We start from the raw sequence: 57,130 nt of genomic DNA on the forward strand, positions 1-57,130 counted from the left end.
GCTACCCACGACATTATCGCCCTCTTTCACCGCGCCAATACGACGGATATCAAGACGAACAGAGGCGTAGAATTTCAGCGCGTTACCGCCGGTGGTGGTTTCCGGGTTACCGAACATCACGCCAATCTTCATACGGATCTGGTTGATGAAAATCAACAGCGTGTTGGACTGTTTCAGGTTCCCCGCCAGCTTACGCATCGCCTGGCTCATCATACGCGCCGCGAGGCCCATGTGAGAGTCGCCAATTTCGCCTTCGATTTCCGCTTTCGGCGTTAGCGCCGCTACGGAGTCGACCACAATGACGTCCACCGCGCCTGAACGCGCCAGCGCGTCACAGATTTCCAGCGCCTGCTCGCCGGTATCCGGCTGAGAACAGAGCAGGTTATCGATATCGACGCCCAGCTTGCGTGCGTAAACAGGGTCAAGCGCGTGTTCCGCATCGATAAACGCACAGGTTTTACCTTCACGCTGCGCAGCGGCAATCACCTGTAGCGTCAGGGTCGTTTTACCGGAAGATTCCGGCCCGTAAATTTCGACGATACGCCCCATCGGCAGACCGCCCGCACCGAGTGCGATGTCCAGTGAAAGCGAACCGGTGGAGATAGTTTCCACATCCATAGAACGGTCTTCACCCAGACGCATGATGGAGCCTTTACCAAATTGCTTTTCAATTTGGCCCAGTGCTGCCGCCAACGCTTTCTGTTTGTTTTCGTCGATAGCCATTATTACTCCTGTCATGCAACTTGGTATTGAACCGGATAGTGAATTCGTACTGTTGAAGCAATTATACTGTATGCTCATACAGTATCAAGTGTTTTGTAGAAATTGTTGCCACAGGGTTTGTAGCGCGTACGTCGTCGCCTGTCGGCGCACCGATTCACGGTCGCCGCTGAAGCATTCCCGACGCGTAATCCCTTCTCCGCTGACGCTGGCGAAAGCAAACCACACCGTACCAACCGGCTTTTCTTCACTGCCGCCATCCGGCCCGGCAATCCCGCTAATAGCGACAGCAAAATCGGCGCGAGCGGCCTTCAGCGCCCCGATCGCCATTTCGACCACTACGGGTTCGCTGACCGCGCCATGCTGCGCCAGCGTCTCTTCACGCACGCCAATCATCTGCGCTTTGGCTTCATTACTATAGGTGACAAAGCCGCGTTCAAACCAGGCGGAGCTTCCGGCGATGTCGGTAATGGCTTTCGCCAGCCAGCCGCCGGTACAGGACTCTGCTGTCGTTACGGTCGCCCCGCGCGCTTTTAACGCCAGCCCGACCTGCTCGCTAAGCCGCATCAGTTCACTGTCAGTCATCATGACCTCTGTCAGTTAGAAATCCTGCCGCACAAGATAGCACTTTCTCACCAGAGATGGGGACGAGCAGTCGATTTTACGAGTCGGATTCCGAAAAAATGCCAGCAGGTTATTTATGCAGAATGAAATGAGGTAGCACATGACTAAATAGCAGTACCATGTCGCTAAATTTACACGCATGGAGAGAAAGCAAGGATGTCACTCAAAAAAACGGAAAGCACACAGCACAAACTGAAACAAACCTGTCAACTACGGCTGTGGTTAATTGTGGGTGGAGTATGTTCATTAGGAATGGGAGTACTGAATATATTGTCGTCAGGCTATTTTGAACCGTATGATGGCGGTCAAATTATCTTAGGCCTGGGATGTCTGGGATATAGTCTGGCACTATCAAAGAAGATATCCCACTTGCAGGCAGAGAATCAGCCCAAAAAGCCATAATAATAGCGGAGGGGGTGCTCCCCTCCCTAAGCGTAAATTAGCGCACCCGCGCCAGCGCTACCGCCTGGCCCAGTTGCCAAACCGCCATCGCATAATGCGTGCTGTGGTTATATCGGGTAATGGTGTAGAAGTTCGGCAGGCCGTACCAGTACTGGTAGCCCGTACCGATATCCAGACGCAGCAGGCTGGCTTCCTGATGATTGCCCAACGATTGCTGCGGCGTTAAGCCTGCGGCGGCAAGCTGAGAGAGACTGTATTTTGTTTTGAAACCATTCGCCAGTCCCGGCGCCTGACCATTCGCTGGCACCGCAACCGTATCGCCTTTCACCCAACCATGCGCCTTGAAGTAGTTCGCCACACTGCCGATGGCATCTACCGGATCCCACAAGTTAATGTGCCCATCGCCATTGAAATCGACCGCATATTCTTTATAGGAAGACGGCATAAACTGGCCGTAGCCCATCGCGCCCGCAAAGGAACCTTTCAGATTGAGCGGATCGTCTTGCTCATCGCGCGCCATGAGCAGGAAGGTTTCCAGCTCGCCGGAGAAATATTCCGCCCGGCGCGGATAGTTAAATGACAGCGTCGCCAGCGCGTCCAGAATCCGTGTTTTCCCCATAATACGTCCCCAGCGGGTTTCCACGCCGATAATCCCCACGATGATTTCCGGCGGTACGCCGTATACCTGCCAGGCGCGGTTCAGCGCGTCTTCATACTGATTCCAGAACGCGACGCCGTTTTGCACGTTATCCGGCGTAATAAATTGTTTGCGGTAGCGCAACCAGGCGCCATTTGGTCCGGCGGGCGGCTGAGTGGTCGGCGCTTGTCTGTCCATCAGACGCAGGACGTAATCCAGTCTTTTAGACTGCGAGAGGATCTCCTGCAGCTGCTGACGGTCGAAACCGTGTTTGCTGACCATTTTATCAATGAACTGCTGCGCATTAGGGTTGTTGGCGAAGTCGCCGCCCATTTGCATGACGTTATGCTGCGGCTCAAGCAGGAAGCCGCCGGAAGACGTGCCAGTCGTCGCTTGAGTCTCGGAAGATTTTGGCGTGCTGCTACAGGCAGCAAGCAATACGCAAAGTGGAAGTAACGCTACATAACGACGCTTGAACATGAGACATCCATTAAACAAATTCAGCCAGGGAGAAGTATGGTAAAGCATCCCCCGCCGCACAAGGAAGCGGCACAAGAGAATAAATCACCTTTCTCCTCTTTTCAGTTTGTATCCTCTCCCTCGCCCCGCAATCTTTCAACTTAAAATATTTTTCTTTTATTTTGCGATCACAATAACACTTTTGAATCTTTCAACATGATTACAATGAACAGGAAATTAGCAAGAAAACTAAAAACCCTACAGGAGAGAACAATGATCGAAACCATTACACATGGTGCGGAGTGGTTCATCGGGTTATTCCAGAAAGGCGGAGAGGTGTTTACCGGTATGGTGACAGGTATTCTTCCGCTACTGATAAGCCTGCTGGTTATCATGAATGCGCTCATCAATTTTATCGGCCAGCAGCGTATTGAGCGTTTTGCCCAACGTTGTGCCGGAAATCCGCTATCTCGTTACCTGCTTTTACCGTTTATCGGGACATTTGTTTTTTGTAATCCGATGACCCTGAGTCTGGGACGCTTTATGCCGGAGAAGTACAAGCCGAGCTATTACGCGGCGGCCTCCTATAGCTGTCACTCCATGAACGGTCTGTTTCCGCATATCAATCCCGGCGAACTGTTTGTTTATCTGGGTATCGCCAGCGGACTCACCACGTTAGGGCTTCCTCTCGGCCCGCTCGCGGTGAGCTATCTGCTGGTAGGTCTGGTGACGAACTTCTTCCGCGGTTGGGTCACCGATCTCACCACCGCTATTTTTGAGAAAAAAATGGGGATTCAACTTGAGCAGAAAGTTCATCTGACAGGAGCGGTATCATGACACGGGTTCGTATTGAGAAAGGCGCCGGCGGCTGGGGCGGCCCGCTTGAACTGGACGTTACGCCAGGCAAAAAGATCGTCTATATCACAGCCGGTACGCGCCCGGCGATCGTCGACAAACTGGCGCAACTAACAGGCTGGCAAGCGGTGGACGGCTTTAAAGAAGGCGAACCGCCGGAAGCGGAAATCGGCGCGGCCATTATCGACTGCGGCGGTACGCTGCGCTGCGGTATCTATCCGAAACGCCGGATTCCAACCATTAATATTCACTCGACGGGTAAGTCCGGCCCACTGGCGCAGTATATTGTTGAGGATATTTATGTCTCCGGCGTAAAAGAAGAAAACATTACTCTTGTCGGCGAAACGCCTGCCAGTCCTCAGCCTGCCAAAACGACATTAGGACGTGACTACGACACCAGCAAAAAAATCACCGAGCAGAGCGACGGGCTGCTGGCAAAAGTCGGTATGGGAATGGGCTCCGCCGTGGCGGTACTGTTCCAGTCCGGTCGCGACACCATTGATACGGTCCTGAAAACAATCCTGCCGTTTATGGCGTTCGTTTCGGCGCTGATCGGCATCATTATGGCCTCAGGTCTTGGCGACTGGATCGCCCACGGTCTTGCGCCATTAGCCAGCCATCCACTGGGGCTGGTGACGCTGGCATTGATCTGCTCGTTCCCGCTGCTGTCGCCCTTTCTCGGCCCTGGCGCGGTTATCGCTCAGGTCATTGGCGTCCTGATCGGCGTTCAGATAGGCCTGGGCAATATCCCCCCGCATCTGGCGCTTCCCGCCCTGTTCGCGATTAACGCGCAGGCGGCCTGCGACTTTATCCCGGTCGGCCTGTCACTGGCGGAAGCGAAACAAGACACCGTTCGCGTCGGCGTACCTTCTGTGCTGGTCGGACGCTTCCTGACTGGCGCGCCCACGGTACTTATCGCCTGGTTTGTTTCCGGCTTTATCTATCAATAAGAGGTTCAGACATGAGCGTGATTTATCAAACCACCATCACCCGTATCGGCCAGAGCGCGAAGGAGGCGCTCGGCGAACAGATGCTGATTACGTTTCGGGAAGGCGCGCCGGCGGATATCGAAGAATTTTGCTTCATCCATTGTCATGGCGAACTGACCGGCGCGCTGCAGCCTGGCGCGCGGTGTGAATTGGGCCAACATTGCTATCCGGTCACGGCGGTCGGCAGCGTAGCCGAGCAAAACCTGCGTGAACTGGGGCATATCACTTTGCGCTTCGATGGTCTGCGTGAAGCGGAATTTCCCGGCACCGTACACGTTGCGGGGCCTGTACCGGACGATATCGCGCCGGGCTGTATTTTGACGTTTGTCGCTTAAGGAGAAAAAACATGAATCAAGTTGCCGTTGTCATTGGCGGAGGCCAGACCCTGGGGGCATTCCTTTGCCGTGGGCTTGCAGAAGAAGGATACCGCGTGGCGGTCGTTGATATTCAAAGCGATAAAGCCGCGAATGTCGCCCAGGAAATTAACGCCGATTTTGGCGAAGGTATGGCGTACGGTTTTGGCGCCGACGCCACCAGCGAGCAGAGCGTGCTGGCGCTGTCCCGCGGCGTAGACGAGATTTTCGGGCGCGTCGATCTGCTGGTTTACAGCGCGGGTATCGCCAAAGCGGCGTTTATCAGCGATTTCCAGTTGGGCGATTTTGACCGCTCGCTACAGGTGAATCTGGTGGGCTATTTCCTCTGCGCCCGTGAGTTTTCCCGCCTGATGATCCGCGACGGCATTCAGGGGCGCATTATTCAGATTAACTCTAAATCCGGCAAAGTGGGCAGTAAACACAACTCCGGCTACAGCGCGGCGAAATTCGGCGGCGTGGGGTTAACCCAGTCTCTGGCGCTGGATCTGGCGGAATACGGCATTACCGTACACTCGTTGATGCTCGGCAACCTGTTGAAATCGCCAATGTTCCAGTCACTGCTGCCGCAATACGCCACTAAACTGGGCATTAAGCCCGACGAGGTGGAACAGTATTACATTGATAAAGTACCGCTCAAACGCGGGTGTGATTATCAGGATGTGCTGAACATGCTGCTATTTTATGCCAGCCCGAAAGCGTCTTATTGCACCGGGCAGTCGATCAACGTAACCGGCGGTCAAGTGATGTTCTGACCGTGAATTGCCGGATGGCGCCGTAGGCCGGATAAGACGGTTACGCCGCCATCAGGCAAACCAACAGGAGCATATTATGGTTTCCACTCTGATTACCGTCGCCGTTATCGCCTGGTGTGCGCAACTGGCGCTGGGCGGCTGGCAGATTTCCCGCTTTAATCGGGCTTTCGATAAACTTAGCCAACAGGGGCGGGTCGGCGTCGGGCGCTCCGGCGGGCGTTTTAAGCCCCGGGTGGTGGTTGCCGTGGCGCTGGATGAACAGCAGCGGGTGACGGACACTTTATTGATGAAAGGCCTTACGGTATTCGCCAGACCGGTTAAAATTGCCGCAATGCAAGGAAAACATTTGCATGAATTACAGCCTGATGTGATCTTTCCCCATGATTCGCTCGCGCAGAATGCACTATCATTGGCGCTTAAACTGAAACATGGGTAATTTCGTTGTGAATGCGTATAGCTTGCGAAATTATCATTTTGCAACCAATACCCTAAATAATTCGAGTTGCAGGAAGGCGGCGACGCAGTGAATCCCAAGAGCGTACATCAGTACGTGACCGGGGTGAGCGAGGAAAGCCAACGCACATGCAGCGTGAAGTATGACGGGTAAATACATAAGTCAGGGTAATCACGCCTATGAAACCTCGTCAGCGTCAGGCCGCGATTCTGGAGCACCTGCAAAAACAGGGAAAATGCTCGGTTGAAGAACTGGCCCAGTACTTTGACACGACAGGCACCACTATCCGTAAAGATCTGGTCATTCTGGAAAATGCCGGAACCGTCATCCGCACCTATGGCGGCGTGGTGTTGAATAAAGAAGAGTCCGATCCGCCTATTGATCACAAAACGCTTATCAACACCCACAAAAAAGCGCTGATAGCCGCAGCCGCTGTGAAATATATCCATGATGGCGATTCCATTATTCTGGACGCCGGAAGTACCGTGTTACAGATGGTGCCGTTGCTTTCGCGTTTTAGCAACATCACGGTGATGACCAACAGCCTCCATATTGTTAACGCGCTATCGGAACTGGACAACGAACAAACTATCCTGATGCCCGGCGGCACCTTCCGTAAAAAATCGGCGTCGTTTCACGGTCAACTGGCGGAAAACGCCTTTGAGCAATTCAGCTTTGATAAACTTTTCATGGGAACTGACGGTATTGACCTGAATGTCGGTGTGACCACGTTCAATGAGGTTTACACCGTCAGTAACGCAATGTGCAATGCAGCACGCGAGGTGATTCTGATGGCGGACTCCTCAAAATTTGGTCGTAAAAGCCCCAATGTGGTGTGCAGTCTGGAAACCGTCGACAAACTGATCACGGACGCGGGGATCGATCCGGCATTTCGTCAGGCGCTGGAAGCAAAAGGGATTGAAGTAATCATAACCGGAGAAAGCAATGAGTGATGCACTACTAAACGCGGGCCGTCAGACCTTAATGCTGGAGCTACAGGAAGCCAGCCGTCTGCCGGAGCGTCTGGGCGATGATTTTGTCCGCGCCGCCAATATCATTATTCACTGTGAAGGCAAAGTGATCGTTTCCGGCATTGGTAAATCAGGTCATATTGGTAAAAAAATCGCCGCGACGCTTGCCAGTACCGGTACTCCCGCTTTTTTTGTTCATCCGGCGGAAGCACTGCATGGCGATCTGGGGATGATTGAAAGCCGCGACGTGATGTTATTTATCTCCTATTCCGGCGGCGCAAAAGAACTCGACCTCATCATCCCACGTCTGGAAGATAAATCCGTCGCGCTGCTGGCGATGACCGGTAAACCTCACTCTCCGCTGGGGCGAGCGGCAAAAGCCGTTCTGGATATTTCCGTCGAGCGTGAAGCCTGTCCGATGCATCTGGCGCCGACATCCAGTACCGTCAATACGCTGATGATGGGCGATGCGCTGGCGATGGCGGTCATGCAGGCGCGCGGTTTTAACGAAGAAGATTTCGCCCGTTCGCATCCGGCTGGCGCACTGGGCGCGCGTTTGCTCAATAATGTGCATCACCTGATGCGCCAGGGCGATGCAATACCGCAGGTAATGCTCGCCACCAGCGTGATGGATGCCATGCTGGAACTTAGCCGTACCGGGCTGGGGCTGGTGGCGGTTTGCGATGAGCAACATGTTGTGAAAGGCGTCTTTACCGACGGCGACCTGCGTCGCTGGCTGGTGGGCGGCGGCGCGCTCACCACGCCGGTAAGCGAAGCCATGACGCCCAACGGTATTACGCTCCAGGCGCAAAGCCGCGCCATTGACGCCAAAGAGCTCCTGATGAAACGCAAAATTACCGCCGCGCCGGTGGTCGATGAAAACGGCAAACTCACCGGCGCCATTAACCTGCAGGATTTCTACCAGGCGGGGATTATCTAATCCTTCAGTCCCAGACGCTTCGCCAGCCGATGCAGGTTGGCGACGTCGGTTTCCAGCGCCCGCGCACTGGCCGCCCAGTTGTGATTATTTTGCGCCAGCGCCTGGCGAATCATCTCTCGCTGGAAGTTCTCCGTCGATTCGCGCAAATTGCGGCAGGCCGGCAGCGCCAGAAAGCTTTCCGCAGACGGCGCGGGTAAAACGTCCTCTGACAAGGCAAAATGCTGCTCCTCCAGTACCACCTCATCCCCTGCCCGGGTCGCTCTCGCCAGTACAACCGCACGGTGAATGGCATGTTCCAGCTCCCGGACGTTGCCCGGCCAGCCATAGTTGAGCAAATGGCGGCGCGCGCCGGGACTCAGTACCACGCGGGACAGCCCCAGCCGCAGTCGGCACTGCTCGCAAAAATAGCCCGCCAGCAACACCACATCATCGCCGCGCTCGCGCAGCGGCGGCACAAAGAGCGGGAAAACGCTCAGGCGATGGAACAGGTCGGCGCGAAAACGCCCCGCCAGCACCTCTTCACGCAGGTCACGGTTGGTCGCCGCCAACACCCGCACATCCACGCGCAGGCTACGATCGTCGCCGACGCGCTGAATATCGCCATACTGCAACACGCGAAGTAGCTTGGCCTGTAGCGCCAGCGACAGTTCGCCAATCTCATCCAGAAACAGCGTGCCGTTATCCGCCATTTCAAACTTACCGCTACGATTACTGATAGCCCCGGTAAAAGCCCCTTTTACATGACCAAACAACTCGCTCTCCGCCACGCTTTCCGGCAGCGCGGCACAGTTGAGATAGACCAGCGGATTGACCGCTCTGGGGGAGCCCTGGTGAATGGCTTTCGCCACCAGCTCTTTACCAGTCCCCGTTTCACCGCCGATCAGCACGTTAAGATCGGAGCCCGCCACAATCTCGATCTCTTTTTTCAACTGCGTCATCGCCGGCGACAGGCCGATCATGTGCGTCTCTTTTATCGGTTCAAACACGCCTGACGACCCCGGCAGCATGTTCTGGCTTTCCAGTTGTTCAATTAACAGCGCATTGCTCAATGCCCCGGCGGCCAGCGCGGCGACAAGCCGCAGCTCTTCATCGCTAAATACCTCGAACTGCTCCGGCGTCATAGCATCAAGGGTCAGCGCACCGATGAGGTTCTGCCCGGCAAACAGCGGCAGACCAACACAAGCGTGGACTTTCAGGCTTTCCTGTCCGGGAATTAATCCGTCATACGGATCGGGTAAATCGCTATCAGCCGGAAAACGCACCACGTCCCCCGCGCGGGCGATGGCTTCCAGGCGCGGATGCCCTTCCAGGGTAAAACGTCTGCCGAGAACATCCTGCGCCAGGCCATCAATCGCCAGTGGAATAAATTGTCGTGATTCATAGCGCAGCAGCGCCGAGGCGTCGCACGCCAGCACCTGACGCAGCGTAGTAATCAGCCGCTGAAAACGATCCTGATGCCCAATGCCGCGTTGTAACTCAATGGCGATGCCCGCCAATACCTCCACGGAAAAACTCATGGTTACCTCATTGTCATTTTGACAACCTATAGTGTCATATTGACAGCATCATTTATAGTCTTTTTGACTACACCAAAAATAAAAAACCAATATAACTTCATACAAATCAATAAGATGAAAAGTTGGCACACTAGCTGCAATAAGCAAAACAACTTTTTGTAAACGTTGAATGAATTGAGGTGGTTATGTCTATTCTGGTTAAAAATAATATTCATTGGGTTGGCCAACGCGACTGGGAAGTACGTGATTTTCACGGCACTGAATACAAAACGCTGCGTGGCAGCAGCTATAACAGCTATCTCATTCGTGAAGAAAAGAATGTGCTGATCGATACTGTGGATCATAAGTTTAGCCGTGAGTTTGTGCAAAATCTGCGCAGTGAAATCGACCTCGCGGACATCGACTACATCATCATTAACCATGCCGAGGAAGACCATGCAGGCGCGCTGACCGAACTGATGGCGCAGATCCCGGACACGCCTATCTACTGTACCGCCAACGCCATTGACTCTATCAACGGCCATCACCATCACCCGGAATGGAATTTTAAGGTGGTGAAAACCGGCGATACGCTGGATATCGGCAACGGCAAACAATTGATCTTCGTGGAAACGCCGATGCTGCACTGGCCGGACAGCATGATGACCTATATGACCGGCGACGCGGTGTTATTCAGCAACGACGCCTTTGGTCAGCACTACTGCGACGAGCGCCTGTTCAATGATGAAGTGGACCAAACCGAACTGTTTGAACAATGCCAGCGCTACTACGCCAATATCCTGACGCCGTTCAGCCGTCTGGTAACGCCAAAAATTACCGAAATCCTCGGCTTCAACCTGCCGGTGGATATGATTGCCACCTCACACGGCGTGGTATGGCGCGACAGCCCAACGCAAATCGTGGAGCTGTATCTGAAATGGGCGGCAGATTATCAGGAAGATCGTATCACTATTTTCTACGATACCATGTCGAACAATACTCGCATGATGGCAGATGCCATCGCGCAGGGTATCAACGAAGTGGACCCCAACGTGGCGGTCAAAATCTTTAACGTCGCCCGCAGCGATAAAAATGAAATACTGACCAATGTCTTCCGTTCGAAAGGCGTGCTGGTCGGCACTTCTACCATGAACAACGTGATGATGCCGAAAATCGCTGGTCTGGTGGAAGAGATGACCGGCCTGCGCTTTCGCAACAAACGCGCCAGCGCCTTCGGTTCTCATGGCTGGAGCGGCGGCGCGGTGGATCGACTGTCCACGCGCTTACAGGATGCCGGTTTTGAAATGTCCCTGAGTCTGAAAGCGAAATGGCGTCCGGATCTGGATGCGCTGGAGTTGTGCCGTCAGCATGGTCGCGACATCGCCCGTCAGTGGGCGCTTGCTCCGCTGCCGGAAACCACACAGAAAACCGCGCCAGTCGAAGAAACCACAACCTGCGCCGCCGCAGACCTCGGCCCCAAAATGCAATGCAGCGTATGCCAGTGGATTTACGACCCTGCGCTGGGCGAGCCGTTGCAGGATGTCGCGCCGGGTACGCCGTGGAGCGACGTGCCGGATAACTTCCTGTGCCCGGAATGTTCATTAGGTAAAGACGTGTTCGACGTGCTGGCGACGGAGGCAAAATGAGTCGGGGAATCATCATTATTGGGTCGGGCTTCGCCGCCCGCCAGCTCGTCAAAAATATCCGTAAACAAGATGCGCATGTGCCGTTAACCCTGATTGCGGCGGACAGCATGGATGAGTACAACAAGCCCGATCTCAGCCACGTTATCAGCCAGTCGCAGCGCGCCGATGATCTCACCCGCCAGTTAGCGGGGGAATTTGCTGAACAGTTTAATCTGCGACTGTTCCCGCATACCTGGGTTGCTGACATTGATGCCGATGCCCATGCGGTGAAAAGTCAGGATAAGCAGTGGCAGTACGACAAGCTGGTACTGGCGACCGGGGCGACAGCCTTTGTGCCGCCGATTGCAGGACGTGAGTTAATGCTTACTTTGAATAGCCAGCAGGAGTACCGAGCCTGTGAGACACAACTGCGCGACGCGCAGCGAGTGCTGATTGTCGGCGGCGGTCTCATTGGCAGTGAATTAGCGATGGATTTCTGCCGCGCCGGGAAAACGGTAACGCTGATGGATAACGCCGCCAGCCTTCTCGCCTCACTGATGCCACCAGAAGTGAGCAGTCGCTTACAGCATCACCTGACCGATATGGGGGTGCATCTGCTGCTGAAATCGCAGTTGCAAAAACTGGAGAAAACCGAAGCCGGTATCCGCGCTACGCTGGTAAGCCAGCATAGTATTGAGGTCGATGCGGTGATTGCCGCCACCGGCTTACGCCCGGAGACCGCTCTGGCGCGCCGCGCCGGGGTAGCCGTCAACCGCGGCGTCTGCGTGGATAGCTATCTACAGACCAGTCACCCGGATATTTATGCGATCGGCGATTGCGCGGAAATCAATGGTCAGGTGCTGCCCTTCCTGCAACCGATCCAGTTAAGCGCGATGTACCTGGCGAAAAATCTGCTCGGCGGCAACGCGCCGCTGAAGCTACCGGCGATGCTGGTCAAAGTCAAAACGCCGGAACTGCCGCTGCATCTGGCGGGAGAAACTCAGCGCCGCGATTTAAGCTGGCAGATTACCGCAGAATCTGACGGTATGATTGCCAAAGGCATGAGTGGAGAAGGCCAGCTACGCGCCTTTGTGGTGAGTGAAGACCGCATGAAAGAGGCCTTTGCACTGCTGAAAACGTTGTCCGTATAAGCCTGTGATGCCGGATGGCGCCGCTTCGCGTCTTATCCGGCCTACGAGTGAGCATCTGTTTACAGGCCAGATAAGGCGCAGCCGCCATCCGGTGCCCTACACTTCCCTTAATGCTCGCGCTGCGGCAATCACGCCCTGTCCAAACGACAGCCCGCCGTCGCCCGCTGGTAACCGCTGCGGAAATAACAATTTAAAATCAGAAAGATAAAAGGCAAGACGCGCGCGAAGTAAGCGGTTGTGTATCACCCCGCCGCTGAAGACCAGAGTGGTTATCCCCCGCGCCGTAGCCTGCTGGCGCATTAGCGTGGCAAACCCGCACGCCAGCGCATCATGAAAAGCCCAGGCGCGTTGCGCGGGCGTGGCCTGCCAGTTCAACCATTGCCGCCAGAAAACAGCGACGTCCAGTTGAGCGCCGTTAAGCGGCATCGTTACCGGATGCTCAACGTTAGCGCATTGAGAAGCCAGCGCCTCCAGCGCGCAGGCGGCCTCGCCCTCATAGCTAAGCGATGCTGGCGCGCAGCGAAGCGCGGCGGCCACCGCGTCAAACAACCGCCCGCAGGAAGAGGCCAACGGGGCATTGACGCCGCGCTCAATGGCGCGCGCCAGGACACTCCAGTTTTGCTGTTGCAGCCCCGCTGTCTCCGGGTAATCCTGCCAGTCCGGCACAAAGCGCAGGCACTGCGCCAACAGATTACGCCACGGCTGTTTGGCAGCCAGATCGCCTCCCGGCAGCGCCACGGCGGGTAAACCACCTAAATGTTCGCACTCGCGATAATTGACCCGCAAACATTCTCCGCCCCATAGCGCGCCATTCTCACCCATGCCGATACCGTCTACCGTCAGGGCAATCACCTCTCCACCGTCCAGCGGCCAACCATGCTCGGCCAGGCAAGCCGCCGCATGGGCATGATGGTGTAACACCGTCTCTGTCGGCAGACGCATCTCACTGGCCCACTGACTGGAAACATAGCCCGGATGCGCATCACAGACGATACGCTCTGGGGTAAAATCGTAGATTGACTGGATCAAACGCAATGCCTCGCGCCACTGCGCCTGGATACCGTCATCGCTGAGATCGCCTAAATGTTGGCTGACAACCGCCTGTTCGCCGCGTACCAGACAGAACGTGTTTTTCAGATCCGCGCCCAGACAAAGTATCGGCGGCACATCGCGAAATCCGGGCGGCAACGCAATCGCGTCCGGCACGTATCCCCGCGAACGACGCAGCATTTCGCCGCTGTCGCGCACGACAGAGTCGTCCATGCGCTGAACAATGTCGCGATTGTGCAACAGAAAACCATCGGCAATATCGTGTAAATCGTCCAGCGCCTGTTCGTTGGTGATGGCGGGCGGTTTGCCGCTCAGGTTGCCGGATGTCATCACCAGCGGGTAATTGAGCGCCTGCAACAAGAGATGTTGCAATGGGTTGGCGGGCAGCATCACGCCCACCTCCGTAAGTCCTGGCGCGATGCCCTCACTCAGCGAAGGTACATACTGCTTATCCACCAGCACAATCGGGGCCGCTGGCGTGGTCAGCAGCGAACGCGCCGCGCTCGGCAGCGTTTGCGCCTTGGGCAACATCACCGCCAATGGTTTCGCCGGGCGATGTTTACGCGCCCGCAGCATCGCCACTGCGTTATCGTTGCGCGCATCGCAGGCCAGATGAAAACCACCCAGCCCTTTAACGGCAATAATGCCTCCGGCGTTCAGTTGGGCGACTGCCGCCTGCAAAGCCGCCTCTTTTTCCGCTCGTTCATGTTGGCTCCGCCACTCAAGATGCGGCCCGCATGACGGACAGGCAACGGGCTGGGCATGAAAACGGCGATCGTACGGATCGCGGTATTCGCTGTCGCATTCCGGACACAAGGGAAACGCCGCCATCACCGTAAATGGCCGGTCATAGGGCATAGCGCGAATAATGGTGAAGCGTGGTCCGCAGTGGGTGCAATTGATGAAAGGATAACGGTAGCGCCGCTCGCCTGGGGTATTCATCTCGGCAAGACATGCCGGGCAGGTCGCCGCATCCGGCACGATTTGCGTGTTCATCGAACCGCCTGCGCTCTGACGAATGGTGAAATCCGTCGGTGCGCGCTCCCATACCAACGACGCGTGTTCAACGCTGTCAATGCGCGCCAGCGGCGGGCAATCCTGATAGAGCGCGGCAATAAATTGCGACGGATCTTCCAGCAGCCGAACGACGACGCCGTCGCCGTCATTACACACGTCGCCGTGTAATCGCAACTGCTGCGCCAGCTGCCAGACAAAAGGACGAAAACCGACGCCCTGTACTTTGCCCCGAATGCGTAGCTGTACGCCGGAAGGTGTGTCTATCGCCATCTTATTTTCCCGCCATCATCGAACCCGGATGCCTGATGGCGCGACGCTTATCAGGCCTACAACCGCACGGACCGTAGACCGGATAAGGCATTGATGCCGCCATCCGGCAATGCTTTGTGGCGTATTCTACGCGCAATCGCAGAAATCAGAAAAGCAGCGATGCCGTTGAATCCAGCGCCGCACGACGGCGTTTTTCCGCGCTCAGCTGTTCAAGCTTATTGCGGTCCACGCAGATGAGGGCGTGCGTTGGGCAAGCGGCCATACAGGCCGGACCGGCCTCACGGTGGTGACACAGATCGCACTTGTTGGCTTCGGCTTTTTCAGCACGCACGTTCAGCCCCGCGCCGCTATTGCGAACCACCGGACGTACCACCACTTCCATGGCGCCGTAAGGACATGCCACTACGCAAGTTTTACAGCCAATGCAGCGTTCCTGCATCACATGAACAAAGCCTTTGTCACGGCTGATGGCGCCATTCGGGCAAACGTTGGCGCACGGCGCGTCTTCACACTGGCGACACAGCGTTGCCGTGGAAACGTTCACGCCTTTGATGACATGGATACGAGGTAAAAAGGTTTCAGGGGTCAGCGATGCGCAATCCTGATTTTCCTGATGGGATACGACGCAAGCCACTTCACAGGTACGGCAACCAATGCACTTACTCGCGTCTGCAATGATGAAACGGTTCATCAAATTCTCCAGCAATAACAGATGATGTGCCGATATATACACGAATCGTGCCAATTTTTATTTCATTGTTATTTAAGAATATTATTTCTATTTTCGTGAGCATTTACGTGTCATCGTCACAAGTGTCGATGACACGTAATGTCGCCAGTGGTGGTCAAGATTTACAGTGATAGCCATCCGATTCTGCACCGAAACTGGCATCAATCCTGATTAACGCCTGGCAATACGTTACCGCGTATTAAACAGCGCTGCGTAAGGGAAAGATCGTCCGTTTGCGGATTCCTTCCGGCAATAGGTTTGATAATTAATTTACGGCCAGGATAGTGATTAAAACGGGTCAGCGCCGGATAACTCAACCGGCCAAACCAGCCGTGTACGCGCTGCCAGCGGGCGTCCTTCACCTGATATAAATTGGTTATCCAGTAGCCTGAGTCAAACTGCATATCCAACAGTTGCGTGCGCCCATTGCCCTGTAAATCAAGCAAATCATCGACGCCAGTATCGGTGGCGGTATAAAACCCCCACGGTTCAAAGACGCAGGGGCGGCCATTATTGAGAAAGGTGAAAATGATGTATTGCGCGCTCGGCGCCAGGCCCAACCCAGGATTGCCCAACCAGATAACCAGATCCTGAATGCCGTTACGATCGAGGTCAGCGCGATAAAATTGCGCATTACCCGCCAAATTAATCAGCCTTCCCACCGGGACAACCCACGAATTACCGGCTCTGTCTTTTCCGCTAATCCGCCATTCGTTATCTTTTTTCGGCTCCGGCAGTAGCGTCACGCCACTGACTCCGACCTGGCGAAAATGCCATGTCTGGTCGGGCGATACAGAATAAGGCAGGGTCAACAGAGGCTTTAGCGCACGCTTTTGCGCATATTCACCGTCGCTCATCGGCAGGTAACCGACAACACCGGTGGCCAGTGCGCGTGCGGCGAGGCAGAGAAATAGCAGTCCGCTCCATACGATAATCTTCACGTCCTTCTTACAACCTTTGCCGTGTAACACAAATTCTCCCTAAATATGTGCGCATTTTACGCCTCCGGCGCTTCCAGCGCGGCAAATCCGCCGTTTCCCTGCCAGCCTTCCAGGCGCTGATAGACGATGTTTACCGCGTCCTTAATCGGTTGAGTCATCGGATAATAAAACCCGACGATATCCGGCTGGATACCAACAAAAATCACCTCGCCGACATCCTCTTTCAGCTGATCGATAAGGTAGTTCAGCGGCATATTGTGGGTGGTCATCATAAACATTTCGGCGATATCATCCGGATCGATGATGCGGATCTCGCCCGGATTAAGTCCCATATCGGTGGCGTCGACAATCAACAGACGCTGCGGGCGCAGTTCGCGAATCGCCACAATGTCGTTTTCCGGCGCGCTGCCGCCGTCGATGACAACCCAGTTGCCCTTCGGCTGCGCCACGCACATTTCCGCCAGTAGCGGGCCTGCGCCGTCGTCGCCCATCATGCTGTTGCCGACACAGAGTAAAACGTCAGTCACGAAGCCTCCTCACCATCAGGTAGATGGCGCTTTCCTGATGAATGTCATGCAGCATACTGAGCATCAGTTTGCTCCATTCTTGCTGCTGCGGGGTCTGCGCGGCGCGCGCCTCATCAAACGCGCGCGCCAGCATTTGCACATGGTTGAAATCGATAACGATCTCGCCATACTTCGGCACGCCTTCCATTTTACGCCGGGCATCGCTACCGGCTTCCAGGGTGGCGATCCACGCCAGATACTCATCCCATGGGCAGGTGAGCGCGGCCTCCAGACAATCGATAACCCCCAGGTGGTGACCAATCGCCAGGCTGTAATAGACAACCTGCTGCGCCTCGGCAGGCGTCGCATCGTTCTCATCAATAAACTTACGGCTCAGTTGACTGAACACCACCTGTTCGCTCATCGGATACGCGCCTCTTCAACAACATGATTGAGATGGGTGACAATTTCGGTTAAACGCGGATCGTTTTCCGCTTCCAGCCAACGCGCCACTTGCTGCTCGCCCTGCCCCAGCTGTGTCAGGTAATCATCGGCGATCTGACGACCATAGCGATAACCCGCCAGCCGGCGCGCCGCGCGATCCACCTTCACGCGCAGCGGCTGCACCATATCCGGATGCAGGATCTCTGCGGGCTGATCGTCCAGCTCACCCGGCGCGCGGGCGTGGATTTTCTGCTCCAGCAGGCCAAGCGCCATCGCAAAGCCATACAGCGTCGCCGCAGGCGTTGGCGGGCAGCCTGGAATATACACATCCACCGGTACGATTTTATCCGTACCGCCCCAGACGCAGTACAGATCATGGAAGATTCCGCCGCTGTTGCCGCAGGCCCCATAAGAGATACAGATTTTCGGGTCCGGCGCCGACTGCCAGGCGCGCAGCGCCGGAGAGCGCATGGCGCGGGTCACCGCGCCGGTAAACAGCAGAATATCGGCATGACGCGGCGACGGTACCACTTTGATGCCGAAACGCTCGGCATCAAACAGCGGCGAAAGCGTCGCAAAGATTTCGATTTCACAGCCGTTACAGCCGCCGCAGTCCACGCGGTAAACGTATGCCGAACGCTTAATATTTTTCAGTAGAGACGCCTTCATGCTGGCGATGGATTCATCCACCGTCATCGGTACCGGAATGCCGTTGGCGTCACGCGGGCCTAATAAATTGCTCATTAGCTGACCTCTTTCATATGGCGAGTCAGTTCAATACGGTCGGACGGCACCAGGCATTTCTGACGCTTACAGTCCGGGCAGGTCTCAAAGCTTTCGCGGTGGTTTTCCGCGCGGCTGTCGCCGTTGTGCGCAAGCAGCGCAATGGCGTAGTCAATCTCTTTCTGTACGGCGAAAGGACGATTGCACACGCGGCAGTTGCACAGCGCGAAGCGGGACTGTTGCAGGAAGTCTTCTTTCTTCCACACTGCCAGTTCGTACTCTTGCGACAGTTTAATCGCCGCCGTCGGGCACACCTCTTCGCAGCGGCCGCAGAAGATACAACGGCCAAGATTGAACTGCCACGCCAGCTCATTGGTTGCCAGTAAGGTTTCCACCGTCAGCGCGTTCGACGGGCAGGCATTAACGCAGGCGGCGCAGCCGATGCACTGCTGCGGATTATGTTCCGGCTTGCCGCGGAAGTTTTTATCAACCGCAATCGGCTCCAGCGGATAAGACGAGGTCGCCGTGCCGGTTTTGATAACTTTTTTGATAAAGGTAAACATGGCGATTCCTTATTTCAGCGGCGAGTTTTTACGCTCAATGCTGTAGCGCTCAAGTTCTTTGTACGGCACGACTTTGCTCTTCTTCTTACGCACATCGACCACGGTCATCCGGTCGGTACAGGAGTAGCACGGGTCGAGGCTGCCGATAATCAGCGGCGCGTCGGAGACGGTGTTGCCGCGCAGCATATAGCGCAGCGTCGGCCAGTTGGCGTAGGTCGCCGCACGACAGCGCCAGCGGTAAAGCTTTTGGTTGTCGCCGGTCATGCTCCAGTGGATATCATCGCCACGCGGCGCTTCGGCAAAGCCGAGCGCAAAACGGTGCGGAATATAGGTAAAGCCTTCCACCATCAGCGGGCCGCCCGGCAGATTATCCAGACCGAAATCGATCATATTCAGCGAGGTGTAAACTTCGTTGATACGGACTTTCAGACGAGAAATCACATCGCAGCCCTGCTCGCTGTGCACTTCCATCGGCAGCAGGCCATAGCCCACAAACGGGTGGTCGGCGCGGGTGTCGCGGGCGTGACCGCTGGCGCGCACCATCGGGCCGACATTACTGAAGTCACGGGCAATTTCCGGGTCCAGACGACCGATACCCACGGTACGCTGTTCCATATTCGGCGTGCTCAGCAGCATGTCAACCAGCTCCTGCACGTCACGACGCATCTGCTGCGCCAGTTGACGGGTCTGGATCATGTCCTCTTTGAGCAGATCGCGGCGAATCCCGCCGATCAGGTTCAGTCCGTAAGTTTTGCGCGCGCCGGTAAGGATCTCTGCCATTTTCATGGAGGTTTCACGCACGCGGAAGAACTGCATAAAGCCGGAGTCAAAGCCGGTAAAGTGGCAGGCGAGGCCTAGGTTCAGCAGGTGCGAGTGCAGACGCTCCACTTCCAGCAGAATGGCGCGGATCATCTGCGCACGTTCCGGCACCTGAATGCCCATCGCGTTTTCCACGGAAGTGGTGTAGGCGGTGCTGTGGGCGAAGCCGCAGATACCACACACGCGATCCGACAGGAAGGTGACTTCGTTATAACCCATGCGGGTTTCCGCCAGTTTTTCCATACCACGGTGGACGTAGAACAGGCGGTAGTCGGCGTCGATAATGTTTTCGCCATCGACGAACAGACGGAAGTGGCCCGGTTCATCGGAGGTGACATGCAGCGGGCCAATCGGCACCACGTTATTTTTCTTGTCACCCAGCTCGTTAATGAACTCGTAGGTTTCCGCATCGGTGGTCGGCGCCGGGCGCTGACGATAATCCATGCTGTCTTTACGCAGCGGATAGAGTTCATCCGGCCAGTCGTCCGGCAGCACCAGACGGCGCTCGTCCGGCAGACCGACCGGGATTAAACCGTACATGTCGCGTACTTCGCGCTCACCCCACACGGCAGCCGGCACGCGCGGCGTAACGGATGGGAATTCCAGCTTATTGGCATCTACTTCAACGCGAACGGTAATCCAGCACTTCGTGCCCTGCTCCATCGACAGCACGTAATAAACGGCATAGTGGCCGCACAACTGGCGTTCGTCATTACCGAACAGCACCGACAACCACCCACCCTGCTGGTAGTAAAGAAACTCCACCACTTCCGGCAGATAGTTCACTTTTACCGTAATAGTCAGCTGATCTTTGGTCTGCCAGGCTTCGTCCAGCACGACGCCCGGAAACGCCTGGTGCAGCGCCGCAAGGTATTGTTGACCTAATTTTTCTTCAGACATGCTCAAACTCTCTTAAATCACGCCGCCAGCAAGGAGACGAAGGCTAAAAACGCAAACCCAAAACCGGCCCAGGTCACGCGTGAAGTGGCGCAAAAACGCAGTCGCGCCATGCTGTTTTCAAACAGGGCGATCACCAGTACGCCGACAATCAGCTTGACGACGGCAATCACCAGCGCCAGCAACAGTCCGCCTGCGCTGAAGGTTTCCATCTGTCCCCACGGCAGAAACACGCCGACGAACATTTGCAGCACCACCAGTTGCTTAAGGCTGATGCCCCATTTCAGCACCGCAAAGCCGCTACCGCTGTATTCGGTCAACGGCCCTTCCTGCAACTCCTGCTCCGCTTCCGCCAGGTCGAACGGCAGCTTGCCCATTTCGATAAAGGTGGCGAAGGCGCAGGCGCACAGCGCCAGAATCAGCGGAATACTACGCGCGACAGGCCAGTGATAAATGGTATCGGCGATATTGCTGATATGAGTTGAGCCCGCCACCTGCGCGGCGACCCACAGACCCAGCAGCAGAATCGGCTCCACCAGCACGCCGAGCATCGCTTCACGGCTGGCGCCGATCGCGGTGAACGGGCTGCCGGTATCCAGGCCTGCAATAGAGAAAAAGAAGCGCGCGATGGCGAACAGGTAAATCAGAGTGATTAAATCACCCAGTTGCGGCAACGGAGATCCAACGGTGACAACCGGCAGCGCGGTGGCGATAGTCAGCATCACGCCGACCATCACAAACGGCGTCAGGCGAAAAACCCAGCCAGAATCCGCGGGCGCAATACTCTGACGACCGAGCAGTTTGATAATGTCGCGGTACTCCTGCAACACGCCCGGCCCACGGCGATTGTGTAGACGGGCGCGCGCCACGCGAGTAATACCGGACAGCAATGGCGCAACGGCAAATAGCACCAGCGCCTGAATTAACGGATAAAACACACTCATTTTCAGGCTCCTCGTGAAACCACAATCACCACCAGCACCGCCAGCTCAATCAGCGCCAGACGACGGAACAGCACCGCGGCCGCCGCGTTCTGCCAGCCCGGCACCAGCGATACCGGGTTCAGCCATTTACGCAGTTTGAGTACCGGGGCAAAGGCCTCTTTCACCGGCATGGCGAAACCGTGCGCGGTAATCACCATCGACTGCTCATGGTCGTAGCCGCACACCCAGGCCGCGCCGCGAGAACGCGACGGCAGACGGTTGCCTTTGAACATCGCCATAATGATGAACGGCAGTAGCGGACAGGCGACCAACAGCAGCGTGATCATCGGCTGCGATACGGTGGTGTGCGCGGTTTCCAGCGGCAACGGTACCGCAGTGGAAATCATCGGCAGCAGCCACGGCGCGGCAACCCCGCCCAGTACACAGCAAATCGCCAATGCCACCACGCTGACGCCCATCAGGATCGGCGCGCAGCTGGCGTTTTCAGCTTCCTTCGTGCGCGGCGCGCCAAGGAACGTCACGCCGTAAACTTTCGCCATACACATCACCGCCAGCGCGCCGGTAATCGCCAGGCCAACCGCCAGCAGCGGTCCTAACAGACGACCAACAAACGCGCCGCTGTTGCCCAGTTTGAAGAAGGACTGATAAATCACCCACTCGCCGGCAAAGCCGTTCAGCGGCGGCAACGCCGCCATCGCCATCAGACCGACCAGCATGGCGATAGAAATAACCGGCATCCGTTTACCAATACCGCCCAGTTTTTCGATATCGCGATGACCGGTACGGAACCAGATGCTGCCCGCGCCCAGAAACAGCACGCTTTTGAACAGGCTATGGTTCAGCAGGTGATAGAGCCCGCCGGTCAGACCCAGCGCGATCAGTACCGGCTGATTGAGAGCAATCCCGGTAACGCCTGCGCCCAGACCGAGCAAAATGATGCCGATATTTTCCAGCGTGTGATAGGCCAGCAGGCGCTGAATGTTATGCTCCATCAGCGCGTACAAACCACCGACAAAGGCGGTGATCATCCCAAGCACCAACAGCGCCACACCCCACCACAGCGGCGCATTGCCGCCAAGCAGAGATAGCGTGAGAATGCCCAGCAGCCCGATTTTCATCACCACGGTCGAGAACAGCGCGGCGGCGGGAGCGCTGGCGTTGGCGTGCGCCTGCGGCACCCAACCGTGTAGCGGGATAATCCCGGCCAGCAGACCAAAGCCGATAACACCGAGCAGCCAGATATCGGAGCCCAGCGGCAGTTGCTGAGCGCGTTGATCCAGCAGCCCCAGATCCAGCGTGCCGTAGCGCTGCCACACCAGCCAGCAGGCGATTGCCAGCAGCAGCGTACCGAGACGGCCCAGCGCAAACCACAGTTTGCCCTCTTTGCTACCGCCGGTAAGGAACACGGCGCAGAGCGCCATGATTTCCGCCATCACCACCATCGTCCCCAGGTTACTGGCGACCACAGCGCAGACGGCTGCCGCCATCAGCAGGTTGATCAACAGTCCGTTGGCTTTTACCTGTGGATGGCGATGCCAGTCGATATTGAACAGGCTGACGAACAGACCGCACAGCCCCAGCGTAATCAGCCAGATAGCATTCAGCGGCGTTATTTGCAGCATGTGACCGGTAAACGGCATCACGCCGCTCACCGTAACGGCGCTGGTCAGCGCGGTGAACCCCGCGCCTGCCGTACACAGGCTGCCGACCGCGCCGCCGATACCGGCAATCCAGCCGCTCAGCGCTTTATGAAACGAAAACAGAAACGCCAGAACGGCGGCGGCGGCAAACCACGCGACGCCGCTAGTAATCAGTGAAAGTGAACTCATTATGCATCCCCACTCTGAGCCTGCTGAAACAAGGTGAGATCGCCAAAATCGGTATTAAACGTCAGCTCACGTTTACGTTTGCTGGCGCGGGCGATATCCGTGTTCTCCACCAGGTGTAGCGCTTTAGTCGGGCACATCCGCACACAGGCCGGGCCTTGCTCGTCAAAGCTGCACAGGTCGCATTTCACCGCGATAGCGCGTACGCCCGGCACCCAGTCGAGCAACGTACTGACGCGCGCAGGCGCTGGCGGCGCGGGCGGCGCTTTCGGCGTATTGGCGTTCGCTGGAATATGCAGCGGACGGCTGCCGGAAAACTCAATAGCGCCAAACGGACAGGCAATACCGCACAGTTTGCAGCTCACGCACAGGCTTTCATTAAGCTGGACAGCGCCGTCAACGCGATTAATCGCGTTAACCGGGCATACCGTGGCGCATGGCGCATCTTCACAGTGGTGACAAAGCTGCGGCGCAGATTCTTTTTCATTCAGCATCACTTTCAGGCGCGGCATTGACTGCAGGCCATGCTGGCGATGCGTCTCTGAACAGGCGGCCTCACAGGTGTGGCAGCCGATACAGAGAGTGGAGTCAGCAATTACAAAACGATTCACCAGGCATTCCTCAGGTGATTGTCATTTTTGACGAAAACATGCCGTTGAAATGTCATTTTCGACACTTATCGACACGCCCATCCCCAAAACATTCATGACATGGCGCAACGCCATATCGAGAATCAAAGCGGGCAACGCCTCAGGCTTATACCGCCGGGCTGTTTCCCTTTACCAATTGACGCAAATTAACCGGCGAGTTGTTTTCTACAGCGGTATAGAGGCTGTCGTAAACGCTGGCGATTTTTTCCAGATAGTGCTCCAGCACCTGCTCGCGATCGCGGTTGTTAACCCGTTCGTCAACCTTGCCGTCGATATCGAGCTGCGCCTGTGCAATCAATTGCTTATCTTCGCCATCTTTGGTTTCAACGTAGTACTCAATGGTGTGGCTGTTAAAACCATCCGCCAACGCGACGTAAATACGAAAGTGCTCAAACAGGACAAAGCAAAGATCCCTTTCCGGCGCGCAGCTCATTGCGTGATGCAGGCGCGCTTTCGAGAGGGTGATCCCCTGAACCAGCGAGTTGCAGTAAATATGCCACTGGTCCTGTAGGCGACGATGCCGTTGCGCGATGTAATCGGCCTTTTCGCTTATTTCCCAAATAGTCATGTCAGGTTACCCGTTTAACAGAGATGCCTGCGTTAAGCATTTTCCATGCCAATTTTTAACTTATTGTTTTTAATAGCAGACGAGCGCAGTTACTGCCGTTTCGACGCGGTGACGACATGTCATTTCGTCATCGTCGACATTAACCTGCCAGGGGATAAAAATATTGGCATAAATATTGCTTTACAGGGGCAACCACTACGGGAGGCGATATGCACGAAATTACCCTCTGCCAACGGGCACTGGAATTGATTGAACAACAGGCTTCAGCATACGGTGCAAAACGTGTGACAGCCGTCTGGATCAAAATTGGCGCATTTTCTTGCGTGGAAACCAGCGCTCTTTCCTTTTGTTTTGATCTGGTATGCCGCGGCACGATAGCAGAAGGTTGTAAACTGCACCTCGAAGAACAGGAAGCCGAATGCTGGTGTGAGCATTGTCAACAATATGTCACGTTGTTAACCCACCGTGTACGTCGTTGTCCGCAATGTCATAGCGATACGCTGCGAATTGTGGCCGATGACGGCTTACAAATTCGGCGCATAGAGATTGATGAAACTGAAGATTAATGCCGGATAGACGCTCGCGTCGCCATCCGGCAGAAAGCCTGTAACAAGAAAAAGATCAGGAGTAAGCGATGTGTACGACTTGCGGTTGCGCTGAAGGCAACCTTTATATAGAAGGCGATGAACATAATCCGCACTCAGCGTTTCGTAGCGCGCCCTTTGCCCCAGCGGCTCGCCCGGCGCTGAATATTACCGGCATTAAAACGCCTGACTTTACCCCAAGTCAGACCGCAGAAGGCGATCTGCATTACGGCCACGGCGAAGCCGGAACCCACGCGCCTGGTATGAGTCAGCGGCGGATGCTGGAGGTTGAAATCGACGTGCTGGACAAAAATAATCGTCTGGCTGAGCGCAACCGCGCCCGTTTCGCCGCCCGCCAGCAACTGGTGCTCAACCTGGTGTCCAGCCCCGGGTCAGGTAAAACCACCCTGCTGACCGAAACGCTGATGAAATTGAAAGACCGTGTACCGTGCGCGGTGATTGAAGGCGACCAGCAGACAGTGAACGACGCCGCCCGCATCCGCGCTACCGGCACGCCCGCCATTCAGGTCAACACCGGTAAAGGCTGCCATCTTGACGCGCAAATGATCGCCGACGCCGCGCCGCGCCTGCCGCTGGATGACCACGGTATTCTGTTTATCGAAAACGTCGGTAATCTTGTCTGCCCGGCCAGCTTCGATCTGGGCGAAAAGCATAAAGTCGCAGTGCTTTCCGTGACCGAAGGTGAAGATAAGCCGCTGAAATATTCCCATATGTTTGCCGCTGCGTCGCTCATGCTGCTCAATAAAGTCGATCTGCTGCCCTACCTCAATTTTGACGTTGAGAAGTGCATCGCCAGCGCGCGTGAAGTGAACCCGGAGATTGAAATTATCCTGATTTCCGCCACCAGCGGCGAAGGCATGGATCAGTGGCTGGCCTGGCTGGAGGCGCAGCGATGTGCATAGGCGTGCCGGGTCAAATCCGCGCCATTGACGGCAATCAGGCAAAAGTTGACGTCTGCGGCATTCAGCGCGACGTCGATCTCACATTAGTCGGCAGTTGTGATGAAAACGGTCAGCCGCGTCTGGGTCAGTGGGTGCTGGTTCATGTCGGATTCGCCATGAGCGTCATTAACGAAGCGGAAGCGCGCGACACGCTCGACGCGCTACAAAATATGTTTGATGTTGAGCCGGACGTCGGCGCACTGCTGTATGGTGAGGAGAGATAATGCGTTTTGTTGACGAGTACCGTGCGCCGGAACAGGTGATGCAGCTCATTGAACACCTGCGTGAACGCGCCGCCCTTCTTCCTTACACTGCCGAACGACCGCTGCGCATTATGGAAGTCTGCGGGGGTCATACCCACGCAATTTTTAAATTTGGTCTCGATCAGTTACTGCCCGAAAACGTGGAGTTTATTCACGGCCCCGGTTGTCCGGTCTGCGTGCTGCCGATGGGACGTATCGACAGTTGCGTGGAAATCGCCAGCCATCCGGAGGTGATTTTCTGCACCTTTGGCGATGCCATGCGCGTGCCGGGGAAACAGGGTTCGCTGTTGCAGGCTAAAGCGCGCGGCGCGGATGTCCGTATTGTTTACTCTCCGATGGACGCGCTGAAGCTGGCGCAGGATAACCCGACCCGCAAAGTGGTATTTTTCGGGCTGGGCTTTGAAACCACCATGCCGACCACCGCCATCACGCTACAGCAGGCAAAACAGCGTGACGTGCGAAACTTCTACTTTTTCTGCCAGCACATTACGCTGATCCCGACGCTGCGTAGCCTACTGGAGCAGCCGGACAACGGCATTGACGCCTTTCTTGCGCCAGGCCACGTCAGCATGGTCATCGGCACCGAGGCGTACCAGTTTATCGCCGCCGATTTTCATCGCCCGCTGGTGGTGGCTGGATTCGAGCCGCTTGATCTACTGCAAGGCGTGGTCATGCTGGTTGAGCAGAAAATAGCGGCCCTAAGCCAGGTTGAAAACCAATACCGTCGCGTGGTGCCGGATGCCGGAAACATGCTGGCGCAGCAGGCCATCGCCGATGTGTTCTGCGTTAATGGCGACAGCGAGTGGCGCGGTCTGGGCGTAATTGAATCCTCCGGCGTCCACCTGACGCCAGAGTATCAGCGCTTTGACGCCGAAGCGCATTTCCGCCCAGCGCCACAGCAGGTCTATGACGATCCGCGCGCCCGCTGCGGCGAAGTGCTGACCGGCAGATGCAAGCCGCATCAGTGCCCGCTATTTGGTAAAACATGTAATCCAGAGACCGCGTTCGGCGCGCTGATGGTCTCTTCCGAAGGCGCATGCGCCGCCTGGTATCAGTATCGTCAGCAGGAGTGTGAAGTTTGAACAATATACAACTCGCCCACGGCAGCGGCGGCCAGGCTATGCAACAGTTGATTAATAGCCTGTTTATGGAGGCCTTTGCCAACCCGTGGCTGGCGGAACAAGAAGATCAGGCGCGTCTGGAGCTGGCGCAACTGACGGCGGAGGGCGACCGTCTGGCGTTTTCTACCGATAGCTATGTGATCGATCCGCTCTTTTTCCCCGGCGGCAATATCGGCAAACTGGCGATTTGCGGTACGGCGAACGACGTAGCGGTGAGCGGCGCGATCCCCCGCTATCTCTCCTGCGGCTTTATCCTTGAAGAAGGGCTGCCGATGGAGACGTTAAAAAGCGTGGTCAATAGCATGGCGGCGACCGCGCGGGAAGCGGGTATCGCCATTGTAACCGGCGACACCAAAGTTGTGCAGCGCGGCGCGGCGGATAAATTATTTATCAACACTGCCGGCATGGGGGCGATTCCCGCCGATATTCGCTGGGGCGCGCAAACGCTGAGCGTTGGCGATGTGCTGTTAGTCAGCGGTACGCTTGGCGATCACGGCGCCACTATCCTCAACCTGCGTGAGCAACTGGGACTGGATGGCGAGCTGGCGAGCGACTGCGCAGTATTAACGCCGCTTATTCAGACGCTGCGTCATATTGACGGAGTGAAGGCATTGCGTGACGCCACGCGCGGCGGCGTGAATGCGGTCGCCCATGAATTTGCAGCGTCCTGCGGTTACGGTATTGAATTGTCCGAATCCGCACTGCCGCTCAAACCTGCCGTGCGCGGCGTCTGCGAGCTGTTGGGGCTGGATGCCCTGAACTTTGCCAACGAAGGAAAACTGGTGATTGCCGTTGAACGGCAGGCCGCAGATCGGGCGTTGGCGGCATTACGCGCGCATCCGCTGGGACGTGATGCGGCGCTGATTGGCGAAGTCGTGGAACGCAAAGGCGTTCGCTTAGCCGGACTCTATGGCGTGAAGCGAACCCTTGATTTGCCACACGCCGAACCATTACCTCGTATATGCTAGCAGCCTGTTGACAGCATACTGTAAGCCGGATAAGACGCATTTGCGTCGACATCCGGCATTAACGCTGCATGAACGCCTGATGGCGCTTTGCTTATCAGGCCTACGGAGTGTGTGACCAGCGAGTTTGCGGTCAGCCATCCGGCAATAACTTACGACTTATACCTATAATTCATTTACCGTTTTCGCACCGTTTTGCGGTATTTTCCTGGAAAAGCAACATGTCGTATACACCCATGAGCGATCTTGGACAGCAAGGCTTGTTCGATATCACTCGTACCTTATTGCAGCAGCCCGATTTGGCGTCGCTCAGTGAAGCGCTTTCGCAACTGGTAAAGCGTTCAGCGCTCGCCGACAGCGCCGGCATTGTGCTATGGCAGGCGCAGTCGCAACGCGCACAATATTATGCGACGCGAGAAAATGGCCGTCCTGTTGAATATGAAGATGAAACCGTACTGGCGCACGGCCCGGTACGTCGCATCCTTTCTCGCCCCGATGCATTGCACTGTAATTTCCATGAGTTTACCGAAACCTGGCCGCAGCTTGCCGCGAGCGGCCTCTACCCTGAATTTGGTCATTACTGTCTGCTTCCTTTAGCCGCGGAGGGCCGTATTTTCGGCGGCTGCGAATTCATCCGTCAGGAAGATCGCCCCTGGAGTGAAAAGGAATATGACCGTCTGCATACGTTTACCCAAATTGTCGGCGTGGTCGCCGAGCAAATTCAAAACCGGGTAAACAATAACGTCGATTATGATCTGTTGTGCAGCGAACGCGATAACTTCCGTATTCTGGTTGCGATTACCAACGCCGTCCTGTCGCGTCTGGATATTGATGAGCTGGTAAGCGAAGTCGCAAAAGAGATCCACCACTATTTCAATATCGACGCGATCAGCATCGTGTTGCGCAGCCATCGCAAAAATAAGCTGAATATCTACTCCACCCACTACCTTGATGAGCATCATCCGGCGCACGAACAGAGCGAAGTCGACGAAGCCGGCACGCTCACGGAGCGCGTCTTTAAAAGTAAAGAGATGCTGCTTATCAACCTCAACGAACGCGATCCGCTTGCCCCCTACGAACGCATGCTGTTCGATACCTGGGGCAATCAGATCCAGACGCTTTGCCTGCTGCCGTTGATGTCCGGCAAAACGATGCTTGGCGTGCTCAAACTGGCCCAGTGCGAAGAAAAAGTGTTTACCACCGCCAACCTCAAGCTGCTGCGTCAGATTGCCGAACGGGTAGCCATTGCCGTGGATAATGCGCTGGCCTATCAGGAAATCCACCGTCTGAAGGAACGCCTGGTCGACGAAAACCTGGCGCTCACGGAGCAGCTTAATAACGTCGACAGCGAGTTTGGCGAGATCATCGGACGCAGCGAAGCGATGTACAACGTGCTAAAGCAGGTTGAGATGGTGGCGCAAAGCGACAGTACCGTGCTAATTCTGGGCGAAACGGGAACCGGTAAAGAGTTGATTGCCCGCGCCATTCACAACCTGAGCGGACGTAGCGGGCGCAGGATGGTAAAGATGAACTGCGCCGCGATGCCGGCGGGGCTGCTGGAAAGCGATTTGTTTGGTCATGAGCGCGGCGCGTTTACCGGCGCCAGCGCGCAGCGGATTGGCCGTTTCGAGCTGGCGGATAAAAGCTCGCTGTTTCTGGATGAAGTGGGCGACATGCCGCTGGAGCTACAGCCTAAGCTGCTGCGCGTCCTTCAGGAGCAAGAGTTTGAACGTCTCGGCAGCAATAAACTGATCCAGACCGACGTGCGGCTGATCGCCGCGACTAACCGCGATCTGAAAAAAATGGTCGCCGATCGCGAATTCCGTAACGATCTCTACTATCGGCTGAATGTTTTTCCGATCCAGCTTCCTCCGTTGCGCGAACGTCCGGAAGATATTCCACTACTGGTCAAAGCGTTCACTTTCAAAATTGCCCGCCGAATGGGGCGTAATATCGACAGCATTCCCGCCGAAACGCTGCGCACGCTTAGCAGCATGGAATGGCCGGGGAACGTTCGCGAGCTGGAGAATGTCGTCGAGCGCGCCGTGCTGCTGACGCGCGGCAATGTGCTACAACTGTCGCTGCCGGATATTACCGCCGTAACGCCCGATACCTCGCCTGTTGCGACTGAAAGCGCCAAAGAAGGCGAAGATGAATATCAGCTTATTATACGCGTGCTGAAAGAGACCAATGGCGTAGTGGCTGGACCAAAAGGCGCGGCGCAGCGTCTGGGGCTTAAACGAACCACCCTGCTGTCGCGTATGAAGCGATTGGGTATTGATAAAGACGCGTTAGCGTAACGGGTTGCCGGATCTGATCCGGCCAGGAGATGATGCGCGCCGTAGGCCTGGCGCTTCCCCTTCACTTCTTGCGCTGATATTTTTCCGGCAATTCCGGAACGGGGCGCTTATCGTCGATAAGGTGCCGCACGGTCAGGACAGGATGCCGCCAAAGCATTCGCGGACCTGCCCAACGCATAATCTGCTTCATCTCCTCGCGTTTAGCCGGCTGATAGCAGTGCACCGGGCACTGCTTACAGGCAGGTTTTTCCTCGCCAAATACGCATTTATCAAGACGTTTTTGCGCGTAGGCGTACAGCGCGTCGTAATGCCCCTGCACCGCTGACGCCTGTGGACACTGGCTTTCATACAGCGCGATCATTTTTTTGATCGTCAGTTTTTCACGAGCGATACGTTTACCAGGCATCGTGCTCTCTCCGAACATTAAGATGCATTTATTTTACACCTTATCCCTCTTTAGCACTATCACTGCATATCGTCGCCATTACGCAAATAAGAATTATTTTCATTTATTCATGCCTTGTGCTATATAACATAGCAAAGGCTATATTCGATGATTAATTAACCACATTGTTGCGAGGGATACTATGACGAATCTACATCGTCTGAAAACACTCCTGATTGCCGGTATTGTCGCGATACTCGCGCTATCGCCAGCCTATGCAAAAGAGAAATTTAAAGTCATCACCACGTTTACCGTTATTGCCGACATGGCGAAAAACGTGGCGGGCGACGCAGCGGAAGTCAGCTCGATTACCAAGCCCGGCGCTGAAATCCATGAGTATCAGCCAACGCCCGGCGATATTAAACGAGCGCAGGGGGCACAGCTTATCCTCGCGAATGGTCTGAACCTGGAGCGATGGTTCGCCCGATTTTATCAGCACCTTTCCGGCGTACCGGAAGTCGTCGTCTCTACCGGCGTCAAACCGATGGGCATTACCGAAGGCCCGTATAACGGTAAACCGAACCCGCACGCCTGGATGTCGGCAGAAAACGCGCTGATTTATGTCGATAACATTCGCGACGCCCTGGTGAAGTACGATCCGGATAATGCGCAGATCTATAAGCAAAACGCCGAGCGCTATAAAGCGAAAATTCGCCAGATGGCCGATCCGTTGCGTGCCGAACTGGAAAAAATTCCCGCCGATCAGCGCTGGCTGGTCACCAGTGAAGGCGCGTTCTCTTACCTGGCGCGCGATAATGACATGAAAGAGCTTTATCTCTGGCCAATTAACGCCGATCAACAGGGGACGCCAAAACAGGTGCGTAAAGTGATTGATACCATTAAAAAGCACCATATTCCCGCCATCTTTAGCGAGAGTACGGTTTCCGATAAACCGGCCCGTCAGGTCGCGCGTGAATCCGGCGCGCATTATGGCGGCGTACTGTATGTCGATTCTCTGAGCGCCGCTGACGGCCCTGTGCCAACCTATCTGGATCTGCTGCGCGTCACGACCGAAACCATCGTCAACGGCATTAACGACGGACTGAGGAGTCAACAATGAGTCAATCTGCGATTACCGTTGATCAAGTCACGGTGACGTATCGCAACGGTCATACCGCCCTACGGGACGCCACTTTTCAGGTGCCTGGCGGTTCAATCGCCGCGCTGGTAGGCGTAAATGGTTCCGGTAAGTCTACGTTATTTAAAGCGTTAATGGGCTTTGTGCATCTTGCGCAGGGCGATATCACTATCCTGCAACAGTCAGTCAACAAGGCACTGAAAAAAAACCTCATTGCTTATGTTCCGCAATCGGAAGAAGTGGACTGGTCATTTCCGGTGCTGGTAGAAGATGTGGTGATGATGGGACGCTACGGCCATATGGGCTGGCTACGCCGTCCCAGTGCGCATGATCACGCCTGTGTTGACGCCGCGCTGGCGCGGGTGGATATGCAGGAATATCGTCACAGGCAGATTGGCGAGCTGTCCGGCGGGCAGAAAAAACGTGTGTTTCTTGCGAGGGCCATCGCTCAGGATGGACAAGTAATCCTGCTGGATGAACCTTTTACCGGCGTGGATGTAAAAACCGAAGCGCGAATCATCGATCTACTGCGGGAACTGCGCGATGAAGGCCGCACGATGCTGGTCTCAACGCATAATCTCGGCTCCGTCACCGAGTTTTGCGACTATACGGTAATGATTAAAGGAACCGTACTGGCCAGCGGCCCTACCGAAACCACGTTTACCGCCGCGAATCTGGAACAGGCGTTTAGCGGCGTTCTACGTCATATCGCGCTAAGCGGAGGTGAAGAGCACATCATCACCGATGACGAGCGCCCCTTTATTTCCCGGCGCGTGGCCAGCGGAGGAAAATCGTCATGAACTGGCTTGTTGAGCCGTTTGGCTACCAGTATATGCTCAACGCGATGTGGGTCTCCGCGATGGTGGGCGGTCTGTGCGCGTTTCTCTCCTGCTATTTGATGCTCAAAGGCTGGTCGCTCATTGGCGATGCGCTATCTCACTCTATTGTGCCTGGCGTCGCTGGCGCCTGGATGTTAGGGCTGCCCTTCTCGCTCGGCGCGTTTCTTTCCGGCGGACTGGCGGCAGGCAGTATGCTCTTTCTTAACCAACGCTCACGCCTGAAAGAAGACGCGATTATCGGGCTTATCTTCTCCTCTTTTTTTGGCGTCGGCCTTTTTATGGTGTCGCTCAATCCGATGTCGGTGAATATCCAGACGATTATTCTTGGTAACGTGCTGGCGATCGCGCCAGCGGATATTGCGCAACTGGCGATTATCGGCGCAGTCTCGCTGACGATTCTGCTGTTAAAATGGAAAGATTTGATGGTCGTCTTTTTCGATGAGACCCATGCGCGTTCTATCGGGCTTAATCCGGGTCGACTAAAGCTGTTGTTTTTCACTCTATTGTCCGTCTCTACCGTGGCGGCCCTGCAAACCGTTGGGGCGTTCCTGGTGATCTGTCTCGTCGTCACGCCGGGCGCGACAGCCTGGTTACTCACCGACCGTTTTCCACGTCTGCTCATGATTGCCGTCGTGATTGGCAGCCTGACCAGTTTTCTGGGCGCATGGCTTAGCTACTGGCTGGATGGCGCCACTGGCGGAATTATTGTCGTCATGCAAACCTTACTGTTCATCACAGCCTTTATTTTCGCCCCGAAACACGGTCTGTTAGCCAACCGTCGACGCGCCCGCCTGCAGAAGGAGCCGACATGTTCTTAACAACGTTACTGGAACCCTTTCAGTTTGATTTTATGGTGAACGCCCTTATGGTTTCGGTCATTGTGGCGATTCCCTGCGCCTTGCTGTCCGTGTTTTTAGTGTTAAAAGGCTGGGCGTTAATGGGCGACGCAATGAGTCATGCGGTATTCCCCGGGGTCGTGCTGGCATATATTGTGGGGATCCCCCTGGCGATTGGCGCTTTCATTGCCGGATTATTTTGCGCTATCGCCACCGGCTATCTGGACGATAACAGCCGCATCAAACGTGATACGGTGATGGGCATCGTCTTTTCCGGGATGTTTGGCGCAGGTCTGGTGCTCTATGTTTCTATTCAATCGGAAGTGCATCTAGATCACATCCTGTTTGGGGATATGCTGGGCGTATCGCTGGGGGATATCGTACAAACGTCAGTTATTGCACTGGGTATTGCGTTAATCATTGGGCTGAAATGGAAAGATCTCCTGCTACACGCTTTTGACCCGCACCAGGCGAAAGCCAGCGGGCTGAATACGACGCTACTGCATTATGGCCTGCTATGTATGATTGCGCTGACTATCGTCGCCACGCTGAAATCGGTGGGCATTATTCTGTCGATCTCACTGCTTATCGCCCCCGGCGCAATTGCCATTTTGCTGACGCGACGCTTTGCGCGCGCGCTGGGATTAGCGGTGAGTCTGTCAGTTATTACCGCTTTTGCGGGCGTCTATCTGTCTTTTTATCTTGATAGCGCGCCAGCGCCGACCATCGTAGTATTATTTGCCATCGTGTTTATTGCGGTATTTATTTACGCAACATGGCGCGACAGGCGTAATGAAATCGTACCAGAGGCGCAAGGTTAACACTTTTTTGCCTGCTATTCAGGAAACATACGGTCATAATATAGAGTAGTCTTATGGCGCTGGAAGGATTTCCTCTGGCAGGCAACCTTATAATTTCATTACGGTTTAAGTAAAGACTTATATTCAGCTATCCTTTTTTTATGAGCGGATATAGAGAGTTTTTTATCGTTTAGCATAACGGCATTGTTATCGAATCGCTCATAAAGCGTTTCATTCTTTTTGTTTACTATACTGCTTCCCGCCGCCGGATTGGCCTCCACATATTCATTTAATCGTTGTACGCCTTGAGTATGTTTGTAAAAACTCACCGGCAGATAGCGGTCTGCTTTATCGGACGGGAGAAAAGGTTCTTCACCACACAGACGTTCACAAATATTATCTTCATGAATTTTTACTAAGTTCATAAATTCAAGCTGAAGTTTTTTGGCGAGCGCCAGGCTAAAAATACCGCATTCAGAAGAGCTTCGTTGAATGTCCAGCTCGACCATAGCAAAATAACAATCAGGCAGTTGTTCACGTTCAAGAGCTGCTTTGGTCCTCAACGCCAGTAAAGCAGGTCCAAAAGCGCTACACGCTGCTGGTTCGAACAAAATCACCGATGTCTTTCCGTCCATAACTCTAAAATCGACGACTGAAATATGGATACCTGAACTTCCCATATTTACGAGAAATCGGGCAGATTCAACGCCTTCCATTCTGGTCTCCTTTATAGAGGAAACAAGCTCATGGACTGACATAACAAATTTAAGATTTAACTCTGGATACTTCTTATTGGCCTGTGCAACAAGAAAAGGCATCATTTCGAGATCGGTTTCCTCGTAACTGATATGAATCCAGCTGCCATATATAATTTCACTTTCCAGACGCTCAACAATACAGGTCAATGCTTCGGTGTTTAGCTCCCCGCTGACGTCAGGCTGAGGCGATAAACTCGCCCCCATATTACGAGTCGTAGGACTTAGCATACTTTTCCCTCCACATGATAGCTCCTGCACCGAAAATATCATCTTTAACTTTTCAGATTCAATATATTGCCTGCAAAAATATGCCTCAATGATTGAGCCAGGCTACCAACCACCTCCGGATGATTATATATAAGAATTACTACTCAAAAAATCTTTTTTATAATAAAAGCTCAACACATGGTCATACATGATAAAAAATATTTTAATTCATTCCTACTGCAATCGGTAACGCGCAATTATCGTCAGGTACAGCAGGGTTATGTGCAAAAGCAGTGCGCTGTAAATGCGCGTCTAGTTTCAGTCCCCGGAACAGCGATAGCGGTGAAGAGTCCATCCCCAAACGATACATAACCTTCTTACGATAAATACTGACGGTTTTTGTTCCCAGACCAAATTTTTTCGCCAGTTCAATTGCCGGATGTCCGGAGGATAATAATATCAGCAGCGCATATTTCGCCTGAGTGACGCCGGGAGGTAGATTCCACCAGGCGTATTGATTGATATTAAACAATACCTCTTCCGGCGTCTCGCCGGCATTAAAAGCATACGTTGTAGCCACGGTTTTCTTTTGTGGCCTGTGGCAGAAACGCAGCCAGGCTTCCGGAAGACGGAGCTTCTCTCGATCCGAGCGGATAGCGCAGGATAGTTCGTCTTTTAAAACATAATCCATAACGCCAAAATATTGCAGCACACAGCGATCGATATAATACAAGCGATCTGCCACTACCAAAACTTTACGGTTCTGCAACCGCGTCTGCAACGCATGAAAAAGATAAACATGCTCATGCGGGTTCAAAGCTAAAATCAGCCCGGCGTCCGGCATATCGGATAGAGAATGCAAAAGTGCGGTTAATGAGTTACACGTTTTAACGCACTTTTCCGGATATTTTTGCTTAAAAATAGACTGAAGGGCATAACAATTAGTCCAGTTAATACCGTATATAATTACATTTCTCATTTATTTATCCTTTTTTGAAAACTGACTACAGCTTCGGTAATAATTTTTCTTCCTGGGCGACTACTGCGCAAGTAGATAACGCCTTCTTACTACAAAGGTAATAAGACCAGATACGTTATTACATGCGCAATGTCGTTACCGAAATGAATTCCTTTTACAAATCTGATAATGATTAAATTTGCTGTTTTACTTTACTGTAATCTCTTAGAGTACAACGATTGCCCGACGCCTGGTGGCCATGTATGTCTGACAATGAACGCTTTCGATTCCCTTTCATTAACTATATATCACTGGTGTAGCGATACTGAAATATACACTACGATTAAAAAAATATTTGGTATCTGTAACGCAAACAGATAGTAACGTTTAAAATAATTTCACAAATCAATGGTTCATCGTACGCATAAAGCTAAGCGGTGTAATCTTAAAATGCCGTTTAAAAATAGCGATAAAATAAGAAGGCGTATCATAGCCACACATCGTCGCGACTTGTGAAATATTTCCAGCCCCCATACGTAATAATTTTATAGCCTGATTCATACGAGCATCCAGGTATATTTTGCTAAAACTCACCTCTTCAGCGGCCAGTTTTCGCTTCAGACTTGATACGCTCATAAACAGCTTTCCTGCCACCTCAGCCTGTGACCATTTGCGGGTGAGATCGCTGATAATAATGTTATAAACTTTCTCTTTTGTCGTAATTTTTATTGCTCGCTCAAGGAAATCAAACCCACCGGGCTTACGTACAAATGCCGATATAAGATACATCAATGAGAAATATGAATAATCATGATCATCAATACTCACATTACTACAAACCCGTGGACATGCCACACCATGCAAAATAGAGTCAAAAGTATCACTCATCCCTGGCAACAAGTCCGCATGAAAAAAATACTTTGGTTTCGTTTTTAATGATAGCTCTCGATCATTATAGTTTCTTGTACTGTAAAAAACTTTGTAGAATTTTTGCATTAAGTCATAGGAAACTTCCAGTGAAGAAAAATCAATATGCCCTTCTATTTCGCTCATACTAAGCGTGATTGTTTGATCTTTTTCCAATAAAAATAAACACGGCGCAGATTGTTCGATGAACTCCCCAAATTCGTTTTCAATTCGCAAACTGCCTTTATTAAGTTTAAACAATAAGCAGTTTGCGACATAATAGTCTCTTACGTCAGCTAATCCATTTATTAATGGAAATTTGTTCGGCTGTTGAAGGTGATTATTGCTAATGGCCTCAACTGATTTATTCATTGAAGGCAATACCATATTTTATCCTGTGTGCTATAAGGAACTCAAAATCGTTATATTCTTATAAACAAATAATTAAAACTCACAGTGATGATTTAAATCCGATTTTTTTATTATTATAGCCAATAATTACATTCCAACGCGCATTCATTTTGTCACAAAAAGATACTCTTACAAACTTTATGCACAATTTTGTAATGGAATCTTACAATATTAATATAATCCTTTCAGAATAAAACGCCTGGCAGAGACCTTAATAATCCATATACATCAATAAGATAGATACACTGGCATGGTGCATTACTTGCTGATATATACACTATACCTTATCACAAATCGCCAGCAATGGGGGTTCACCAGTCAATTGCCTCTTTGTTTTCCCCGCCCGATAAAATAATCTCCTGCATCCAGGAGGTCATTTGTGACTGTGCATTCATTGTACCAACTAATACCCCGTTTAAAGCCTCATATAAATGGGTGCCCGGTTCAACTTTTGCTAACATGTTTTGTAGCATAGCCGTTTGCTGCTCAAAAGAAACAAAAGCCGAATCACCACTTTTAGGATCTTTGAAGGCATTCATCTCTTGATAAATGCTATCTTTAAGCGTTTCAGAAGAGGCTGACTCAGGAAGCGCCAAAAGTCGTTGGTAGAATGCATCATAAAGATCAACGTCGCCGCCATTGCTTAAAGGCGCGCTATCCACATTATTCAGCATAGCGGCCCTGGCACTCAACGAAACCACACCCGTCGCTTCAGTATCCGCTGTCGGGACCAAATAAGAAGTTGGAATCGTACCCGGTATCACCTTATAACCTCCATTTTACAATGCTTGCGTTTTTGTCTTCCATTCATCAATAAGTGCGTTAATGGCGTTATCAGAAATCGTCCGGCAGTCTTGTGGAAGTTCATCAAGATGATGCTTAATGACGCCTACTGCCGTTTCAACAAATTGTTCAGGTGAAAATTCTGCGATCTGATCGCCGCAACTCATGATAAAGCGCTGTTCCTGATGATATTTAAGATTAAAAGTGCCAGGCCAGTTCTCCATAAGCAACACCATCAGTTTTTGGTGATCTTTTTTCGCATTAACTGGTAGTGTTAAAAAAAGTTGCCCCTCAGGCTTATCGAAATCCCTTAGCCACTCATCCAGGACGGTTAAAAGCGTTTCGGGATGGTCGACCGCAGCTGAAAATAACTCGCGGGCATAAATCTGTATTTTTTCCATCCACTTCCAGGCCATTGTCTGATTATCAGTAAGATAAGCGGCGACCTGCTGTAACGCGTCTATCATTCCCTGCTCGTAACCTTCCTGATAGGCGTACATCCGCAAGGTCTTTGCCTCTTCTTCCGCCTCTCGCAAAATACGCTTAGCCCGTTGATGCGCCTGCTGTTCTAATCTTTCAATAGAGAAATAACGTTCCAGCGTTTTACGCTTTATCAGTATCCCCTCAACAGGCGAAAGCGGGGACGGAATTGGGATATTTTTGAGCATATTGTAAGGCCAGTAGCAAAATTGACATTTCTACAGCATCCTGCTTCGATGCCTCCTCAATAAATGGAGGAAAAAGCAAAGGAAAACGCTGTGCTAAAGATTCAGGTAAAAATTCATTCAGGGCATTTAACTGTGCATACCCGACGCTAAGTAAAAACCGGTGATTCGGCGCCTTATTGCAGACAGATAAACTTGTTCCCTGATGCATTGCCAAAAATGCTTGCGCCCAATCCGGCAGGCCAAGCAAGGCTCCCTGCCTTGCCAGATCGGCTCTCAGTTTATGGCAACCGAGTAAATACGCTACCTGCGGCAGTCGGCGCCACTGACGCAGCCACAGCTGCGTCAGTGAGTTTTGAATACACTCCTTTTCTCCGTTCTTAAGCCGCCATGCCGCCAGTATTAACTCATTTGCCGCCGCCCTGGCGGCGGGTCTGACAATCATTTCCGGCGCTATCTGCAACCGCTGAGGATGGATATACGATAACGGATCAAAAATGATTCTTTGCCAGATAATGGGTAATGGCTGCCTATTCATTTGACGATTTCGCCTTATCATCAGCCGTTATGCCTTTCTTATTGCGGGCATAATGGTTTTTGTAATACCAGACGCCAAAGCCTGCTGACATCACGGATAACAAAATAATCAACACAATCCAACTGGTTGCAAAAGAATTACGTTTTACTGGTGTGCCGGGAGCCTGTAATTGGGCATCAGAACGTTCTGACAACACAACAGAAATGTTGTCATAATCCACATCGGCAAAACTATTCTTTAAGAAACGCTTGATATCGCTGATCTGATGCGCAAGCGGCGAACCTCGTTCATATACGGCTAATGCCGACAGATGAACAGGTTTTGGCGGACGGCCATTTTCACCAGCATCAATATCATAACTAATATGGACCCTGGCGGAGAGCACGCCCTCCATCGTCTGTAATGACTGTTCCAGTCGCTGTTCAATAGCCGAATATAACCTGGCCTTTTCAGCTCGCGGAGACGATACCAGCGAATCCGCCGGGAACATCTGCGCTATTTCCACCCGTGGCCGGGGAGGAAGCTGATAAGTTTTAATCCAGTACACCGCAGCGGTAAAATCAGGCTCAGCAACGGTAATGCTATAGCCCAATTTTCCGCTATCAATTTTATTCGCCTCTATATTGTGCATTTGCAGAACGGCAATGACCTCATTAGCCTGTTCCTGGTCCAGTCCTTTTAAAAGATCCTTATCCTTACAGCCGGCAAGGGTCATTACCAGCAGAAAGGTATATAGATATCGACGAATCATGAGCGTAATAGCGTTTCAACAGCCCCGACTCCTTTACGAGTAAGGGTACTTACCATAGAAACATACAGGTTATAATCTGAAATCATCTCTTGCGAAATAGCCAGCTCTTTAGGATCCGTCACCAGATTAGGGTCCTCAATCCTGTTGGTAATCGTCTGTTTATCCACAGCCGTGGCAATCGCCGAACCAGAAAAAGCCTGGAGTAGCCGGTCATCCAGCGAGACAATGTCCGTTTCCATAGACCTGATATTGACCGCCTGCCCTATAACGGCATTCTCAGGGACAATAGTTGCAATCGACATAATCCACCTTATAACTGATTAACGGAAGTTCTGAATAATGGCAGCATCAATATCCTTAAAGACTTTTACCGTGTTCGATTGCGCGTTACGGTACAAGTTATATTCCGAGAGCTTACTCTGATACGCCGCCAGTAGCGCCGGATCGGAGGGTTTTGCTGCTAATTTATCCAGCGCCTCTGTTACCTGCGTTTGTAGATTATCAACGCCCGTATCAAATTTTGCTGAGACGTCATCCAGATAGCCTGACCAAGGTGTTGCCATAATGACTTCCTTATTTGCGTTAAATTAAAGTGGGCTTGGGAAATACCAATGGCCTGGGCTCATTTTGATATAACCTTCCGCCCCGTACTGAAATGAGCGCCCCTTGAGCCAGTCATCTTTTAATTCGATCGCAAACTGCACATAGCGTCCTCCCCATGTGCGGTAATAGCTATCGACAAATTGACGGGCTCTGAGTATTTCTACATCATCGAGCGCCCCCTGAATAACAAACGTTACGCCCCCCTTATGATTCCTGCGGGAATAAGGTAACGCCTGCTGTTTTAGCCCCGCTTCCGCCTGGCCTGCTGCGGTAACATCGTCCATCAACGTGATGTTAACCGAATCCGCGTAAGGCATTAGCGCTCTCAGCTTTTGACTTAACACCTCGAGCTCTTTCTTGCTCATCGTGTTTCGCTGGCGGCTTAGCCAGAAAACGGGTTTACGCGGCTCATCGAAATGAAGCCGATAATAAGCCAGCTGCGGATAATAGGTATCCAGCCAGGTAGAGATACGCTTATTTTCTTCGTTTTCGTTAATCACTCGCGCATTTTTATCATAATCGCCCCTCGCTAAAACCTGACGAGCCCACAGCGTATCTCTTTCATTTTGCGCAGCGACATAGAGCATTTTGTCCCGTCCTGGCAACACCTGAAAACGCTCCTTCTCCTGCCCCAATAACGAATCGAGCTCTGCGGCCTGCCGCTGCGGCGAGTTAAGTATCCATAAAGTCCCCACAGTCCCAATTCCCAATATAAAAAACCCGGCCAGTGCGGCTACAATTCCGTTTTTAAAACGCGGCTCGTTCTTTTTTGCAGACGTTTCTAACTTCTCAGGCTGCTCGGGCACCCACGGCTCGCTTTCCGGGCGAATCAGGATAAGCAATTCACCGACCTGTATTGGCGTATTTAATTGCACCGAACGAGATTCAGAATTTCCTTCTTTCAGCTCATGGAGTATAATTTCGGTCGCATCCGTATCCACCTGGATTTCAAAATTTACTCCGCCATGGTCCAGCGGGATAAAAAAGCTATCGGCAGGTATATCAGGGAGTTGACCTGAAGCAGTGAGCGCATCACTCTGACCTACCACAAAGAGTGTTCGGCCTGTCAGCAATGGAAACTCACAGCCGTTCAGTGAGCTGTTAAGTAATCGAACTATGTATGGCCCTGGGCTTGTTATCGTCTTCTCTTTTGATGTTTCCATATATACTGTTAGCGATGTCTGTCGTTCTCGATAGCAGCAGATTACCGCACAGGACACAGGGATTCCTGATGAAAATAGAATGAAAAGTGAGAAATAAAATCAATTTATTCTGTATAATGCGTCTCAACACATATTAAAAGAACCATCATCCCCATTGGGGCTTAAACTACTGTAGATAAATTACCCAAATTTGGGTTCTTTTGGTGTAACAATCAGACCATTGCCAACACACGCTAATAAAGAGCATTTACAACTCAGATTTTTTCAGTAGGATACCAGTAAGGAACATTAAAATAACATCAACAAAGGGATAATATGGAAAATGTAACCTTTGTAAGTAATAGTCATCAGCGTCCTGCCGCAGATAACTTACGGAAATTAAAATCACTTTTGACAAATACCCGGCAGCAAATTAAAAGTCAGACTCAGCAGGTTACCATCAAAAATCTTTATGTAAGCAGTTTCACTTTAGTTTGCTTTCGGAGCGGTAAACTGACGATTAGCAATAATCACGATACGATTTACTGTGACGAACCTGGGATGTTGGTGCTCAAAAAAGAGCAGGTAGTTAACGTGACGCTTGAAGAGGTCAATGGCCACATGGATTTCGATATACTCGAGATACCGACGCAACGACTTGGCGCTCTCTATGCACTTATCCCAAACGAGCAGCAAACCAAAATGGCGGTACCCACAGAGAAAGCGCAGAAAATCTTCTATACGCCTGACTTTCCTGCCAGAAGAGAGGTATTTGAACATCTGAAAACGGCGTTCTCCTGTACGAAGGATACAAGCAAAGGTTGCAGTAACTGTAACAACAAGAGTTGTATTGAAAATGAAGAGTTAATTCCTTATTTTCTGCTGTTCCTGCTTACTGCTTTTCTCCGACTCCCGGAGAGTTATGAGATCATCCTTAGCTCGGCTCAGATAACGTTAAAGGAGCGCGTTTACAACATTATATCTTCGTCACCCAGTAGACAGTGGAAGCTTACGGATGTTGCCGATCATATATTTATGAGTACGTCAACGCTCAAACGGAAACTTGCAGAAGAAGGTACCAGCTTTAGCGACATCTACTTATCGGCAAGAATGAATCAGGCAGCAAAACTTTTACGCATAGGCAACCATAATGTTAATGCTGTAGCATTAAAATGTGGTTATGATAGCACGTCCTACTTCATTCAATGTTTCAAAAAATATTTTAAAACTACGCCATCGACATTCATAAAAATGGCGAACCATTAACATTTTTTGTATCTGTCACTTAAGTAAAGATTTTTATTAAAATTGTAATAATTTAAAATTCAGACTGCGCATTAACACGCTCTATCAGGATGGGAGGCTATTCAATATCATTGTTCTGTCCGGAAGACAGCTTATACTGATATCTCTGGTAATTTAAAGTAAGGCTGATTATATAACACGATTTTTGTGAACTTGTCATCACTATGATGACTGGTAAAACGATATTGCCTTATTCACAGCGTAAGAATTCGTCCAGATGACACTATCTCCTTCCGGCTTTAACCCTGTGGATTAAGGCCGGCATTTTATTCATATTTATACATCATCCGTTCCCTCTGAGAACTATTTGCCTGAACGGTCTATACCGAAACAGTCACGCTTGTTAGCTTTCTGCCAGGCATACCTCCTCTCTTCCTCCTGATATCGATATAATGCCTGGGGCCAGCCTGAGGATGATACTGCTCATAAACCCCCTGACTTTTTGACGCTATAGCTGAAGGGAGTAAAGAAAAGACGATATCATTATTTTGCAAAAAAATATAAAAATAAGCGCACCATTATAAACAGTCTTTCATTTATATTTTGGAACCTAAGACAAATTACACTCTTAAACTTTCAACGAATGGTCATTTAGTGGAAATCTTCGAGAAAAATGGTTCTGATGGTGTAATTATCAGACCATTAACCATGAAGATATAATAAGCAGCATTTACACCCAAAAAAAATGCAGTAAGATAGCTACAAAACTAATCTCTATTGCAATGAGGCCAAGTTAAATATGTAAATATTTAGATGCCCGGCGCTGACTCTCTCTGCACCAGGATATACGGCAGCGTCCATTCGATAATCACAGTTAGTTATAACAATATTATTACCAACATGTCAGTTATTTAAAGCACAGGCATAAGCTAAATAATCAAATGTTAAAAACATATAAACCCGAGCCCGTAGAATATGACATTAAGCTCATAATAAAAGCTCAACCTGACCGTTAGTACTAACAGCAGAATTACTGAAACAGTAGATTCTATCCTAACGACTTGTATTAGTTATTATAACTTTTCACCCTGTAAGAGAATACACTATTATCATGCCACATTTTAATCCTGTTCCTGTATCGAATAAAAAATTCGTCTTTGATGATTTCATACTCAACATGGACGGCTCCCTGCTACGCTCAGAAAAGAAAGTCAATATTCCGCCAAAAGAATATGCCGTTCTGGTCATCCTGCTCGAAGCCGCCGGCGAGATTGTGAGTAAAAACACCTTACTGGACCAGGTATGGGGCGACGCGGAAGTTAACGAAGAATCTCTTACCCGCTGTATTTATGCCTTACGACGTATTCTGTCGGAAGATAAAGAGCATCGTTACATTGAAACACTGTACGGACAGGGCTATCGGTTTAATCGTCCGGTCGTAGTGGTGTCTCCGCCAGCGCCGCAACCTACGACTCATACATTGGCGATACTTCCTTTTCAGATGCAGGATCAGGTTCAATCCGAGAGTCTGCATTACTCTATCGTGAAGGGATTATCGCAGTATGCGCCCTTTGGCCTGAGCGTGCTGCCGGTGACCATTACGAAGAACTGCCGCAGTGTTAAGGATATTCTTGAGCTCATGGATCAATTACGCCCCGATTATTATATCTCCGGGCAGATGATACCCGATGGTAATGATAATATTGTACAGATTGAGATAGTTCGGGTTAAAGGTTATCACCTGCTGCACCAGGAAAGCATTAAGTTGATAGAACACCAACCCGCTTCTCTCTTGCAAAAAAAAATTGCGAATCTTTTGCTCAGATGTATTCCCGGACTTCGCTGGGACACAAAGCAGATTAGCGAGCTAAATTCGATTGACAGTACTATGGTTTACTTACGCGGTAAGCATGAGTTAAATCAATACACCCCCTATAGCTTACAGCAAGCGCTTAAATTGCTGACTCAATGCGTTAACATGTCGCCAAACAGCATTGCGCCTTACTGTGCGCTGGCAGAATGCTACCTCAGCATGGCGCAAATGGGGATTTTTGATAAACAAAACGCTATGATCAAAGCTAAAGAACATGCGATTAAGGCGACAGAGCTGGACCACAATAATCCACAAGCTTTAGGATTACTGGGGCTAATTAATACGATTCACTCAGAATACATCGTCGGGAGTTTGCTATTCAAACAAGCTAACTTACTTTCGCCCATTTCTGCAGATATTAAATATTATTATGGCTGGAATCTTTTCATGGCTGGTCAGTTGGAGGAGGCCTTACAAACGATTAACGAGTGTTTAAAATTGGACCCAACGCGCGCAGCCGCAGGGATCACTAAGCTGTGGATTACCTATTATCATACCGGTATTGATGATGCTATACGTTTAGGCGATGAATTACGCTCACAACACCTGCAGGATAATCCAATATTATTAAGTATGCAGGTTATGTTTCTTTCGCTTAAAGGTAAACATGAACTGGCACGAAAATTAACTAAAGAAATATCCACGCAGGAAATAACAGGACTTATTGCTGTTAATCTTCTTTACGCTGAATATTGTCAGAATAGTGAGCGTGCCTTACCGACGATAAGAGAATTTCTGGAAAGTGAACAGCGTATAGATAATAATCCGGGATTATTACCGTTAGTGCTGGTTGCCCACGGCGAAGCTATTGCCGAGAAAATGTGGAATAAATTTAAAAACGAAGACAATATTTGGTTCAAAAGATGGAAACAGGATCCCCGCTTGATTAAATTACGGTAAAATCTGAGAGAGGAGATATGCATTATTTTTTTATCATCGTAATCTGGTTGCTTAGCATAAATACGGCATGGGCTGATTGCTGGCTTCAGGCTGAAAAAATGTTCAATATTGAATCCGAACTACTTTACGCTATCGCCCAGCAGGAATCGGCGATGAAACCTGGCGCCATTGGTCATAACCGAGATGGTTCAACCGATCTTGGCCTGATGCAAATTAACAGCTTCCATATGAAAAGGCTGAAAAAAATGGGGATTAGTGAAAAACAGTTGTTACAGGACCCCTGCATTTCTGTCATTGTGGGCGCCTCCATTTTATCAGATATGATGAAAATCTACGGTTATAGCTGGGAGGCCGTTGGCGCTTATAATGCCGGGACGTCGCCGAAACGATCGGATATAAGGAAACGTTATGCTAAAAAAATTTGGGAGAATTACAGAAAATTAAAAGGAATGTCAGCAGAAGAGAAAAACAAAAGACTTTCTATCGCGGCAAACAAATAATTATACAGAAATAGCTTACTTTCAGATAGTTCTAAAAGTAAGCTATGTTTTTATCAGCTTGCCGTCGTCATAAGCAACTGGGCTTGCATTGCTTTTAGTTGTACAAACTGTGAGGCGTCTTCCAGCATTCTATTGTTCCGTGAATCCCGGAAATCTGCACGTACCTGCTCCAGATTACTATGAGGATTATCCTTAAGTACAAGGGCCGCCGCCATCGTTCCGGTTCTCCCCACTCCGCCCAGACAATGAATCATCGGTAAATGCTTATCTGATGAACTACGCCCCGGCGCGCCATTTTGGTTACTATTTTTCACCCTATCCGCCAGGTATTCTAACTGATCCGTAGACGGTAACGGCTGGTGATCTGGCCAATTTTTCACATGCAATACCGGGATTGTATACCGCTTTTCCCCGCAGGACAGTTGCATATTGTATTGGTCTATCGCTTCTCCCTGACTGGCTGAGCTCACTTTTTGGCTGTTGGTATGCACCTCGCCAAAGGTGTAGCTCCCTCTGAAATAGGGTGGTAATTGTTTTGCCTGCATCTGATCTTCCGACGTTAACACCACCAGGCACGAGCATTCTTTTTCAAGAAGCATTTTCATATGCGCTTCCAGCGCATCCGGCGTATTTTTTGGGTACGAACCGGCTAATGCCACAGGCTTACCGTCAAAAGTTAACGTATTCACTGGCACAGGCATTCCATCGCTCAGTTTCACCTGGGTTTGCTGATTAATTGGAATGCTGCTGACCGCAAATCGTGCCAGGCCCAGTGTCGGTCCGCTCATCGTCTGTGGCATTGGCGCGCCGGCTTCTATTTTCTCAAGTTCAGCTGTAACATTTTTCAGTTCTTTAGCAATAACGTGAATTTTTTTTACAGCCTGGGTTAATTCATGAGTAGAGGCTTTATCAACCCACCTCTCAACCTCTCCTCCACAGGTTCCCCATTGTGAGAACCGGGCTACACCGACCTGAATATTTGTTAACGTTGTAACATAATCATTAAGTTGTTTAGCCTCTGGAATTTTATTTAAATTCTGTAAATTCGTCATTAATGAACGCAGCGGGCCGTTACCTGAAGCCATCTCCTGGAAGTTTTCTCGCAGGCTATTTCCATCCATTTGTTCCAGTTGCGGTAATGTTCTTTTAAGTCCCTTTAGCGCGATATCGAGTAAAGGTTGCTTACTTTCTGCTCCAACATCGTTATTTTTTTCTGCCACTTTTGTATCGCCGCCTTTTATGACTAAAGCGGCATTCCTGACACCAACATTATCCTTGCTCTTAATAAGGTTTATAAACCCTTCGTCAGCAGCTTTTACACACTCCGTGATCTGCACTGCTAAACGTTGGGTAAGGGGTTTGTTCATATTTATACGGGACATTAACAGTGCGTCATTAACCGCTGTTTCCCCATATTTTTCCGTTAGTGCATGGAGAAATGTCTGTAAAATCTTTTGGTCCTGTACTCTGATATTTTCCGTATGTTTTTGCACCACTTCAGTGTTTTTAAATAACGGCATTTTTCCAAGCCAGGTTAATACTTTTGACGAAAATTTTTCAGGCGCAACATATGCCTTATCAGTATTTTCCTTAGCAATATAAAGTCGGGCATCATTCGACACACTAACTTTTGAAAACGAAGACAACGTTAAATTATTCAATTTTCTCTCCTCATACTTTAGCATATTCCTGCAGTATGTTTTTGAGCGCTTCCTGCTGATTCACAAATGACTCAAGCTGCGATATAATATGGTAAGTATTTGTCAGATCGGTAATTGCATGTATAAACAACAACGTCTCTGCGGCATCAATATACGCTAACGTACCTTCATTATTCGCAGCCAGTTCACCATTAATCACCATAATCTGCCGCCAGATAGAATCGCCACAAAAAGGCGATAACGGTATAATCATGCCGTTCAATAACCAGATATCATCTTTAGCTTCAATAGACGTAAAAATATCGCTATCGAGTAGTAATAAGCACTGATTGTTGTCGTCAAAAGTGAGCGGTAAACCCAATTTCTCACCAATATTAGCGATAATATCCTGGTGTGCTTGCAATTTACTTTCCTCTTTAATTATATCTTTTATAAGATTGCTTCTTCAAATTTAATCTGGTTACACAATGTCTTGATATTTTTTCGCGCCCATCGCCGGGCGCAATATTTCTCTCCTTTAATCCAGTAGAATAGCCATTCACTACGCATCGGAACACATATCAGCAACTCCTTCGGATCATTTTCAACATGACGTAACTTGCCTTTAATAACAAAACGCGAACTGTCAGCAATATCATCATATATTGCAGCCATACCTGAACCGGGTACTACATGTGTGATGATTTTCATAACAATTAATCTTATTCAATTGTTGTCAAGCGAGAGAAAAATACTACACCCTGGACTCAAGACTTTTTTTAACAACACGGCATATATCCGCAAAGGTCGTCATATCAGGAAGATCGTTTTCATTGCAACTAATGTCAAACTCCTCACTAAGACCAAATACAATATCAATTAAATCCAATGAGTCAGCGTAAAGATCCTCAACCAGATGGGTCTGACCATTGATACTATCAACATCAACGGCAATACAGGAGGTGATCACTTTTTTGACTCTTGCTTCAATATCCATATTCATCGCATCTTTCCCGGTTAATTAACGCTGCATGTGCAAGCCATCAACGGTAGTAATAACCCGATCCACGCCAGGTTTATTCAGGTATGACTCGTAAGCCGGGCCAGCTCGCCAGCTACCGTCTCCGATAAGTCCGTCCAGCACATTACTTAACACATAGTCAGTTTCCCCTTTTAGCCTGGTCAGCCCCGCCTCTCTGGCAAACTGCAGTGCAATCTCAGCCAGTTTTTCTTTTTGTGGATGATGAGTAATGACCTCTTTGAGAGTCTCCATTTTCGCTTTCAATTCTGGGTGCTTGTCAATATCGCTACATTGCGCTTTCAACGCTGCACTCTTTATCGTGTCATTGGGTAATATTTCCGCACGCAAGCCGTCAAACGCTCTGCGTACAGGGAACGGTGTGGAGGTATCTGGCTCCAGGGCTTTACGTATCACACCCAAAAACGTCTCACGGGCGTCGAAATGCATTGAATGCATATTCGTAACGCTCGGTACTGTTGAGAGGAAACTATTTTGCTTAAACTTCAAACCAGAAAATGGGCCAGTCTTATCTGTCTGACTATTATCATTATCGGTCGTACCGGCTTTATTACCTGTAATTACCGTCGTGTCTGATTGTAAGGTATCGGTTTTAACATTCTCGACGCCAGCCAGTTGACTGGCAAGCGGCTTCACATTCACAATCTCTGCCGTCTGGCTTTGCTGTTTATTATCATCAACGCCGTGCACCGTGGCCTGTACCGGCTTGCCGATAATGCTCTTGCTGGTTACGCCATCGACTTCATCAAAAGAGGGTGTTTCACCCGTAGTGCCCTTTTCTGACGTGACCACCTTTCCATCTTTACTTTCGGATGAAGCATTGGTCACAGCCTCTGCCGTCGCATGAGCCGTGACGTCAATTTTACCCGCGATGCCATGGTCAATTGCCCCTGTGCTGGCGCTGTGTGCCGTCTCCGTTTGATGCGTAGTCGAATCCACACGCGAATGACTATGACTTACGTTGCTGCTGTTAGTCGAATGGTGTGACTCGCCATTGCGTTGGCTGTTATCAATAAATGTTCGGCTATTATCAATCGTCTTCCGGCTATTATCATGGTTGCTATTATCGATATGGCGCTGGCTATTATCGACATGGCTTCGGCTATTGTTAATATGCTTACTGTTATCCACGCTATGGTTACTGCTATCAATATTAATATTGATATTAATACCCGTAGGTTCTGCTTTTTTCCCACCATCAGGTACTGGTCCAGCCGCAGGCTCCGGAATTTTAGGGTCAGGCAGTTTATCTGCAGGAATTTGTGCAAAAACATTACGTAGCAGCAGGGGTATCAACGTTTGCATTTCAAGGTGCCGGGCTTCCCGTCCTACGCTGGTACCCTGCTCTTGCGTTAATTTTTGGTGGCACATATCAAGCGCCTCAACCGCCTTCGCCGCCGCTTTGTCAACAAGGTGCGTAAGATTGCTGCGGGTTAACGGATCTAACGTACAGCCAAAGTTATGTTCAATGCAGCTGGCAATATAGGGCATCACCTCCTGCATAACAAGATTCGTCGATAATTTACTTAATTCACCACCAGTGTTATTTTTGATAATATCTAACAGCTGCTTTTCCAGGTTTTCCAGCTTCGCTTCCGCTTTCTTTGTTTCTGGCAGCCATGGCCCAAAAGCTGACTTTTCTTTCAGGCCATCTTTTATGATTTGCGCGGTATACTCTGCCCCCACCTTCATCAGTAGCGTCTTCGCCTCAGGAGAATCACTGGTGGCGTTGAGCGCTGAACGAAAGAGCCCGGCAAACTCCATTATCGCTTTCTTACCGGCGACATTATTTGAATTGGTAAAAACTTCTTTTAACGCCTCAGCGTCTTTCCCGCATTTAAACAATGCATCCAGACTCGCCTGTTTGATCAGCGCGGGAAAATCTTCCAGTTGCGGGCCTTTAATTTCCCCTGACAGCGTCGTTGTGGCACTTTCTCTGACTGCGGAAAGATTCGCCGCAAGATTCGTGGCCTGCGTTTTGATCTCGGTCTGCATACCTGGCATTATGACGGGGGGCTGAGTCCTTACACTTGTAACCATTATTAATATCCTCTTCTGTTATCCTTGCAGGAAGCTTTTGGCGGTTTCCAGGCTGCTACTTATCGTACTGCTCAGCACTTTTACCAGGTTGTCGTACAATGAATTGGCATTGCTATATTTTTGCGTCAGCGTCTGTAATGTGGTTTTCATATTTTCTTCCTGCGCTTTAAAACCCGACTGCCAGGCTTGATATTTGGCGTTATCCATTTCGAGTTTTGAGTCTTTTCCCGGCGCGCCTAAACCATCAATATCCTGAACCATTTTTTGTAATGGCGTCAGATCAACGGTGACGACATAACCGGATCCATAAGATTTCAGGCAGCTATTCGGTAAATTCAATTCACTGAGCCACTGTCTCGCTTCCGCTTCAGTGGCTACTTTAACGCCGCTGCCTGACTGCGCTGGAAATAAAACGGTATTACTGTTTATTTGATTATATTTATTGACTAAACTGTTTAAATCATTTTTGAGTGAGGTAACATCTAGCTTAACGGTATTACCGTCCTTACCTGGTAATAACCAGCCTCCCATTTTGGAAAGAATATCACTGAAGGCCTGATAAAAATCGGTATAGACTGCGACAACGTTTTCATAAACGCCCAGATAGCTGTCACCTATCGCCGATATATTTTGGGAAACCATATCCCAAATCTCAGCATCAGAAATGGTTGTTCTCGGCTGCGCCATAGGCGAAGCGCTAAATAAGGCCGACGTCGGCGCAGAAAACGCGCTCCGCAGGTTCTCATTTTGTTCTGCGGATAATGACACGCCAGACTTCGCCAGCGCATTCAGGCTGCTGGTCAACTGCTGGCGCGCCAGCGTGCGCTCGTCATTATTCTCTTCAGAGATCGGTGGCGTTGACTGCAGCGTCTGCTGTGCCTGCTGGATTTTAGTAGCCGCCTGCGATAATGAAATGATATCTGTACCGCGATGTTCTGTGGTAGACGGTACCACGGCAGTCTCGACGTGCTCGCTCGCCGAGGGAGTCTGCGGCCGTTCGGCAACGATCCCCGGATGAGGAGAAGCGGAATAATTTTGAATATTAAGCATAATATCCCCAGTTCGCCATCAGGAGCGCGATTAAATCACACCCATGATGGCGTATAGATGACCTTTCAGATTAAGCGCGAATATTGCCTGCGATAGCAGCAAGTGCGGATGCTTTCGACTGGTTAATGCTCTCCATTGTTTTCAGCATTTCCTGAATCAGGCTGGTCGATTTACGTGAACTTTCACGGGCTTCGTCCGATGCGGTGCTGGCAACACGGTTATTCACCTGGCTAATTTGCTGCTCGGAACGTTCCTGAGTAGCGGCGTACTGCCCGGACGCCCCTGCAATACCACCGACCGTGACCGAGTTCTTCATAATCAGATCGCCCGTCATCTGCATCTTGCGCGCATCAATTCGGGTCATATCCATGGTATTCTGCTCAAGACGAATATCGGATTCGACAGACTCAAGACGTTTCGACAGAATAGCCTGATGTTCAGGGGAGATTTGTTTATTACTGTCTTTAATACCCAGACTTTCCGTGGCGCTGGTTCCGGCATTAGATTTAAGCGTCGCATCATTAAGATTTTTTGTCGCATCGGTACCGGTTTTCTTCATATTTAACGATTTCAGAGAATCGACGCCTTCAGCACCGAGTTTGACGCTATTCTGCCCGTTCAGCACGTTTTTAATACTGTGGCTTTCAGTGGTCAGTTTATCGATCTTCGCGGCATTATGTTTAAGCGCGCCTCTTTCATTCTGCAGCCCCTTATATTCCAGTTTGGCGCCCACGCCAGTGATCCCCAACTGAAGCGCGCTCTGGGAAATACTACCGGACAACGCATTCATCCCTTCGCGCATCATGGAGCTTGCCGTCGTTTTAGCTGCATCAAAACTGACTAATGACAACTTACCAGACAGTTTGCTATCAGCCTGGTTCAACGTCAGCATTAACGTATTCGCGGCAGCCAACAGCGCAACGGCACTGGAAGACATTCCGCTAATATCAAAAAACTTTCCGACTTCTGCCTGCTGCTCGCGTAACTGGGTTTGCACAACCTCATTCGCTTTAGTCGTGACATTATTTGCCAGAGCATTCAAATCCTGATTCATGTCGGTATTTTGAATACTGGCTTTTAAAAAGGACGTGATCGTTCCGGGGGTTTGCGTTAATACCCCTGGCGCAGGCGCGCTCAGTGTAGGACTCAACCCCAGGTCACTGACTTTACTGCTGCTAATACCAATACTATTCAGAATATCTTTAGCGCTAACGGATTGCGAAGCTGTCTGTGAACTATTCTCAACAGAATGATTATTTAAATAAGCGGCGGGATTTATTCCCACATTACTAATTAACATATTTTTCTCCCTTTATTTTGGCAGTTTTTATGCGCGACTCTGGCGCAGAATAAAACGCGAAGCATCCGCATTTTGCTGTACCGCAGAAGACATGGCTTTTTGCAGTTCCGCCGTTACCTTCTGGTTTTCACCAAATATTTCTACGGATTGTTTAAGCCACTGCTGAATCTGATCCATGGCAAAACGGGCGAGCATAAAATCAGCAAGCGCCTCGCTGGCATTTTTAATAAATACGCCCTCGGCAACACCACCGGCTGACTGGGCTGCGGTATTCGTGACTTCCATGCCCAACGCCACTTTATTTAGGGTATTACCTACCAGCTCTTTACTTAAGGCATTCGTTTGCAGGCCCATCTTGCTACCCACATTACCCAGACCGCTAGTAATACGTTGCATCCCCTGGGTAAAGAGTTTGCTGCCGTTTTGCGCCAACTGTTTCAGCACGTTAGGCACCAACTTCTTAATCGTTTCGCCCATCATTTTGCTCAGCGCGTTACCCAGTTTCGCCGCCGCGCCTTTCCCGACAACTGCGACCACCACAATGACCGCCACCATGGCAATAGCGGCGACAATCGCACCAACAATGCTGCCGGCCATCTCTGCCGTTTTCTTATCGACGCCTAATCCTTCCAGCGCTTTGGTAATCGCCTTGCCAATCAGCTCCATTAACGGCTTCAGCACATGCTCCATAATCGGGTTTAGCGCCTGCTGAATAAACGACACCCCCGTCGCCGCCTTCACAATTTCATCGGCCACCATTACCGCAAGTCCCACCGCAGCCAGCGCCAGACTCGCCCCACCGGTAAAAACAGCGGCCACAACGCTGACAATGGTTAGCAGCGCGCCGAGGACTTTCCCGATACATCCCATAATGCGGTTCGTTTCCTCGGCTTTGCGCGTCTCTTCCTGGAATTCAGCCGATTTCTTTTCCATCTCCGCCTGACGCCCTTCCTGCAAGGCGTTGAAAAGCGCAAGATCGTTTTGCAGGCTTTCTTCCGTATTTTTGCCCACAATCTCAATAAACATGGCCATGAGCATAGTGAGGCGGGCGACATTTGACAGATTATCCTGCTCACCCTGGGAAACCTGATTCTGAGAGGCGGCATTAGCCGTTCCCTGGAATTTGGTCAGAATGTTATCCGCTTTCTCGGCTTTCGCTTTGGCGTCTGTGCCTGCTTTAACCGTCGCATCCGTGGCCTTATCTAAGGCCTCTTTCGCCTCTGTCGCTTCTTTTCCGGCCTGTTCTACCGCGGCTTCAGCTTGTGCATAGCCGGGGTCAGCCGGGTCCAGCGATTGCAATTTATTTTGCGCCTGCGTCAGTTTTTTGGTCGCAGCGTCATAAACACTCTTGGCGGTATCCGTCTTTTTGATGCTGGCTTCATAGAGATCCGTCGCCTCCTGAGCCTCTCCCAGAGCCGTCTGGAATTCTTTCGATACCTGAATCCCCATCTCTTTTTGTGACTCAATCATCGCCTGCCATACCGCCAGACGAGACTCCAGTTGAGACAGCGAAACATCGCCCAGTAGGGTCATTAACTTGCCAAGCAGTAATGTCAATTGCCCTTCGCTGGAGAGTTTTTCCCGGGCGGCGTCCGTAGGCGGCTTTAGACCCACCGTATTAATAGCGCTCTCGCCGGACTTTGTTCCGGCTTTAAGGTCGCCCGCTTTCGTTGCCACCACATCTTTAAAAGCTTTATCCGCCGCTTTTAAAAAGTCCGTGTTCTTACGAACGCCTTCAAAAGCCGCCTCAGCGAGGCGCGGATTTTGGGTATATCCGCTACGGCTAATGCTACTTGCGTCATTTACCATAATTATTCCTTTTCTTGTTCACTGTGCTGCTCTGTCTCCGCCGTTTTTAGCGCCTCCAGATAGACCAACGCTTTTGCCCGCAGAGACTCATCTTCAGTACGTTCATTGACAAGTTCAAAACACTGTCTGGCTTTTGCCGCCTTACGCATTAATAATTGACACTGCCCGGTAAAAAAAACGGGGCGATAATCATTTTTAAGTAACGTAAACGCTACTGCATAAAGGTCACATGCTTTCTGAAATTGTTTTTTCAGTTGGCATACCGCCGCCAGTCCCATGGTGTAATCGGGGTTGTAAAAATCATAAATGCATAAGAAACGAAAGAATGTCTCAGCTTCATCCAGTCGTCCCTGGTTATAAAACTCATAAGCATGAGCATATAAACCGTCCATCATATCTTGAGGGATCCCGTGAACGTCTTTTAGCGTGGCGCCTTCACTAACGGCATCCCAAATCATTTCCGCAACACGTTCTTCGCTGACATTATTTTGATAATCCATTACTTACTCCTGTTATCTGTCACCGACTTTGTAGAACTTAACGACTGCGTTTATCTGATGCAGTTATTAAACCCCGACGGTGGTTAGTGAACATTCAAAAAACGCCCAATGAATACATCGCTACTGCTTTACGCGGCTCAATGCCGTACCTCGTTTTCTTGTGGCTGAATAACGTCTTTGCCCGCGTTTTCTACCTCTTCCAGCCAAACCAGAAGACGTAAAACTTCATCAATTTCTTCCAGACTCACCAGATCATAACGGCGATGGGTTTTGAAAAGACTGCGCGCCAGTTTGATATCGACGATCACAGGTACGCCAACCTTCTCCGCATAGGCGCGGACGGCCAGTGCGCGCTGATTCGTTTCATACACCGAGATCATCGGAATCGGCATCAATTCGGGTTTAAAATAAATCCCGATCGTAATATGCGTGGGGTTGGCAACAATCAGGCGTGAGTTTTCAATATCAGATTTCACCTGTTCAGACAGAATTTCCATATGAACTTCACGTCTTTTAGATTTAACCTCTGGGTTCCCTTCCTGCTCCTTCATTTCACGCTTCACTTCTTCCTTATCCATTTTCATATCTTTCATGGTCAGGAAATATTCCGCAATAGCATCCAATAATAAGACAATCAATGCGCAAGCAAGGCAAGTTAATACCAATGCGAGGAGAAGTTCACGCCAAATGACGGCAATACCTACAATATTGCCATTTAGCTGAGAAAAGATTTCAACCTTATATTTCTTCCAGCAAATGATGGCGGCCACCACAAAGGATGAGAGATACAGTAGGGTTTTGACCGTATCTTTAACCGTGCGCATACTAAAAAGTTTTTTTGCCCCTTCTACCGGGTTTAACGCCGATAAATTAGGCTTTAATGCTTCTGTCGCCAGCACAAAACCGGCCTGTAATAACGCCG

Annotated in this window: 60 protein-coding genes (2 of these 60 cut by a window edge); 23 read left to right on the forward strand and 37 right to left on the reverse strand. The window is 51.1% G+C overall.

Going from position 1 to position 57,130, the window contains the following annotated elements; genetic code table 11:
* Positions 1-723: the 5' portion of a recombinase RecA gene (gene recA, locus J4650_RS06515; protein WP_000963150.1), read on the reverse strand. Its footprint begins 339 nt before the window's first position; 723 of the gene's 1,062 nt are visible here — the first part of the coding sequence; it begins with the start codon at positions 721-723; its stop codon lies beyond the left edge, outside the window.
* Positions 724-807: 84 nt separating this feature from the next.
* The gene (gene pncC / locus J4650_RS06520) at positions 808-1,305 is read right to left on the reverse strand and encodes a nicotinamide-nucleotide amidase (protein WP_000132239.1); all 498 of its coding nucleotides are present in this window, start codon (positions 1,303-1,305) and stop codon (positions 808-810) included.
* A gap of 195 nt (positions 1,306-1,500) precedes the next feature.
* Here pncC and J4650_RS22770 point away from each other — a divergent pair, with 195 nt between their 5' ends.
* Positions 1,501-1,746, forward strand: coding sequence for a hypothetical protein (locus J4650_RS22770; protein WP_001519391.1), 246 nt, complete (start codon positions 1,501-1,503; stop codon positions 1,744-1,746).
* Between the two features lie 37 nt (positions 1,747-1,783).
* On the opposite strand, the gene mltB is transcribed toward J4650_RS22770, so the two are convergent.
* Positions 1,784-2,863 (reverse strand): lytic murein transglycosylase B, encoded by a 1,080-nt coding sequence (gene mltB, locus J4650_RS06525; RefSeq protein ID WP_000476826.1) that lies wholly within the window; start codon positions 2,861-2,863, stop codon positions 1,784-1,786.
* A gap of 252 nt (positions 2,864-3,115) precedes the next feature.
* Between mltB and srlA the strand changes: the two genes are divergently transcribed.
* The 7 genes from srlA to gutQ all read left to right on the forward strand — a co-directional run bounded on the left by srlA (position 3,116) and on the right by gutQ (position 8,177).
* Positions 3,116-3,679 (forward strand): PTS glucitol/sorbitol transporter subunit IIC, encoded by a 564-nt coding sequence (srlA, locus tag J4650_RS06530; protein ID WP_000573335.1) that lies wholly within the window; start codon positions 3,116-3,118, stop codon positions 3,677-3,679.
* Positions 3,676-4,647, forward strand: coding sequence for a PTS glucitol/sorbitol transporter subunit IIB (locus J4650_RS06535; RefSeq protein WP_000199039.1), 972 nt, complete (start codon positions 3,676-3,678; stop codon positions 4,645-4,647). Before srlA ends, J4650_RS06535 begins: the two co-directional genes overlap by 4 nt.
* Positions 4,648-4,658: 11 nt before the next feature.
* A complete protein-coding gene (gene srlB, locus J4650_RS06540; protein ID WP_000111553.1) occupies positions 4,659-5,021 on the forward strand; it encodes a PTS glucitol/sorbitol transporter subunit IIA in 363 nt (120 codons plus the stop codon).
* 11 nt (positions 5,022-5,032) lie between these two features.
* The gene (gene srlD, locus J4650_RS06545; RefSeq protein ID WP_001077372.1) at positions 5,033-5,812 is read left to right on the forward strand and encodes a sorbitol-6-phosphate dehydrogenase; all 780 of its coding nucleotides are present in this window, start codon (positions 5,033-5,035) and stop codon (positions 5,810-5,812) included.
* A gap of 76 nt (positions 5,813-5,888) precedes the next feature.
* Positions 5,889-6,248, forward strand: a complete 360-nt coding sequence (gene gutM / locus J4650_RS06550; RefSeq protein WP_000255198.1) for a transcriptional regulator GutM — start codon at positions 5,889-5,891, stop codon at positions 6,246-6,248.
* A 197-nt stretch (positions 6,249-6,445) separates the two neighbouring features.
* Positions 6,446-7,219 carry a glucitol operon DNA-binding transcriptional repressor SrlR gene (gene srlR / locus J4650_RS06555; RefSeq protein ID WP_000804536.1) on the forward strand — a complete coding sequence of 258 codons (774 nt, stop codon included), beginning with the start codon at positions 6,446-6,448 and terminating at the stop codon, positions 7,217-7,219.
* Complete coding sequence (gene gutQ, locus J4650_RS06560) at positions 7,212-8,177, forward strand: arabinose-5-phosphate isomerase GutQ (protein ID WP_001278206.1); 966 nt, start codon at positions 7,212-7,214, stop codon at positions 8,175-8,177. The genes srlR and gutQ overlap by 8 nt, the downstream gene beginning before the upstream one ends.
* On the opposite strand, the gene norR is transcribed toward gutQ, so the two are convergent.
* Positions 8,174-9,694, reverse strand: coding sequence for a nitric oxide reductase transcriptional regulator NorR (norR, locus tag J4650_RS06565; protein ID WP_000010816.1), 1,521 nt, complete (start codon positions 9,692-9,694; stop codon positions 8,174-8,176). The two genes, gutQ and norR, sit on opposite strands and share 4 nt — an antisense overlap.
* Before the next feature lie 185 nt (positions 9,695-9,879).
* Between norR and norV the strand changes: the two genes are divergently transcribed.
* On the forward strand, positions 9,880-11,319 hold the full coding sequence (gene norV / locus J4650_RS06570) for an anaerobic nitric oxide reductase flavorubredoxin (RefSeq protein ID WP_023993706.1): 1,440 nt from the start codon (positions 9,880-9,882) through the stop codon (positions 11,317-11,319).
* Positions 11,316-12,449 carry an NADH:flavorubredoxin reductase NorW gene (norW, locus tag J4650_RS06575; RefSeq protein WP_023993705.1) on the forward strand — a complete coding sequence of 378 codons (1,134 nt, stop codon included), beginning with the start codon at positions 11,316-11,318 and terminating at the stop codon, positions 12,447-12,449. The genes norV and norW overlap by 4 nt, the downstream gene beginning before the upstream one ends.
* Before the next feature lie 96 nt (positions 12,450-12,545).
* Here norW and hypF read toward each other — a convergent pair whose 3' ends face one another.
* The 12 genes from hypF to hycA form a co-directional block, all read right to left on the reverse strand.
* Positions 12,546-14,786, reverse strand: coding sequence for a carbamoyltransferase HypF (hypF, locus tag J4650_RS06580; RefSeq protein ID WP_023993704.1), 2,241 nt, complete (start codon positions 14,784-14,786; stop codon positions 12,546-12,548).
* A 145-nt stretch (positions 14,787-14,931) separates the two neighbouring features.
* Positions 14,932-15,477, reverse strand: coding sequence for an electron transport protein HydN (hydN, locus tag J4650_RS06585; RefSeq protein WP_001078791.1), 546 nt, complete (start codon positions 15,475-15,477; stop codon positions 14,932-14,934).
* Between the two features lie 200 nt (positions 15,478-15,677).
* Positions 15,678-16,487: a hypothetical protein gene (locus J4650_RS06590; RefSeq protein WP_000902281.1), complete on the reverse strand. Its 810-nt coding sequence runs from the start codon at positions 16,485-16,487 to the stop codon at positions 15,678-15,680.
* Between the two features lie 26 nt (positions 16,488-16,513).
* Complete coding sequence (hycI, locus tag J4650_RS06595) at positions 16,514-16,984, reverse strand: hydrogenase maturation peptidase HycI (RefSeq protein WP_001522916.1); 471 nt, start codon at positions 16,982-16,984, stop codon at positions 16,514-16,516.
* The gene (locus J4650_RS06600) at positions 16,977-17,387 is read right to left on the reverse strand and encodes a formate hydrogenlyase maturation HycH family protein (RefSeq protein ID WP_000003725.1); all 411 of its coding nucleotides are present in this window, start codon (positions 17,385-17,387) and stop codon (positions 16,977-16,979) included. Before J4650_RS06600 ends, hycI begins: the two co-directional genes overlap by 8 nt.
* Positions 17,384-18,151 (reverse strand): formate hydrogenlyase subunit HycG, encoded by a 768-nt coding sequence (gene hycG, locus J4650_RS06605; RefSeq protein WP_000067419.1) that lies wholly within the window; start codon positions 18,149-18,151, stop codon positions 17,384-17,386. Before hycG ends, J4650_RS06600 begins: the two co-directional genes overlap by 4 nt.
* The gene (gene hycF, locus J4650_RS06610) at positions 18,151-18,693 is read right to left on the reverse strand and encodes a formate hydrogenlyase subunit HycF (protein WP_000493773.1); all 543 of its coding nucleotides are present in this window, start codon (positions 18,691-18,693) and stop codon (positions 18,151-18,153) included. The genes hycG and hycF overlap by 1 nt, the downstream gene beginning before the upstream one ends.
* Before the next feature lie 9 nt (positions 18,694-18,702).
* The gene (hycE, locus tag J4650_RS06615) at positions 18,703-20,412 is read right to left on the reverse strand and encodes a formate hydrogenlyase subunit HycE (RefSeq protein WP_001288155.1); all 1,710 of its coding nucleotides are present in this window, start codon (positions 20,410-20,412) and stop codon (positions 18,703-18,705) included.
* A gap of 17 nt (positions 20,413-20,429) precedes the next feature.
* Positions 20,430-21,353, reverse strand: coding sequence for a respiratory chain complex I subunit 1 family protein (locus J4650_RS06620; protein ID WP_000110563.1), 924 nt, complete (start codon positions 21,351-21,353; stop codon positions 20,430-20,432).
* A 2-nt stretch (positions 21,354-21,355) separates the two neighbouring features.
* Complete coding sequence (gene hycC / locus J4650_RS06625) at positions 21,356-23,182, reverse strand: formate hydrogenlyase subunit 3 (RefSeq protein ID WP_000097041.1); 1,827 nt, start codon at positions 23,180-23,182, stop codon at positions 21,356-21,358.
* Positions 23,182-23,790 (reverse strand): formate hydrogenlyase subunit HycB, encoded by a 609-nt coding sequence (gene hycB / locus J4650_RS06630; protein WP_001079164.1) that lies wholly within the window; start codon positions 23,788-23,790, stop codon positions 23,182-23,184. Before hycB ends, hycC begins: the two co-directional genes overlap by 1 nt.
* A gap of 145 nt (positions 23,791-23,935) precedes the next feature.
* Positions 23,936-24,397 (reverse strand): formate hydrogenlyase regulator HycA, encoded by a 462-nt coding sequence (gene hycA, locus J4650_RS06635; RefSeq protein WP_000158073.1) that lies wholly within the window; start codon positions 24,395-24,397, stop codon positions 23,936-23,938.
* A 209-nt stretch (positions 24,398-24,606) separates the two neighbouring features.
* On the opposite strand from hycA, the gene hypA reads away from it, so the two are divergent.
* The 6 genes from hypA (at position 24,607) to flhA (ending at position 30,592) form a co-directional block, all read left to right on the forward strand.
* The gene (gene hypA / locus J4650_RS06640; RefSeq protein WP_000544461.1) at positions 24,607-24,963 is read left to right on the forward strand and encodes a hydrogenase maturation nickel metallochaperone HypA; all 357 of its coding nucleotides are present in this window, start codon (positions 24,607-24,609) and stop codon (positions 24,961-24,963) included.
* A 68-nt stretch (positions 24,964-25,031) separates the two neighbouring features.
* On the forward strand, positions 25,032-25,904 hold the full coding sequence (hypB, locus tag J4650_RS06645; protein WP_023993703.1) for a hydrogenase nickel incorporation protein HypB: 873 nt from the start codon (positions 25,032-25,034) through the stop codon (positions 25,902-25,904).
* A complete protein-coding gene (hypC, locus tag J4650_RS06650; protein WP_000334871.1) occupies positions 25,895-26,167 on the forward strand; it encodes a hydrogenase 3 maturation protein HypC in 273 nt (90 codons plus the stop codon). Before hypB ends, hypC begins: the two co-directional genes overlap by 10 nt.
* Entirely contained in the window at positions 26,167-27,288 is a 1,122-nt protein-coding gene (hypD, locus tag J4650_RS06655; RefSeq protein WP_001212958.1) for a hydrogenase formation protein HypD, read from the forward strand. Before hypC ends, hypD begins: the two co-directional genes overlap by 1 nt.
* Positions 27,285-28,295 (forward strand): hydrogenase expression/formation protein HypE, encoded by a 1,011-nt coding sequence (gene hypE / locus J4650_RS06660; RefSeq protein ID WP_001059962.1) that lies wholly within the window; start codon positions 27,285-27,287, stop codon positions 28,293-28,295. Before hypD ends, hypE begins: the two co-directional genes overlap by 4 nt.
* 218 nt (positions 28,296-28,513) lie before the next feature.
* Positions 28,514-30,592, forward strand: a complete 2,079-nt coding sequence (flhA, locus tag J4650_RS06665; RefSeq protein WP_023993702.1) for a formate hydrogenlyase transcriptional activator FlhA — start codon at positions 28,514-28,516, stop codon at positions 30,590-30,592.
* Positions 30,593-30,653: 61 nt separating this feature from the next.
* Here flhA and J4650_RS06670 read toward each other — a convergent pair whose 3' ends face one another.
* The gene (locus J4650_RS06670) at positions 30,654-30,998 is read right to left on the reverse strand and encodes a nitrous oxide-stimulated promoter family protein (protein WP_001117940.1); all 345 of its coding nucleotides are present in this window, start codon (positions 30,996-30,998) and stop codon (positions 30,654-30,656) included.
* A 181-nt stretch (positions 30,999-31,179) separates the two neighbouring features.
* Between J4650_RS06670 and sitA the strand changes: the two genes are divergently transcribed.
* Genes sitA through sitD form a run of 4 tightly spaced genes read left to right on the forward strand, consistent with a single transcriptional unit; the run spans position 31,180 to position 34,611 of the window.
* Positions 31,180-32,097, forward strand: a complete 918-nt coding sequence (sitA, locus tag J4650_RS06675) for an iron/manganese ABC transporter substrate-binding protein SitA (protein WP_000182930.1) — start codon at positions 31,180-31,182, stop codon at positions 32,095-32,097.
* Positions 32,094-32,915, forward strand: a complete 822-nt coding sequence (sitB, locus tag J4650_RS06680) for an iron/manganese ABC transporter ATP-binding protein SitB (RefSeq protein WP_000083151.1) — start codon at positions 32,094-32,096, stop codon at positions 32,913-32,915. Before sitA ends, sitB begins: the two co-directional genes overlap by 4 nt.
* Positions 32,912-33,772 (forward strand): iron/manganese ABC transporter permease subunit SitC, encoded by an 861-nt coding sequence (sitC, locus tag J4650_RS06685; RefSeq protein WP_001104336.1) that lies wholly within the window; start codon positions 32,912-32,914, stop codon positions 33,770-33,772. Before sitB ends, sitC begins: the two co-directional genes overlap by 4 nt.
* Complete coding sequence (gene sitD, locus J4650_RS06690; protein ID WP_000480209.1) at positions 33,763-34,611, forward strand: iron/manganese ABC transporter permease subunit SitD; 849 nt, start codon at positions 33,763-33,765, stop codon at positions 34,609-34,611. The genes sitC and sitD overlap by 10 nt, the downstream gene beginning before the upstream one ends.
* A gap of 98 nt (positions 34,612-34,709) precedes the next feature.
* Here sitD and avrA read toward each other — a convergent pair whose 3' ends face one another.
* The 10 genes from avrA to prgH form a co-directional block, all read right to left on the reverse strand.
* Entirely contained in the window at positions 34,710-35,618 is a 909-nt protein-coding gene (gene avrA / locus J4650_RS06695; protein ID WP_023994248.1) for a type III secretion system YopJ family effector AvrA, read from the reverse strand.
* A gap of 160 nt (positions 35,619-35,778) precedes the next feature.
* A complete protein-coding gene (gene sprB / locus J4650_RS06700; protein ID WP_001246668.1) occupies positions 35,779-36,534 on the reverse strand; it encodes a transcriptional regulator SprB in 756 nt (251 codons plus the stop codon).
* A gap of 384 nt (positions 36,535-36,918) precedes the next feature.
* Positions 36,919-37,806, reverse strand: coding sequence for an invasion transcriptional regulator HilC (gene hilC, locus J4650_RS06705; protein WP_000243998.1), 888 nt, complete (start codon positions 37,804-37,806; stop codon positions 36,919-36,921).
* Between the two features lie 335 nt (positions 37,807-38,141).
* Positions 38,142-38,594 (reverse strand): type III secretion system effector protein OrgC, encoded by a 453-nt coding sequence (locus tag J4650_RS06710; RefSeq protein ID WP_000612177.1) that lies wholly within the window; start codon positions 38,592-38,594, stop codon positions 38,142-38,144.
* A 15-nt stretch (positions 38,595-38,609) separates the two neighbouring features.
* Positions 38,610-39,281 carry a type III secretion system linker protein OrgB gene (gene orgB / locus J4650_RS06715; RefSeq protein WP_000916655.1) on the reverse strand — a complete coding sequence of 224 codons (672 nt, stop codon included), beginning with the start codon at positions 39,279-39,281 and terminating at the stop codon, positions 38,610-38,612.
* On the reverse strand, positions 39,238-39,837 hold the full coding sequence (orgA, locus tag J4650_RS06720) for an oxygen-regulated invasion protein OrgA (protein WP_001591231.1): 600 nt from the start codon (positions 39,835-39,837) through the stop codon (positions 39,238-39,240). Before orgA ends, orgB begins: the two co-directional genes overlap by 44 nt.
* Positions 39,809-40,567: a type III secretion system inner membrane ring lipoprotein PrgK gene (prgK, locus tag J4650_RS06725; RefSeq protein ID WP_000621238.1), complete on the reverse strand. Its 759-nt coding sequence runs from the start codon at positions 40,565-40,567 to the stop codon at positions 39,809-39,811. Before prgK ends, orgA begins: the two co-directional genes overlap by 29 nt.
* Positions 40,564-40,869, reverse strand: a complete 306-nt coding sequence (gene prgJ / locus J4650_RS06730; protein ID WP_000020431.1) for a type III secretion system inner rod protein PrgJ — start codon at positions 40,867-40,869, stop codon at positions 40,564-40,566. Before prgJ ends, prgK begins: the two co-directional genes overlap by 4 nt.
* 18 nt (positions 40,870-40,887) lie before the next feature.
* A complete protein-coding gene (prgI, locus tag J4650_RS06735; protein ID WP_000235228.1) occupies positions 40,888-41,130 on the reverse strand; it encodes a type III secretion system needle filament protein PrgI in 243 nt (80 codons plus the stop codon).
* 24 nt (positions 41,131-41,154) lie between these two features.
* Positions 41,155-42,333, reverse strand: a complete 1,179-nt coding sequence (gene prgH / locus J4650_RS06740) for a type III secretion system inner membrane ring protein PrgH (protein ID WP_000450196.1) — start codon at positions 42,331-42,333, stop codon at positions 41,155-41,157.
* Between the two features lie 315 nt (positions 42,334-42,648).
* Between prgH and hilD the strand changes: the two genes are divergently transcribed.
* From hilD to iagB, 3 genes are all read left to right on the forward strand, one after another.
* Positions 42,649-43,578 (forward strand): transcriptional regulator HilD, encoded by a 930-nt coding sequence (gene hilD, locus J4650_RS06745; RefSeq protein ID WP_124234956.1) that lies wholly within the window; start codon positions 42,649-42,651, stop codon positions 43,576-43,578.
* Between the two features lie 1,090 nt (positions 43,579-44,668).
* A complete protein-coding gene (gene hilA / locus J4650_RS06750) occupies positions 44,669-46,330 on the forward strand; it encodes a transcriptional regulator HilA (RefSeq protein ID WP_124234957.1) in 1,662 nt (553 codons plus the stop codon).
* Between the two features lie 17 nt (positions 46,331-46,347).
* The gene (iagB, locus tag J4650_RS06755) at positions 46,348-46,830 is read left to right on the forward strand and encodes an SPI-1 type III secretion system invasion protein IagB (protein ID WP_000558928.1); all 483 of its coding nucleotides are present in this window, start codon (positions 46,348-46,350) and stop codon (positions 46,828-46,830) included.
* A 53-nt stretch (positions 46,831-46,883) separates the two neighbouring features.
* Here iagB and sptP read toward each other — a convergent pair whose 3' ends face one another.
* The 10 genes from sptP to spaS all read right to left on the reverse strand — a co-directional run.
* A complete protein-coding gene (gene sptP, locus J4650_RS06760; RefSeq protein WP_001748716.1) occupies positions 46,884-48,515 on the reverse strand; it encodes an SPI-1 type III secretion system effector GTPase-activating protein SptP in 1,632 nt (543 codons plus the stop codon).
* Positions 48,502-48,894, reverse strand: coding sequence for a chaperone SicP (gene sicP / locus J4650_RS06765; protein WP_001748715.1), 393 nt, complete (start codon positions 48,892-48,894; stop codon positions 48,502-48,504). The genes sptP and sicP overlap by 14 nt, the downstream gene beginning before the upstream one ends.
* Before the next feature lie 26 nt (positions 48,895-48,920).
* On the reverse strand, positions 48,921-49,181 hold the full coding sequence (locus J4650_RS06770) for a hypothetical protein (RefSeq protein ID WP_000692253.1): 261 nt from the start codon (positions 49,179-49,181) through the stop codon (positions 48,921-48,923).
* A 43-nt stretch (positions 49,182-49,224) separates the two neighbouring features.
* Positions 49,225-49,473, reverse strand: a complete 249-nt coding sequence (locus J4650_RS06775; RefSeq protein WP_001055579.1) for an acyl carrier protein — start codon at positions 49,471-49,473, stop codon at positions 49,225-49,227.
* A gap of 18 nt (positions 49,474-49,491) precedes the next feature.
* Positions 49,492-51,549 (reverse strand): SPI-1 type III secretion system effector SipA, encoded by a 2,058-nt coding sequence (gene sipA / locus J4650_RS06780; RefSeq protein WP_023993700.1) that lies wholly within the window; start codon positions 51,547-51,549, stop codon positions 49,492-49,494.
* An 18-nt stretch (positions 51,550-51,567) separates the two neighbouring features.
* Positions 51,568-52,599: an SPI-1 type III secretion system needle tip complex protein SipD gene (sipD, locus tag J4650_RS06785; RefSeq protein ID WP_000932249.1), complete on the reverse strand. Its 1,032-nt coding sequence runs from the start codon at positions 52,597-52,599 to the stop codon at positions 51,568-51,570.
* Between the two features lie 70 nt (positions 52,600-52,669).
* On the reverse strand, positions 52,670-53,899 hold the full coding sequence (gene sipC, locus J4650_RS06790) for an SPI-1 type III secretion system needle tip complex protein SipC (RefSeq protein ID WP_000909019.1): 1,230 nt from the start codon (positions 53,897-53,899) through the stop codon (positions 52,670-52,672).
* 27 nt (positions 53,900-53,926) lie between these two features.
* Positions 53,927-55,708 (reverse strand): SPI-1 type III secretion system needle tip complex protein SipB, encoded by a 1,782-nt coding sequence (gene sipB / locus J4650_RS06795; RefSeq protein ID WP_000245788.1) that lies wholly within the window; start codon positions 55,706-55,708, stop codon positions 53,927-53,929.
* Positions 55,709-55,710: 2 nt separating this feature from the next.
* Positions 55,711-56,208, reverse strand: coding sequence for a SycD/LcrH family type III secretion system chaperone SicA (sicA, locus tag J4650_RS06800; protein ID WP_000386309.1), 498 nt, complete (start codon positions 56,206-56,208; stop codon positions 55,711-55,713).
* 137 nt (positions 56,209-56,345) lie between these two features.
* On the reverse strand, positions 56,346-57,130 hold the 3' portion of the coding sequence (gene spaS / locus J4650_RS06805; protein ID WP_000097719.1) for an SPI-1 type III secretion system export apparatus protein SpaS. The gene runs 286 nt beyond the window's last position; 785 of the gene's 1,071 nt are visible here — the last part of the coding sequence; the start codon falls outside the window, past its right edge; the stop codon is at positions 56,346-56,348.

The organism is Salmonella sp. 32120201201600049SM (assembly GCF_017572835.1).
Lineage (GTDB): Bacteria > Pseudomonadota > Gammaproteobacteria > Enterobacterales > Enterobacteriaceae > Salmonella > Salmonella enterica.

Coding starts and splice junctions, on each gene's coding strand:
- orgB (WP_000916655.1), bottom strand. CDS start 39,281: ATGCTCAAAAATATCCCAATTCCGTCCCCGCTTTCGCCTGTTGAGGGG.
- srlB (WP_000111553.1), top strand. CDS start 4,659: ATGAGCGTGATTTATCAAACCACCATCACCCGTATCGGCCAGAGCGCG.
- mltB (WP_000476826.1), bottom strand. CDS start 2,863: ATGTTCAAGCGTCGTTATGTAGCGTTACTTCCACTTTGCGTATTGCTT.
- hycE (WP_001288155.1), bottom strand. CDS start 20,412: ATGTCTGAAGAAAAATTAGGTCAACAATACCTTGCGGCGCTGCACCAG.
- J4650_RS06620 (WP_000110563.1), bottom strand. CDS start 21,353: ATGAGTGTGTTTTATCCGTTAATTCAGGCGCTGGTGCTATTTGCCGTT.
- sipC (WP_000909019.1), bottom strand. CDS start 53,899: ATGTTAATTAGTAATGTGGGAATAAATCCCGCCGCTTATTTAAATAAT.
- hycG (WP_000067419.1), bottom strand. CDS start 18,151: ATGAGCAATTTATTAGGCCCGCGTGACGCCAACGGCATTCCGGTACCG.
- hilA (WP_124234957.1), top strand. CDS start 44,669: ATGCCACATTTTAATCCTGTTCCTGTATCGAATAAAAAATTCGTCTTT.
- hypB (WP_023993703.1), top strand. CDS start 25,032: ATGTGTACGACTTGCGGTTGCGCTGAAGGCAACCTTTATATAGAAGGC.
- J4650_RS06600 (WP_000003725.1), bottom strand. CDS start 17,387: ATGAGCGAACAGGTGGTGTTCAGTCAACTGAGCCGTAAGTTTATTGAT.
- gutM (WP_000255198.1), top strand. CDS start 5,889: ATGGTTTCCACTCTGATTACCGTCGCCGTTATCGCCTGGTGTGCGCAA.
- prgI (WP_000235228.1), bottom strand. CDS start 41,130: ATGGCAACACCTTGGTCAGGCTATCTGGATGACGTCTCAGCAAAATTT.
- hypF (WP_023993704.1), bottom strand. CDS start 14,786: ATGGCGATAGACACACCTTCCGGCGTACAGCTACGCATTCGGGGCAAA.
- prgK (WP_000621238.1), bottom strand. CDS start 40,567: ATGATTCGTCGATATCTATATACCTTTCTGCTGGTAATGACCCTTGCC.
- norR (WP_000010816.1), bottom strand. CDS start 9,694: ATGAGTTTTTCCGTGGAGGTATTGGCGGGCATCGCCATTGAGTTACAA.
- J4650_RS06775 (WP_001055579.1), bottom strand. CDS start 49,473: ATGAATATGGATATTGAAGCAAGAGTCAAAAAAGTGATCACCTCCTGT.
- prgJ (WP_000020431.1), bottom strand. CDS start 40,869: ATGTCGATTGCAACTATTGTCCCTGAGAATGCCGTTATAGGGCAGGCG.
- J4650_RS22770 (WP_001519391.1), top strand. CDS start 1,501: ATGTCACTCAAAAAAACGGAAAGCACACAGCACAAACTGAAACAAACC.
- sipA (WP_023993700.1), bottom strand. CDS start 51,549: ATGGTTACAAGTGTAAGGACTCAGCCCCCCGTCATAATGCCAGGTATG.
- iagB (WP_000558928.1), top strand. CDS start 46,348: ATGCATTATTTTTTTATCATCGTAATCTGGTTGCTTAGCATAAATACG.
- sipD (WP_000932249.1), bottom strand. CDS start 52,599: ATGCTTAATATTCAAAATTATTCCGCTTCTCCTCATCCGGGGATCGTT.
- hycA (WP_000158073.1), bottom strand. CDS start 24,397: ATGACTATTTGGGAAATAAGCGAAAAGGCCGATTACATCGCGCAACGG.
- J4650_RS06770 (WP_000692253.1), bottom strand. CDS start 49,181: ATGAAAATCATCACACATGTAGTACCCGGTTCAGGTATGGCTGCAATA.
- srlD (WP_001077372.1), top strand. CDS start 5,033: ATGAATCAAGTTGCCGTTGTCATTGGCGGAGGCCAGACCCTGGGGGCA.
- hilC (WP_000243998.1), bottom strand. CDS start 37,806: ATGGTATTGCCTTCAATGAATAAATCAGTTGAGGCCATTAGCAATAAT.
- avrA (WP_023994248.1), bottom strand. CDS start 35,618: ATGATATTTTCGGTGCAGGAGCTATCATGTGGAGGGAAAAGTATGCTA.
- srlR (WP_000804536.1), top strand. CDS start 6,446: ATGAAACCTCGTCAGCGTCAGGCCGCGATTCTGGAGCACCTGCAAAAA.
- hypD (WP_001212958.1), top strand. CDS start 26,167: ATGCGTTTTGTTGACGAGTACCGTGCGCCGGAACAGGTGATGCAGCTC.
- J4650_RS06535 (WP_000199039.1), top strand. CDS start 3,676: ATGACACGGGTTCGTATTGAGAAAGGCGCCGGCGGCTGGGGCGGCCCG.
- hypA (WP_000544461.1), top strand. CDS start 24,607: ATGCACGAAATTACCCTCTGCCAACGGGCACTGGAATTGATTGAACAA.
- hycF (WP_000493773.1), bottom strand. CDS start 18,693: ATGTTTACCTTTATCAAAAAAGTTATCAAAACCGGCACGGCGACCTCG.
- sprB (WP_001246668.1), bottom strand. CDS start 36,534: ATGAGAAATGTAATTATATACGGTATTAACTGGACTAATTGTTATGCC.
- sitD (WP_000480209.1), top strand. CDS start 33,763: ATGTTCTTAACAACGTTACTGGAACCCTTTCAGTTTGATTTTATGGTG.
- hycC (WP_000097041.1), bottom strand. CDS start 23,182: ATGAGTTCACTTTCACTGATTACTAGCGGCGTCGCGTGGTTTGCCGCC.
- sicA (WP_000386309.1), bottom strand. CDS start 56,208: ATGGATTATCAAAATAATGTCAGCGAAGAACGTGTTGCGGAAATGATT.
- flhA (WP_023993702.1), top strand. CDS start 28,514: ATGTCGTATACACCCATGAGCGATCTTGGACAGCAAGGCTTGTTCGAT.
- srlA (WP_000573335.1), top strand. CDS start 3,116: ATGATCGAAACCATTACACATGGTGCGGAGTGGTTCATCGGGTTATTC.
- norW (WP_023993705.1), top strand. CDS start 11,316: ATGAGTCGGGGAATCATCATTATTGGGTCGGGCTTCGCCGCCCGCCAG.
- gutQ (WP_001278206.1), top strand. CDS start 7,212: ATGAGTGATGCACTACTAAACGCGGGCCGTCAGACCTTAATGCTGGAG.
- sitA (WP_000182930.1), top strand. CDS start 31,180: ATGACGAATCTACATCGTCTGAAAACACTCCTGATTGCCGGTATTGTC.
- prgH (WP_000450196.1), bottom strand. CDS start 42,333: ATGGAAACATCAAAAGAGAAGACGATAACAAGCCCAGGGCCATACATA.
- hydN (WP_001078791.1), bottom strand. CDS start 15,477: ATGAACCGTTTCATCATTGCAGACGCGAGTAAGTGCATTGGTTGCCGT.
- J4650_RS06670 (WP_001117940.1), bottom strand. CDS start 30,998: ATGCCTGGTAAACGTATCGCTCGTGAAAAACTGACGATCAAAAAAATG.
- sitB (WP_000083151.1), top strand. CDS start 32,094: ATGAGTCAATCTGCGATTACCGTTGATCAAGTCACGGTGACGTATCGC.
- orgA (WP_001591231.1), bottom strand. CDS start 39,837: ATGATAAGGCGAAATCGTCAAATGAATAGGCAGCCATTACCCATTATC.
- sipB (WP_000245788.1), bottom strand. CDS start 55,708: ATGGTAAATGACGCAAGTAGCATTAGCCGTAGCGGATATACCCAAAAT.
- hypC (WP_000334871.1), top strand. CDS start 25,895: ATGTGCATAGGCGTGCCGGGTCAAATCCGCGCCATTGACGGCAATCAG.
- sptP (WP_001748716.1), bottom strand. CDS start 48,515: ATGCTAAAGTATGAGGAGAGAAAATTGAATAATTTAACGTTGTCTTCG.
- hilD (WP_124234956.1), top strand. CDS start 42,649: ATGGAAAATGTAACCTTTGTAAGTAATAGTCATCAGCGTCCTGCCGCA.
- norV (WP_023993706.1), top strand. CDS start 9,880: ATGTCTATTCTGGTTAAAAATAATATTCATTGGGTTGGCCAACGCGAC.
- pncC (WP_000132239.1), bottom strand. CDS start 1,305: ATGACTGACAGTGAACTGATGCGGCTTAGCGAGCAGGTCGGGCTGGCG.
- sitC (WP_001104336.1), top strand. CDS start 32,912: ATGAACTGGCTTGTTGAGCCGTTTGGCTACCAGTATATGCTCAACGCG.